This window comes from Methylobacterium sp. J-077 (assembly GCF_022829365.1).
Lineage (GTDB): Bacteria > Pseudomonadota > Alphaproteobacteria > Rhizobiales > Beijerinckiaceae > Methylobacterium.
In genome coordinates, this window is the sequence record NZ_JAKSYJ010000216.1 from 1 (window position 1) to 57,671 (window position 57,671).

General features: G+C 68.7%; 46 protein-coding genes (1 of these 46 running past the window's edge). 35 read left to right on the forward strand and 11 right to left on the reverse strand.

What is annotated here, in order from left to right; genetic code table 11:
* Positions 1-877 precede the first annotated feature (877 nt).
* From galE to MKL11_RS26330, 3 genes are all read left to right on the forward strand, one after another.
* Entirely contained in the window at positions 878-1,870 is a 993-nt protein-coding gene (gene galE / locus MKL11_RS26320) for a UDP-glucose 4-epimerase GalE (RefSeq protein WP_243948699.1), read from the forward strand.
* A 4-nt stretch (positions 1,871-1,874) separates the two neighbouring features.
* Positions 1,875-3,080, forward strand: a complete 1,206-nt coding sequence (locus MKL11_RS26325) for a lytic murein transglycosylase (protein WP_243948701.1) — start codon at positions 1,875-1,877, stop codon at positions 3,078-3,080.
* Positions 3,081-3,159: 79 nt separating this feature from the next.
* A complete protein-coding gene (locus MKL11_RS26330) occupies positions 3,160-4,596 on the forward strand; it encodes a DUF459 domain-containing protein (RefSeq protein WP_243948703.1) in 1,437 nt (478 codons plus the stop codon).
* Between the two features lie 55 nt (positions 4,597-4,651).
* Here MKL11_RS26330 and MKL11_RS26335 read toward each other — a convergent pair whose 3' ends face one another.
* Together MKL11_RS26335 and gltB are read right to left on the reverse strand one after the other, a co-directional pair.
* Complete coding sequence (locus MKL11_RS26335; protein ID WP_243948705.1) at positions 4,652-6,085, reverse strand: glutamate synthase subunit beta; 1,434 nt, start codon at positions 6,083-6,085, stop codon at positions 4,652-4,654.
* Between the two features lie 101 nt (positions 6,086-6,186).
* On the reverse strand, positions 6,187-10,902 hold the full coding sequence (gltB, locus tag MKL11_RS26340; protein ID WP_243948707.1) for a glutamate synthase large subunit: 4,716 nt from the start codon (positions 10,900-10,902) through the stop codon (positions 6,187-6,189).
* A gap of 544 nt (positions 10,903-11,446) precedes the next feature.
* Here gltB and MKL11_RS26345 point away from each other — a divergent pair.
* Positions 11,447-12,340, forward strand: coding sequence for a hypothetical protein (locus tag MKL11_RS26345; protein ID WP_243949083.1), 894 nt, complete (start codon positions 11,447-11,449; stop codon positions 12,338-12,340).
* Between the two features lie 2 nt (positions 12,341-12,342).
* Here the strand turns inward: MKL11_RS26345 and fdhD are convergent, their stop codons facing one another.
* Complete coding sequence (gene fdhD / locus MKL11_RS26350) at positions 12,343-13,185, reverse strand: formate dehydrogenase accessory sulfurtransferase FdhD (protein WP_243948709.1); 843 nt, start codon at positions 13,183-13,185, stop codon at positions 12,343-12,345.
* Between the two features lie 292 nt (positions 13,186-13,477).
* Between fdhD and coxB the strand changes: the two genes are divergently transcribed.
* From coxB to MKL11_RS26400, 10 genes are all read left to right on the forward strand, one after another.
* Positions 13,478-14,317 (forward strand): cytochrome c oxidase subunit II, encoded by an 840-nt coding sequence (gene coxB / locus MKL11_RS26355; protein ID WP_243948711.1) that lies wholly within the window; start codon positions 13,478-13,480, stop codon positions 14,315-14,317.
* A gap of 50 nt (positions 14,318-14,367) precedes the next feature.
* Complete coding sequence (ctaD, locus tag MKL11_RS26360) at positions 14,368-15,996, forward strand: cytochrome c oxidase subunit I (protein WP_243948713.1); 1,629 nt, start codon at positions 14,368-14,370, stop codon at positions 15,994-15,996.
* A gap of 201 nt (positions 15,997-16,197) precedes the next feature.
* Positions 16,198-17,148 (forward strand): heme o synthase, encoded by a 951-nt coding sequence (locus MKL11_RS26365; protein WP_243948715.1) that lies wholly within the window; start codon positions 16,198-16,200, stop codon positions 17,146-17,148.
* A 5-nt stretch (positions 17,149-17,153) separates the two neighbouring features.
* Complete coding sequence (locus MKL11_RS26370; RefSeq protein WP_243948717.1) at positions 17,154-17,318, forward strand: hypothetical protein; 165 nt, start codon at positions 17,154-17,156, stop codon at positions 17,316-17,318.
* Positions 17,319-17,327: 9 nt separating this feature from the next.
* Positions 17,328-17,939: a cytochrome c oxidase assembly protein gene (locus MKL11_RS26375; RefSeq protein ID WP_243948719.1), complete on the forward strand. Its 612-nt coding sequence runs from the start codon at positions 17,328-17,330 to the stop codon at positions 17,937-17,939.
* 141 nt (positions 17,940-18,080) lie between these two features.
* A complete protein-coding gene (locus MKL11_RS26380) occupies positions 18,081-18,941 on the forward strand; it encodes a cytochrome c oxidase subunit 3 (protein ID WP_243948728.1) in 861 nt (286 codons plus the stop codon).
* Positions 18,942-19,059: 118 nt separating this feature from the next.
* On the forward strand, positions 19,060-19,467 hold the full coding sequence (locus tag MKL11_RS26385; protein ID WP_279600731.1) for a DUF983 domain-containing protein: 408 nt from the start codon (positions 19,060-19,062) through the stop codon (positions 19,465-19,467).
* Positions 19,467-20,234, forward strand: a complete 768-nt coding sequence (locus MKL11_RS26390; RefSeq protein ID WP_409565923.1) for an SURF1 family protein — start codon at positions 19,467-19,469, stop codon at positions 20,232-20,234. The genes MKL11_RS26385 and MKL11_RS26390 overlap by 1 nt, the downstream gene beginning before the upstream one ends.
* Positions 20,235-20,440: 206 nt before the next feature.
* On the forward strand, positions 20,441-21,556 hold the full coding sequence (gene sfnG / locus MKL11_RS26395) for a dimethylsulfone monooxygenase SfnG (RefSeq protein WP_243948742.1): 1,116 nt from the start codon (positions 20,441-20,443) through the stop codon (positions 21,554-21,556).
* 46 nt (positions 21,557-21,602) lie between these two features.
* Complete coding sequence (locus MKL11_RS26400) at positions 21,603-22,859, forward strand: SfnB family sulfur acquisition oxidoreductase (protein WP_243948744.1); 1,257 nt, start codon at positions 21,603-21,605, stop codon at positions 22,857-22,859.
* A 144-nt stretch (positions 22,860-23,003) separates the two neighbouring features.
* Here the strand turns inward: MKL11_RS26400 and MKL11_RS26405 are convergent, their stop codons facing one another.
* The 3 genes from MKL11_RS26405 to MKL11_RS26415 all read right to left on the reverse strand — a co-directional run bounded on the left by MKL11_RS26405 (position 23,004) and on the right by MKL11_RS26415 (position 24,463).
* Positions 23,004-23,891, reverse strand: coding sequence for a cation diffusion facilitator family transporter (locus tag MKL11_RS26405; RefSeq protein ID WP_243948746.1), 888 nt, complete (start codon positions 23,889-23,891; stop codon positions 23,004-23,006).
* A gap of 96 nt (positions 23,892-23,987) precedes the next feature.
* Positions 23,988-24,209, reverse strand: coding sequence for a hypothetical protein (locus MKL11_RS26410; protein WP_243948748.1), 222 nt, complete (start codon positions 24,207-24,209; stop codon positions 23,988-23,990).
* A 5-nt stretch (positions 24,210-24,214) separates the two neighbouring features.
* Positions 24,215-24,463, reverse strand: coding sequence for a hypothetical protein (locus MKL11_RS26415; protein WP_243948750.1), 249 nt, complete (start codon positions 24,461-24,463; stop codon positions 24,215-24,217).
* 98 nt (positions 24,464-24,561) lie between these two features.
* Between MKL11_RS26415 and queA the strand changes: the two genes are divergently transcribed.
* Positions 24,562-25,626: a tRNA preQ1(34) S-adenosylmethionine ribosyltransferase-isomerase QueA gene (gene queA, locus MKL11_RS26420; protein ID WP_243948752.1), complete on the forward strand. Its 1,065-nt coding sequence runs from the start codon at positions 24,562-24,564 to the stop codon at positions 25,624-25,626.
* Positions 25,623-26,759 (forward strand): tRNA guanosine(34) transglycosylase Tgt, encoded by a 1,137-nt coding sequence (tgt, locus tag MKL11_RS26425; RefSeq protein ID WP_243948770.1) that lies wholly within the window; start codon positions 25,623-25,625, stop codon positions 26,757-26,759. Before queA ends, tgt begins: the two co-directional genes overlap by 4 nt.
* Positions 26,760-26,766: 7 nt before the next feature.
* Here the strand turns inward: tgt and MKL11_RS26430 are convergent, their stop codons facing one another.
* Both MKL11_RS26430 and uvrB read right to left on the reverse strand, forming a co-directional pair.
* Positions 26,767-27,822 (reverse strand): hypothetical protein, encoded by a 1,056-nt coding sequence (locus tag MKL11_RS26430; RefSeq protein WP_243948773.1) that lies wholly within the window; start codon positions 27,820-27,822, stop codon positions 26,767-26,769.
* Between the two features lie 180 nt (positions 27,823-28,002).
* Positions 28,003-30,744 (reverse strand): excinuclease ABC subunit UvrB, encoded by a 2,742-nt coding sequence (gene uvrB / locus MKL11_RS26440; RefSeq protein ID WP_279600732.1) that lies wholly within the window; start codon positions 30,742-30,744, stop codon positions 28,003-28,005.
* Between the two features lie 99 nt (positions 30,745-30,843).
* Between uvrB and MKL11_RS26445 the strand changes: the two genes are divergently transcribed.
* The 11 genes from MKL11_RS26445 (at position 30,844) to MKL11_RS26495 (ending at position 42,853) form a co-directional block, all read left to right on the forward strand.
* Complete coding sequence (locus MKL11_RS26445; RefSeq protein WP_243948774.1) at positions 30,844-31,329, forward strand: VOC family protein; 486 nt, start codon at positions 30,844-30,846, stop codon at positions 31,327-31,329.
* A gap of 158 nt (positions 31,330-31,487) precedes the next feature.
* Positions 31,488-32,105: a hypothetical protein gene (locus MKL11_RS26450; protein WP_243948775.1), complete on the forward strand. Its 618-nt coding sequence runs from the start codon at positions 31,488-31,490 to the stop codon at positions 32,103-32,105.
* Positions 32,095-32,481, forward strand: a complete 387-nt coding sequence (locus MKL11_RS26455; RefSeq protein ID WP_243948778.1) for a transcriptional regulator — start codon at positions 32,095-32,097, stop codon at positions 32,479-32,481. The genes MKL11_RS26450 and MKL11_RS26455 overlap by 11 nt, the downstream gene beginning before the upstream one ends.
* Positions 32,482-32,558: 77 nt before the next feature.
* A complete protein-coding gene (locus tag MKL11_RS26460) occupies positions 32,559-33,281 on the forward strand; it encodes a di-trans,poly-cis-decaprenylcistransferase (RefSeq protein WP_243948780.1) in 723 nt (240 codons plus the stop codon).
* A gap of 50 nt (positions 33,282-33,331) precedes the next feature.
* A complete protein-coding gene (coaBC, locus tag MKL11_RS26465) occupies positions 33,332-34,615 on the forward strand; it encodes a bifunctional phosphopantothenoylcysteine decarboxylase/phosphopantothenate--cysteine ligase CoaBC (RefSeq protein ID WP_243948782.1) in 1,284 nt (427 codons plus the stop codon).
* Between the two features lie 414 nt (positions 34,616-35,029).
* Positions 35,030-36,466, forward strand: coding sequence for a carbohydrate porin (locus MKL11_RS26470; RefSeq protein WP_243948784.1), 1,437 nt, complete (start codon positions 35,030-35,032; stop codon positions 36,464-36,466).
* 229 nt (positions 36,467-36,695) lie between these two features.
* A protein-coding gene (locus tag MKL11_RS26475) for an IS630 family transposase (RefSeq protein WP_243948786.1) occupies positions 36,696-37,657 on the forward strand; the annotation gives its coding sequence in 2 pieces (ribosomal slippage) (positions 36,696-37,035 and positions 37,035-37,657; 963 coding nt in all).
* Positions 37,658-38,203: 546 nt separating this feature from the next.
* The gene (locus MKL11_RS26480; protein ID WP_243948788.1) at positions 38,204-40,303 is read left to right on the forward strand and encodes a methyl-accepting chemotaxis protein; all 2,100 of its coding nucleotides are present in this window, start codon (positions 38,204-38,206) and stop codon (positions 40,301-40,303) included.
* A gap of 108 nt (positions 40,304-40,411) precedes the next feature.
* The gene (locus MKL11_RS26485) at positions 40,412-40,828 is read left to right on the forward strand and encodes an FKBP-type peptidyl-prolyl cis-trans isomerase (RefSeq protein WP_243948789.1); all 417 of its coding nucleotides are present in this window, start codon (positions 40,412-40,414) and stop codon (positions 40,826-40,828) included.
* A 35-nt stretch (positions 40,829-40,863) separates the two neighbouring features.
* Positions 40,864-42,234 (forward strand): Wadjet anti-phage system protein JetA family protein, encoded by a 1,371-nt coding sequence (locus MKL11_RS26490; protein WP_243948791.1) that lies wholly within the window; start codon positions 40,864-40,866, stop codon positions 42,232-42,234.
* Positions 42,227-42,853, forward strand: coding sequence for a DUF4194 domain-containing protein (locus tag MKL11_RS26495; protein WP_243948793.1), 627 nt, complete (start codon positions 42,227-42,229; stop codon positions 42,851-42,853). Before MKL11_RS26490 ends, MKL11_RS26495 begins: the two co-directional genes overlap by 8 nt.
* 12 nt (positions 42,854-42,865) lie before the next feature.
* Here MKL11_RS26495 and MKL11_RS26500 read toward each other — a convergent pair whose 3' ends face one another.
* Entirely contained in the window at positions 42,866-44,542 is a 1,677-nt protein-coding gene (locus MKL11_RS26500) for a methyl-accepting chemotaxis protein (RefSeq protein WP_243948795.1), read from the reverse strand.
* A 173-nt stretch (positions 44,543-44,715) separates the two neighbouring features.
* Between MKL11_RS26500 and MKL11_RS26505 the strand changes: the two genes are divergently transcribed.
* Positions 44,716-48,153 carry an SbcC/MukB-like Walker B domain-containing protein gene (locus tag MKL11_RS26505; RefSeq protein ID WP_243948798.1) on the forward strand — a complete coding sequence of 1,146 codons (3,438 nt, stop codon included), beginning with the start codon at positions 44,716-44,718 and terminating at the stop codon, positions 48,151-48,153.
* Between the two features lie 70 nt (positions 48,154-48,223).
* Here the strand turns inward: MKL11_RS26505 and MKL11_RS26510 are convergent, their stop codons facing one another.
* On the reverse strand, positions 48,224-48,439 hold the full coding sequence (locus MKL11_RS26510; RefSeq protein ID WP_007569315.1) for a hypothetical protein: 216 nt from the start codon (positions 48,437-48,439) through the stop codon (positions 48,224-48,226).
* A 405-nt stretch (positions 48,440-48,844) separates the two neighbouring features.
* Here MKL11_RS26510 and MKL11_RS26515 point away from each other — a divergent pair, with 405 nt between their 5' ends.
* The 3 genes from MKL11_RS26515 to MKL11_RS26525 are packed head-to-tail and all read left to right on the forward strand — an operon-like array spanning position 48,845 to position 50,970.
* Complete coding sequence (locus MKL11_RS26515; RefSeq protein ID WP_243948801.1) at positions 48,845-49,975, forward strand: S1C family serine protease; 1,131 nt, start codon at positions 48,845-48,847, stop codon at positions 49,973-49,975.
* Entirely contained in the window at positions 49,972-50,220 is a 249-nt protein-coding gene (locus MKL11_RS26520; RefSeq protein ID WP_243948803.1) for a hypothetical protein, read from the forward strand. The genes MKL11_RS26515 and MKL11_RS26520 overlap by 4 nt, the downstream gene beginning before the upstream one ends.
* A gap of 3 nt (positions 50,221-50,223) precedes the next feature.
* Positions 50,224-50,970, forward strand: a complete 747-nt coding sequence (locus MKL11_RS26525; RefSeq protein ID WP_243948805.1) for a J domain-containing protein — start codon at positions 50,224-50,226, stop codon at positions 50,968-50,970.
* A 110-nt stretch (positions 50,971-51,080) separates the two neighbouring features.
* Here MKL11_RS26525 and MKL11_RS26530 read toward each other — a convergent pair whose 3' ends face one another.
* Positions 51,081-52,577 carry a D-alanyl-D-alanine carboxypeptidase gene (locus tag MKL11_RS26530; protein WP_243948808.1) on the reverse strand — a complete coding sequence of 499 codons (1,497 nt, stop codon included), beginning with the start codon at positions 52,575-52,577 and terminating at the stop codon, positions 51,081-51,083.
* Positions 52,578-53,174: 597 nt separating this feature from the next.
* Between MKL11_RS26530 and clpS the strand changes: the two genes are divergently transcribed.
* The 4 genes from clpS to MKL11_RS26550 all read left to right on the forward strand — a co-directional run.
* Positions 53,175-53,576, forward strand: coding sequence for an ATP-dependent Clp protease adapter ClpS (clpS, locus tag MKL11_RS26535; protein WP_243948810.1), 402 nt, complete (start codon positions 53,175-53,177; stop codon positions 53,574-53,576).
* Between the two features lie 37 nt (positions 53,577-53,613).
* A complete protein-coding gene (gene clpA / locus MKL11_RS26540; RefSeq protein ID WP_243948812.1) occupies positions 53,614-56,109 on the forward strand; it encodes an ATP-dependent Clp protease ATP-binding subunit ClpA in 2,496 nt (831 codons plus the stop codon).
* Positions 56,110-56,200: 91 nt separating this feature from the next.
* Positions 56,201-56,485, forward strand: coding sequence for a hypothetical protein (locus tag MKL11_RS26545; protein WP_243948815.1), 285 nt, complete (start codon positions 56,201-56,203; stop codon positions 56,483-56,485).
* A gap of 94 nt (positions 56,486-56,579) precedes the next feature.
* Positions 56,580-57,671 carry the 5' portion of a flavin monoamine oxidase family protein gene (locus MKL11_RS26550; protein WP_243948817.1) on the forward strand. Its footprint extends 207 nt past the window's final position, so the window shows 1,092 of its 1,299 coding nt (coding positions 1-1,092); the start codon lies at positions 56,580-56,582; its stop codon lies off the right edge, out of view.

The following is a 57,671-nucleotide window of genomic DNA, read 5'->3' on the forward strand; positions in this document are numbered from 1 at the left end:
CGCCCAGTCCAGCCGAAGCCCGCGTGCCACGAACGGCGTCTCCGGCAAAACCGCCTCCGCAACAGCCTCCGCAGCCTCGCTCACCTGACCCGCAATCTGATCGGCAACATCCGACATCTCAACCCTATGGTGCGGCGCAGAAGCGAGGGGGGAGAGGGGTGGGCCGGCCTCGCGCAACATGGGCTCGCTTCCTGAAGGCTGATGACGAGAAGATAGTTAACAAATTCTTAATGCCTATTTATAACGAATTATTGACGCTGTTACAAGCTGAGCCATATGGAGAATCACAGTCTAGTGTCAATTATTATCACTCGGCTATGCAATGTAGCTGAGGGGATTAGGAAGGGCATTGGCGCGCAGGAGGGAAGGAACGGCGCTGTTGAAAAGGCGATATCGGGATGCGTCTGGATAGTTTCGGTATAGCCATCTAAGGCTGGAGAGCGCCTTTTCTTTTGGTGCGGTGCACGCAAAATAGAAATTAGGTGACTGTTTACCGCCTCGCGCCGTCATAGACCTCGCCCTCGGCTGACGCTTAGCTTGCGAGGGGGGCGGGTGCCGGCGGGGGCGTCCCAGCATTCGCATCGATGCAAACTACGCATGTCGCTTCGGGGTGTCGGCTCGATCGGCGTCGGCGAGGTCTACCCTTCGTGAGGCGCTGAAGCGTCGGAGTTGGCGCTTGCCGTCTCACGATCGAAGCCGCGTGATCGGGCGCCCGCGCTCGGTGCAGAGCAGCTGTTAGTTGTAGGAATCCGTTCACCGATGGGCGGCGAGGATGGATCGATTCCCTGGGCTTAGAGCGTTGCCGATCGTCGAGCCGTGTAACGGCTCCGTTCAAGCGCTCAAACCGGTGTGGCCCGGCGAGTTTGGGAGAGATGACATGGCGGTTCTGGTGACGGGCGGGGCTGGGTATATCGGCAGCCACATGGTTCTGGCGCTGCTGGATGCCGGCCACGACGAGATCGTGGTGCTGGACGATCTCTCCACCGGCTTCGACTGGGCCGTGCCCGAGGGCGTCAAGCTCGTGGTCGGTGACGTCGCCGACCAGGCGCTGGTCACCCAGACCATCCTGCAGCACCGCATCGACGCGCTCGCCCACTTCGCCGCCCGGATCGTCGTGCCGGACTCGGTCACCGATCCGCTCGGCTACTACCTCGCCAACACCGTCAAGACCCGGGCCCTGATCGAGGCCGCGACGCGGGCGGGCGTGCGCCACGTGATCTTCTCCTCCACCGCGGCGGTCTACGGCGAACCCGAGATCGTGCCGGTGCCCGAGGACCTGCCGCTCAACCCGATCAACCCCTACGGCCGCTCCAAGCTGATGAGCGAGTGGATGATCGCCGACGCGGCCGCCGCCCACGGCTTCAGCTACGTTGTGCTGCGCTACTTCAACGTCGCCGGCGCCGATCCGGCCGGACGCTCGGGGCAGTCGACCCCGAACGCCACACACCTGATCAAGGTCGCGACGCAGGCCGCGCTCGGCCGGCGGGAGCGGCTCGACGTCTACGGCACCGACTACCCGACTCCGGACGGCTCGTGCCTGCGCGACTACATCCAGGTCTCGGATCTGGCCGAAGCGCACCGGGTGGCGCTCGACCATCTGCGCACGGGCGGCGAGAGCCTGACGCTGAACTGCGGCTACGGCCGGGGCTACTCGGTGCTGGAGGTGATCGAGGTGGTCAAGCGGATCTCAGGGCGAGACTTCGAGGTCCGCCTGTGCCCGCGCCGCCCTGGCGATCCGGCCCGGATCGTGGCGGAAGCGGCCCGGATCCGGTCGCGACTCGGCTGGCAGCCGCGCCACGACGACCTCGACGCCATCGTCGCCCAGGCGCTCGCCTGGGAGGACACACTTAGGACGCGCAATCGGATCTGAACCGATGCCGTCCCGTCGCGCGGTACTGGCCGCCGCTCTGTGCCTCATGCCGGCCGTCTCCCGAGCTGGAAAGCCCGCGGCTCCGAACGGCGGTTTCCAAGCCTTCGTCGCGGCCCTGCGTCCCGACGCGGAGGCCCGCGGCGTATCCCCCGAAACCTTCTCTGCCGCCTTCCGCGACATCACGGGGCCCGATGCCGGCGTGCTGGCCCGGACGAAGCAGCAGAGCGAGTTCGTGCGGCCGGTCTGGGACTATCTCGTCGGTGCCGTCTCGGCCGGTCGGATTACCCGCGGACGCGCCCGGGCGGCGGCCCTGGCACAGACGCTTAAGGCCATCGAGAACCGTTACGGGGTCCCGGCCGCCATCATCCTCGCCTTCTGGGGCATCGAATCCGATTTCGGCGCCAGTGCCGGCAGCCTCTCGACCATCCGGGCGCTCGCGACCCTGGCCGACGCCAAGCACCGCGGTACGCTGTTTCGCGACGAACTCCTGTCTGCCCTGACCATCCTGCAGCGCGGCGACATCACGCCCGGCCAGATGAGCGGAAGCTGGGCAGGCGCCATGGGGCAGGTCCAATTCTTGCCGTCCACTTATCTCGCCCACGCAGTCGATTTCGACGGCGACGGCCGCCGGGACATCTGGACGAGCGACGCGGATTCGCTCGCATCCATTGCGGCCTATCTCAAGGATCTCGGCTGGGATCCGACGCTGTCCTGGGGCTACGAAGTGCGTCTGCCGGAAGGGTTCGACCTGGCCGATTATACCGGCGACCTCAGTGGCTTCGCCGCCCGCGGCGTCCGGCGCGCGGACGGAAAGGCTCTGCCCGGATATGGCAAAGCCAGCCTGTTCCTGCCCGGCGGCCTGGGAGCACCCACCTTCCTAATCACCGACAATTTCGAGGTGATCCGCGGCTACAACACCTCGGATTCCTATGCCCTCGCTGTTGGGCACCTCGCCGATCGTCTCGACGGCGGCCCCATTCTCGCGGCTCCCTGGCCGACAGGTCCGCGCCTCGACGGTGCCGGATTGCGCGCGCTCCAGACCGGGCTGGCGGCGGCCGGCGTCTATGATGGCCCTACCGACGGCCGCGCCGGCCCGAAACTGCGCGAGGCAGTGCGGCGCTACCAGATCGGCGCGGGCCTGCCGGCGGATGGCTATGCCACGCCGGCGCTTCTTGCCCGCGTCCAGGACCGGCGCGGTTCCAGTCGGTAGCGCACGGCTTAGACGTGTGCGCCCATCTCCCGTATACTGACGGCTCGCGATCGGCATCCGATCGCTTTGGGAATGCGGGATGCGCATGAAAGTCGCCGCCTGGCGTCGCACGACCCGTCCGGCCCTCCTCGGGCTGGCCGTCCTGTTGAGCGAAGCGGGTTTGGCCCTGATGGGCAGTGCACCGGCCCAGGCGCAGTGGGGCGACAGCTATCAGCAGCCTGGGAACGGCGCCTATTCCGAGGCGCCGCCGCGGCGTCGCGCGCGCGATGCCTATTACCGTGACGACGGGGCCTACGCGCGCCAGCCGCGCTATGCGCCGCCCCAGGAGGCGCCACGCCAGTTCTACTGGCCGTGGGAGGACAGGCCCCAGCCGGTCGCCCCCCCACCGGAGCGGACCTACCGGGCCCCGCGTCCGCGCAGCAATTTCGGTACCGCCGACGCACAACGGCCTCCAGCCGCGATCAAGCGCCGGGAGCGGGCCGTCCGGACGCCGGTGACGCCCAAGCCCGCCATCACCAAGAACGCGCCGAACGTGCAGATCGCGGTGTTCGGCGATTCCCTGGCCGATCACCTCGCCCACGGGCTCGACGACGTTTTCGAGGACAATGCCGACATCGCCGTCGTGGATCGCGCGAAGGGCGACAGCGGGCTCGTGCGCAAGGACGTGGTCGATTGGCCCAAGAGCGCCGAAGATTACCTCCGGACCAATCCGAAGGTTCGCTACGCGCTGATCATGCTCGGAATCAATGACCGGCAGCCGATCCGCGAGGGCGACGAGACGGTCGATCCTCTCACCGATCGCTGGAAGACCCTGTATCGCGCCCGGATCGACGCCCTCCTGAAGGTATTTGCCGACCACAAGGTACCGCTGGTCTGGGTCGGACTGCCGCCGATGCAGAGCGAGAGTTTGAGCCGGGATTTCGCGAGCCTCAACGACATCGTCCGGGACAGCGTGACCAAGGCCGGCGCGACCTATGTCGATATCTGGCCCGGCTTCGTCGACGATCGCGACCGCTACGCCGCCTCGGGCCCGGATCCCGAGGGGCAGATCGCCAAGCTTCGGACCGCCGATGGTGTGCATTTCACCAAGGCCGGCGACCGCAAGCTGGCGCATTTCGCGGATGTCGAGCTAAAGCGGCTGATGGGTACGACCGCTCCGGCGCTGACCGAGCCGGCGCCCACCGCCACCATCGCGCCCGCTGGGCCGCCTTCGACATCGGGGCCGAGCCTCGACGGCTCCGGGCAGCCCACCGACACCGCGACGATCGACCGCCAGATCACCGCGATGCTGCCGAGCCTGCCGGAGCCCCCGGGCGTCCCGGCGCTGCCGGTCAAGCCCGCGGCGGGTCCCGTGATGCCCCTTGGCCGGACCGAGGTGTCTCCCGGTGGAACATTGCTGACCGGCCGGCCGCGCGACGGCGACAACCTCGGCACCGTCGAGCGGACGCTGGTGCGCGGGGCTGCGCCATTGCCTCAGCCCGGCCGCGCCGACGATTTCCGCTGGCCGCCCGGCTGATGCGTGCGATCCGGCGCGGGTTCGTGCAACCCGCGCCGTTGAGCCGAAGGCGAACCTATCGCGGCAGGACGCTCGCACCCATCAAGGTCTCGTCGATGGCGCGGGCGGCCTGGCGGCCTTCGCGTATGGCCCAAACCACCAGGGACTGGCCCCGGCGCATGTCGCCGGCGCTCCAGATCTTTTCGTCCGAGGTGCGGTAATCCTCCTCGTTCGCCTCAACGTTTCCGCGCTTGCTGACGCTGATGCCGGATTGCTCGAGAAGGCCCTTCTGGACCGAACCAGCGAACCCGATCGCCATGAAGACGAGGTCGGCCGGCAGGATGAACTCGCTCCCGGGGATCGGCTGACGCTTGGCGTCGACTCGGGCACAGACCACGCCGGTCAGACGACCCTTCTTGTTGCCGTCGAGCCGCAGGGTCGCGGCCTGGAATTCGCGCTCGGCGCCCTCGGCCTGGCTGGAGGAGGTCCGCATCTTGGTCGGCCAGTACGGCCACACCGTTAGCTTGTCCTCGCGCTCGGGCGGGCGGGGACGGATGTCGAGCTGCGTCACCGACAGAGCGCCCTGGCGGAAGGCGGTACCGACGCAGTCGGAGGCCGTGTCGCCGCCGCCGATCACCACGACGTTCTTGCCCGCGGCCAGGATCGGCACCTCGCCGTTGCCGCGCATCGGTTCGGCGGCGACGCGCCGATTCGACTGGATCAGATAGGGCATCGCGTAGTGGACACCCTCCAGTTCCTGCCCTGGGAGCTGCGGGTTCCTGGGATCCTCTGCGCCGCCGCAGAACATCACGGCGTCGAACTCGGCCTTCAGTTCCTCAACCGGCTTCGTCACGCCGATATTCTGGTTGTAGTGGAAGACTACGCCCTCGGCCTCCATCTGCCGCACGCGGCGGTCGATGTGACGCTTCTCCATCTTGAAGTCGGGGATGCCGTAGCGGAGCAGGCCGCCGGCCTTCGGCTCGCGCTCGAACACGTGGACGTCATGGCCGACCCGGGCGAGTTGCTGGGCCGCCGCGAGGCCGGCCGGCCCGGAGCCTACGATCGCCACGCGCTTGCCGGTGCGCACGGAGGCCGCTTCGGGCTTGATCCAGCCCATGTTCCAGGCGCGGTCGGCGATCGCCTGCTCGATCGTCTTGATCGCGACCGGCTGGTTCTCGAGATTGAGCGTGCACGCCTCCTCGCAAGGCGCCGGGCAGACGCGGCCGGTAAATTCGGGGAAGTTGTTGGTCGAGTGGAGGTTACGCGACGCCTCCTCCCAATCCTGCTGGAATACGAGGTCGTTCCAGTCCGGGATCTGGTTGTGGACCGGGCAGCCGGTCGGGCCGTGGCAAAACGGGATGCCGCAATCCATGCAGCGGGCCGCCTGCTTGGTGAGGTCGTGCTCGTCGAGCGGCAGGGTGAACTCGCGGAAGTGCCGCACGCGATCGGCAGCGAGCTGGTACTTCTGCTCTTGCCGGTCGAATTCGAGGAAACCCGTGATCTTGCCCATCGATCAACCCTTGAGGCCCGCAGATCGACCGATGCTGCAGCCTATGAGACCTTTATTTCGCAATCGGCACCCGTTTCGCTCGGGTGCCGATACCGATAACTCTACTCCGCGGCCACCGGCATCCGTGCCATCTCCATCTCGCGCAGGGCGCGGCGGTATTCCACCGGCATCACTTTGACGAACTTGGTGCGGAAGTTCGCCCAGTCATCAAGGATCTGCTTGGCCCGCGGGCTGCCCGTATATTTGAGATGGTTGGTGATGAGCTGGCTGAGGCGCTCCTCGTCGTGGCCGGACATGTCGGCCAGGATGTCGACGCGCCCCTTGGTCTCGAGGTCGCCGTCCTGGTGGAAGCGGCGCATCAGGTCATCCTCCTCCTCGACCGGTTCGAGATCGACCATCGACAGGTTGCAGCGGGCCGAGAACGAGCCGTCCTCGTCCAGCACATAGGCGATGCCACCCGACATGCCGGCCGCGAAGTTGCGCCCAGTCTCACCGATCGAGACCACGACGCCGCCCGTCATGTACTCGCAGCCGTGGTCGCCCATGCCCTCGACCACGGTGATCGCGCCGGAATTCCGCACCGCGAAGCGCTCGCCCGCGGAGCCGCGGATATAGCACTCTCCGGCAATAGCGCCGTACAGCACGGTGTTGCCGACCATGATGGTCCGGTCCGGAGGCGATCGCAGGGCGTCGCTCGGCCGGATGATCAGCTTGCCGCCCGACAAGCCCTTGCCGACATAGTCGTTGCCGTGGCCGGTCAGCTCGATGGTCACGCCAGCCGCGACCCAGGCACCGAAGCTCTGGCCGGCGGTGCCCGACAGCTTCACCACGATGGTGTCGTCGGGCAGCCCCTCATGGCCATGGGCCTTGGCGACCATGCCGGACAGCATCGCGCCGGCCGCCCGGTCCGAGTTGCGGATCGTGTCAGTGACGACCACCGGCTCGCCCGTCTCGATGGCGTGCTTGGCCCGCTCGATCAGGCGACGGTCGAGGACGGTGTCGATCGGATGGTGCTGCTTCTCCACGTGCCGGATGGCGATACCCTCGGCGACCTTCGGCCGGTGGAACAGCTTGGTGAAGTCGAGCCCGCGCGCCTTCCAGTGGGCGATGGCCTCGACCTTGTCGAGCACCTCGGAGCGGCCGACCGCCTCCTCCAGCTTGGAGAAGCCGAGCGAGGCCAGGATCTCGCGCACCTCTTCCGCCACGAAGAAGAAGTAGTTCACCACGTGCTCGGGCGTGCCCTTGAAGCGCTTGCGCAGCACCGGATCCTGGGTGGCGACACCCACCGGGCAGGTGTTCAAGTGGCACTTGCGCATCATGATGCAGCCGGCCGCGATCAGCGGTGCGGTCGAGAAGCCCATCTGGTCGGCGCCGAGCAGGGCCGCGATGATCACGTCCCGCCCGGTGCGGATGCCGCCATCGGCCTGGAGGGCGACGCGCCCGCGCAGGCCGTTGAGCACCAGCGTCTGCTGGGTCTCGGCGAGGCCGGTCTCCCAGGGTCCGCCGGCGTGCTTGAGCGAGGTCAGCGGCGCCGCGCCCGTGCCTCCATCATAGCCTGAGATTGTGATGTGATCGGCCCGCGCCTTGGCGACGCCGGCCGCGACCGTGCCGACCCCGACCTCGGAGACGAGCTTCACCGACACGTCGGCCGACGGGTTCACGTTCTTCAAGTCGAAGATCAGCTGGGCCAGATCCTCGATCGAGTAGATGTCGTGATGCGGCGGCGGCGAGATCAGGCCGACGCCCGGGGTGGCGTAGCGGACCTTGGCAATCTTGGCATCGACCTTGTGGCCGGGCAGTTGGCCGCCCTCGCCGGGCTTGGCGCCCTGCGCGACCTTGATCTGCATCATATCGGAATTGACGAGGTATTCCGTCGTGACGCCGAACCGGCCCGAGGCGACCTGCTTGATCGCCGACCGGCGTGAGCGCCCGTCCGGCAGCGGCTTGAACCGCTCGACCTCCTCGCCGCCCTCACCCGAATTGGAGCGCCCGCCGAAGGAGTTCAGCGCGATCGCGAGCGTCTCATGGGCTTCCTTCGAGATCGAGCCGTACGACATCGCCCCGGTGGCGAAGCGCTTGACGATCTCGGAGGCCGGCTCGACCGAATCCAGCGGCACCGGCTCGCGGCCGAGCTCTGACGCCGACTTAAGGCGGAACAGGCCGCGCAAGGTCTTGAGCTGGTTCTCCTGCCGGTTCACCAGCGCGGCGTATTCGCGATAGCGCTCGGGCACGTTGAGGCGCACCGCGTGCTGGAGCGTCGCAATCGTGTCCGGCGTCCAGGTATGGGCCTCCCCGCGCAGCCGGTAGGCATATTCGCCGCCGACATCGAGAGCGTTGCGGTAGATCGGGGCGTCGCCGAAGGCATCGCGGTGACGGCGCACCGTCTCCTCGGCGACCTCGGCCATGCCGACGCCCTCGATGGTGGTGGCCGTTCCGAAGAAGTCACGGCCGACGAAGGTCGAGTTCAGGCCGACCGCATCGAAGATCTGCGCGCCACAATAGGATTGGTAGGTCGAGATGCCCATCTTGGACATGACCTTCAGCAAGCCCTTATCGATCGCCTTGATGTAGCGGTAGATGATCTCGTCGTCGGTAAGGTCCGGCGGGAACTCGTTCTTCATCGCCAGCAGCGTCTCGAAGGCGAGATAGGGGTTGATCGCCTCGGCACCGTAGCCGGCCAGGCAAGCGAAATGGTGCACCTCACGCGGCTCGCCCGATTCGACCACGAGGCCGACCGAGGTCCGCAGCCCCTTGCGGATCAGGTAATTGTGCACGGAGGCGGTGGCCAGCAGCGCCGGGATCGGGATCCGGTCCGGACCCACGGCCCGGTCGGTCAGCACGATGATGTTGTAGCCACCACGCACCGCCGCCTCGGCCCGGTCGCAGAGGCGATCGAGCGCGCCGTCCATGGCCTGCGCGCCCATCTCGGCCGGGTAGGTCATGTCCAGGGTCTTGGTGTCGAACCGGTCCTCGAAATGGCCGATCGAGCGGATCTTCTCGAGGTCGCCATTGGTCAGGATCGGCTGGCGGACCTCCAGACGCTTGCGCCTTGACGCGCCCTCCATGTCGAGCAGGTTCGGCCGCGGCCCGATGAACGAGACGAGGCTCATCACCGCCTCCTCCCGGATCGGGTCGATCGGCGGGTTGGTGACCTGGGCAAAATTCTGCTTGAAGTAGGTGTAGAGCAGCTTCGACTTGTCGGAGAGCGCCGAGAGCGGCGTGTCCGTGCCCATTGAGCCGACCGCTTCCTGGCCGGTCACGGCCATGGGCTGCATCAGCAGCTTCAGGTCTTCCTGGGTGTAGCCGAAAGCCTGCTGGCGATCGAGCAGGCTCACGTCCGAGCGCGATTCCCGCGCCACGACGGGCTTGAGGTCCTCAAGCACGATCTGGGTGTTCTTGACCCAGTCCGCGTAGGGGTGCGCGGCGGCGAGCTCGCCCTTGATCTCTTCGTCGGAGACGATCCGGCCCTTCTGCAGATCGATCAGCAGCATCCGGCCCGGCTGCAGGCGCCAGGACTGCACGATCTTCTCGTCTGGGATCGGCAGCGTGCCCATCTCGGAGGCGAGCACCACGAGGCCGTCGTCCGTGACAATGTAGCGGGCCGGGCGCAGGCCGTTCCGATCGAGGGTGGCGCCGATCTGACGGCCATCCGTGAAAGCCACGGCGGCGGGACCGTCCCACGGCTCCATCAGGGCGGCGTGGTACTCGTAGAAGGCGCGCCGCTCCTCGCTCATCAGCGGATTGCCGGCCCACGCCTCCGGGATCAGCATCATCATGGCGTGGGCGAGCGGATAGCCGCCCTGCACCAGGAACTCGAGGGCGTTGTCGAAGCATGCGGTATCGGACTGGCCCTCGTAGGAGATCGGCCAGAGCTTCGAGATGTCGTTGCCGAACAGCTCCGAATCGACGCTCGCCTGACGGGCCGCCATCCAGTTGACGTTGCCGCGTAGCGTGTTGATCTCGCCGTTATGGGCGACCATCCGGTACGGGTGCGACAGCCGCCAGGTCGGGAAGGTGTTGGTGGCGAAGCGCTGGTGGACCAGGGCGATCGCCGAGACGAATCGCTCGTCCTTCAGGTCGAGGAAGTAGTCGCCGATCTGCGTGACCAGGACCATGCCCTTGTAGACGATGGTCCGGGTCGAGACGGAGACCGGATAGAACTCCTTCACCCGCGGATCGTCGAGGGCGTAAACCTTGTTGGAGATCACCTTGCGGGCGACGTAGACGCGCCGCTCGAATGTGTCCTGGTCGGCGACGGAGCCCGGACGGCCGATGAACACCTGCCGGTGATGCGGCTCGGTGGCCTTCACGGCCACGCCCAGATCCTCCGGATCGACCGGAACGTCGCGCCAGCCGAGAAGGGGCAGCCCCTCGTCAGCCAGGGCCGCCTCGATGATTCCCTGGATGATCGCCCGGGGCTCCTCCGCCTTGGGCAGGAAGAACTGGCCGATGGCATATTGGCCGGCCGGCGGCAGTTCGAAGCCGAGGCGCGAGCACTCGTCGGCGAAGAAGCCGTGCGGGATCTGGGTGAGGATGCCGCAGCCGTCGCCCATCTTGGGGTCGGCGCCGACCGCGCCGCGATGGTCGAGATTCTCAAGGATCTTAAGGCCCTGCTCGACGATGGCATGGGTCCGGCGATCGTGCATATCGGCGATGAAGCCGACGCCGCAGGCATCGCGCTCGTTGGCCGGATCATAGGCGCCCTGAGCTTTGGGCAGAGCGGGATCGCGCACCGTGAGCGGCGCCGCGCCGCCGCGAGGGGCGGCAGCCTGGAACTCGGAAGCAGCAAACTCGTCGGCGGGTCCGCGCTGGGCCATGCTTCGTCTCGTCCTTCCCTTGATCCCCTCCGCCGTCGGCCGTCCCGCCAGCATGTTTCATGCCCGCGAGCCGTAACCGCCTGGCGCCCAGACCCGATGCCGCAGGCGATCCGGTCGGTCCCCGCAGGAACGTGCCCGTCGACCTTCGTTCATCGAGAACCCGGACCGCTCACAGGAGCGGCGCGCTGGCGCGCTCGCGACCGTCTGCCGGATTTCCCGCCTGTGGGCGAGACGGTGACGGCCGGAATGCGCGGCCAATGGGACAGTTATACTGTCCTAAGTCGCGAAATTGCCAGATTGAAACCGTTTCAGCAAGGGATCGCGCAGGGACGCGAGCGCGGCATCGGCGACGTCGCTTAAGCCGGCGTTAAACAGTCTCTTCCGCAATCTTGCCCGAATCACCCAGTCTACGGGATCTCGCCGAGCACAAGCGGCATGCGGGGCAACGACCTCGCCGGCATGGTCGAGGTCTGGGCAAACCAGCCCGGACCATGCCGGAACCGGATACTCTGCCGGGTCTCCAAGACGGGAACGCACCAGAGTGATGATCGAGAATAGAACGGCTGGCCGGGCACGGCGCGCAACGACGCGCGCGCTCTGTGCGGTGCTGCTCTCCAGCGGAGCGATGCTGGGTCTTTGCCGCGGCGCCAGCGCGCAATTCGCCTTTGAGAACGACATCCTGCCGCCGCGGGTCGTCGCGTGGCGCTTGGCCGATCGCGGCTTCAGTGGCTTGAGCCGCCCCCGCTTCGACGGGCGCGTCTATGTCGTGGATGCCGTCAGCCCCACGGGCATCCCGGTTCGGTTGTTCGTCGATCCCGCCGCCGGCGCGATCGTCGGGCGCCAGCGCCTCGGCGCGCCGGAGAGCTATGCGCGGCTCGAACGCCCCGGCCCCGGGTTCGGCTGGACCGAGGAGGATGCCGCGCCGCGGCGTGTCCTGCGGCCGGCGACGCCCGATGACGTCCCGCCAACGGTCACGCGTCCGCAGCGCCGCGCAAATCCCGAGGCCCTGCGCCCGGAGTTTACTCCCGATGGCGTCAATCACGACGGTCGTGCCCGCCCCGAAGCGCCTCGCAAGGTCGCCCGCGCGGCCCAGCCCGGCCGCCAGCCGGAGCTGAAGCCGGCGCTCCGCACCGTCCCGGAGGCGCCCGCCCCGAAGGTTTCTCCGGCGGAGGCGACCAAGGCGGATCCCGCGGCCGAAGCGAAGCCAGACACCAAGTCCGCTGCCATCGAAAAGGCACCCGCGGCCAACCCCGCGCCCGCGATTCCCACCCCGGCCAATCCGCCTCTGGCCAAGCCCGCGGGGGGCGGCGTCGCCGAGGCGGCCAAGCCTGCCGCGCAGGATTGGAAGGACCCGCCGCCCGACAGGAAGCCGGTGCGAATCATCGGCGGGGCCACGATCGTCCCGGGTCCGTCCGAGAAAGAGCCGGCGGCGCAGTAGCGTTATTCGCCCGAGACCAGCCGCTCGGCCCCGGTGAAGACGGTTACCGTGTCCGAGCGCGCGATGGCGCAGAGCGTGATCCCGTGTTCCTCGGCACGCTCCAGCGCCAGGGAGGTCGGGGCCGAGATCGCGACGATCACCGCGGCGCCGAGCCGCGCGGTCTTCTCGACCATCTCGAACGAGCAGCGGCTGGTGATCACCAGAAAGCCGTCGGCGGCATCGAAGCCCGTTCGCATCAGCGCGCCGACCAGCTTGTCTAGGGCATTGTGCCGGCCGACATCCTCGCGCACGGCCACCAGGGTTCCGTCGAGGCGGGCCCAGGCAGCGGCGTGAACGGCTCGGGTCTCGGCCCCCAGAACCTGTTCCGCATCGAGCCCGGCGAGCGCCCTGGCGATTGCCGAAAGCGCGACCCGCACCTCCGGCGCCTCCCGCATCTCGGCGCACGGCAGCTCCGCCAGATCCTCGATGCCGCAGACACCGCAACCGGTCCGACCGCTGATCGCGCGTTTGCGCGCCAGATGCTCGCGCAGGCGGCCGGGCGCCAGCTCGACATGGAGGCGCAGCCCGTCAGCGCCGATCTCGACCCGCGTCGAACGGATCTCGCGCGCGGATTCGATGATCCCTTCCGTCAGGCTGAAACCGTAGGCGAAGTCCTCGAGATCGGCGGGCGTCGCCATCATCACGGCGTGCGGGACGCTGCCGTAGACCAAGTTGACCGGCGTTTCGACAGCGAGCGCCCTGATGCCGGGCCGCGGTTCCGAGCCGGTATAGGCGACGACCTGCATCGGAATCCGGACCGAAGACGGTGGGAGCCCGGCCGATTGCTCCCCGGGTTTCGTCAACATGCGATGCTCCGGCGAGACCCGATCGTGCCGCTGCGATGCCTGTGGAACGTGTCGATAGAATCGAAGGCGACGAACGGTCGGGGCAACGCCGTATCGACCCTGGAATGAGCCGGAATCCACGCGCTGCGACGCTTGTGCGGTTGCACCTTGAACGTCCTTGTGATCTGAAGCCGCGATCGGATACACGCCGGGTAACACAACTGGCGGTCCGTCACGTCGGCACCATCCCGCGCTCAGTCAAGACGGGAAACGCCGACGGGAAAGCAAATCGCAGGGGAGCAACGAGAGGCAGATGCGGACGGTGCGGACGATCACCCGATCACCCTGGAGCCTCGCCGCCCTCGGCGCTCTGCTCAGCTCGACATCCGGCGCGCTCGCCGGTGGCTTCGGACAGCCGGTGCCGTGGGAGATGAGCCGGCAGATCCCGGTCACCGAGAACGCGCGCGACATCCTCGGCTTCGAGATCGGCCTGCACTGGCTGTCGCTGGCGATCTCGGTCTTCGTGCTCGGTCTGATCCTCTGGTGCGTCTTCCGCTTCAACGAGAAGACCAACCCGACCCCCTCGCGCACGACGCACAACACCGCCATCGAGATCGCCTGGACCATCGTCCCTGTCCTGATCCTGGTCGCCGTGGCGATCCCGTCCTTCCGCCTCCTGCGCACGCAGCTCGCGGATCCCAAGGCCGACATGATCGTGAAGGTCATCGGCCATGCCTGGTACTGGTCCTACGAGTACCCGCAGACCGAGGCCGGCGGCGGCTTCACGTTCGATGCCAACATCGACGAGGACAAGCAGCCCCGCCTGCTTCAGACCGACAACGAGATGGTCGTGCCGCTCGGCAAGATCGTGAAGATCCAGGTGACGGCGGCCGACGTGCTGCATTCCTGGGCGATGCCGGCCTTCGGCTTCAAGATCGACGCCGTGCCGGGCCGCTTGAACCAGATGTGGTTTCGGGCCGACAAGGAAGGTACCTTCCACGGCCAATGCTCGGAGCTCTGCGGCCAGCGCCACGCCTACATGCCGATTGTCGTGCGCGTGGTCAGCGAGCAGGCCTATGCCGACTGGCTGAAGGAAGCCAAGACCAAGTACGCCCGCATTGATACAGGCACGAGCTTCGCCGAGGCGCGCTGAGCCCCGGCTGACCGAACAGAACCCGTCAGATCCACAAGGCACCCGAATCCATGGCTACAGCCGCAGCCCATGCCGAGGCCCACGAGGTCCACGACCACAAGCCGTCGTTCTTCGCCCGGTGGTTCCTGTCGACGAACCACAAGGATATCGGCACCCTCTACCTGCTCTTCGCCTTCTGCGCCGGCATGATCGGCGCGTTCCTCTCCTTCGGCATCCGGATGGAGATGGAGCAGCCGGGGCTGCAGTACTTCTCGAACCCGGCGACCTACAACGTGTTCGTCACCGGACACGGTCTCATCATGGTGTTCTTCATGGTGATGCCGGCGCTGATCGGCGGCTTCGGCAACTGGTTCGTGCCCCTCATGATCGGCGCGCCCGACATGGCGTTCCCGCGCATGAACAACATCTCGTTCTGGCTGACCGTAGCGGGTTTCTGCTCGCTGCTGTGCTCGCTGTTCGTCGAGGGCGCTCCGGGCGCGTCCGGCGCCGGCACCGGCTGGACCGTCTATCCGCCGCTCTCCACCGCCGGCCATCCCGGCCCAGCCGTCGACTTCGCGATCTTCGCCCTGCACCTCTCGGGCGCGGGCTCGATCCTCGGGGCGATCAACTTCATCACCACGATCCTGAACATGCGCGCCCCGGGCATGACGCTGCACAAGATGCCGCTCTTCGCCTGGGCCGAGCTGGTCACCGCCTTCCTGCTGCTGCTGTCGCTGCCGGTTCTGGCGGGCGCCATCACCATGCTGCTCACCGACCGCAACTTCGGCACGACCTTCTTCGACCCGGCCGGCGGCGGCGACCCGATCCTGTACCAGCACCTGTTCTGGTTCTTCGGTCATCCCGAAGTCTACATCATGATCCTGCCGGCCTTCGGCATCGTCTCGCACATCATCTCGACCTTCTCGCGTAAGCCGGTCTTCGGTTACCTCGCGATGGCCTATGCGATGGTGGCGATCGGCGTCGTCGGCTTCGTGGTCTGGGCCCACCACATGTACACGGTCGGCCTGTCCCTGCAGACGCAGTCCTACTTCGTGTTCGCCACCATGGTGATCGCGGTCCCCACGGGCGTGAAGATCTTCTCCTGGATCGCCACGATGTGGGGCGGCTCGATCCGCTTCACCGCCGCGATGCACTGGGCGGTAGGCTTCATCTTCCTGTTCACCGTCGGCGGCGTGACCGGCGTCGTGCTCGCCAACTCGGCGGTCGATAAGTACCTGCACGACACCTACTACGTCGTCGCGCACTTCCACTACGTGCTGTCGCTGGGCGCGGTGTTCATCATCTTCGCCGGCGTCTACTACTGGTTCCCGAAGATGACCGGGCACATCATCCCGGAATGGGCCGGCAAGCTGCACTTCTGGCTGGCCTTCATCGGCGCCAATGTCCTGTTCTTCCCGATGCACTTCCTCGGGCTGGCCGGCATGCCGCGGCGTTACGCCGACTACCCGGACGCCTTCGCAGCCTGGCACAGGGTCTCGACCTATGGCGGCCACATCTTCGGCCTGAGCATGTTCGTCTTTGTGATCGGCGTCGTGCTGGCCTTCCGCTCCAAGGAGCGGGCTGCCGACAATCCCTGGGGCGAAGGCGCCACCACCCTCGAGTGGACGCTCCCCTCCCCGCCGCCCTTCCACCAGTTCGAAACTCTGCCGCGTATCGTCGACGAGCCGGGCGCGCACTGACCTGATCCGCGAGGGCCGCATGAGCGGCCCTCGCCCTTCCCCGGAAGCCGCGTCGGCGACTTCCCGGCAAGGGCGATGAAGACGAGCGAACCGCATGGGCCGCGTGTTCCGCTCGCACCTTCCCTTGGAACTAATCGATTTCGAAACATGACTCGGCCGTGACGCGCGTGGCCGGGCGCCGACACAACAGCGGCAGACGCGATGACGAGCCTCACGAACACGATCGGACCGGACGCTCCGGCCCCGGCCTTCACGGCCGTGGGCGGCGACGTGCCCGACTATTTCGCCCTGCTCAAGCCGCGGGTGATGGTCCTCGTCATCTTCACGGCCCTGGTCGGCATGGTCGTCTCGCAGGGGCATGTCCCGCCGGCGATCGGCGTGATCTCGCTGCTGGCCATCGCGGTCGGCGCCGGGGCATCGGGCTGCCTGAACATGTGGTGGGACGCGGATATCGACGCCGTGATGACCCGGACGGCGCAGCGCCCGATCCCGGCCGGCCGGATCTCCTCCGAGGAGGCGCTCGGCTTCGGCCTGTTCCTGTCGGTCGCCTCCGTGCTGGTGCTGGGCCTCGCCGCGAACTGGCTCGCCGCCGGGCTGCTCGCCTTCACCATCGTGTTCTACGCGGTGATCTACTCGATGTGGCTGAAGCGGGCCACCGCCCAGAACATCGTGATCGGCGGCGCCGCCGGCGCCCTGCCGCCCGTGATCGGCCAAGCGGTAGTCTCCGGCTCGGTCGGGATCGAGTCGCTGGTCCTGTTCGCGATCATCTTCATCTGGACGCCGCCGCATTTCTGGGCGCTGGCCCTGATCAAGGCCGAGGACTATGCCCGCGCCGGCATCCCGATGATGCCCAACGTCGCCGGCCCGGCCTCGACCCGCCGCCAGATCGTCTGGTACTCCGTGTTCCTCGCGCCGCTCGGCCTCGTGCCCGTGGCCCTCGGTTTCGGCGGCCTGCTCTACGCGGTGATCGGCTTGGTCGGCGGCCTCGGCATGGTGGCTTTCAGCGTCCGCGTGCTGAAGAACCGCGAGGGCGAGGCCGAGAAGCGAGCCGCCATGGGCATGTTCGGCTTCTCGATCCTCTACCTGTTCGCGCTGTTCTCGGCGCTGCTCGCCGAGCAGAGTTTCGGCCTGTTCCGGTCGGTTCTGGTTTGAGCGCCATGCCGGATCCCGAGGTCCCGTATCGGCAGCTTACCCCCGCGGAAGAGGCGCGCCGGCGGAAGCGTTCGATCGCGATCGCCCTGGCGCTGGGGGCCTGGGTGTTGCTGTTCTTCGTGCTGACGATCGTCAAGCTCGGCCCGCAGATCCTCAGCCGTCCGCTCTGAGGGATCCCGATGACCACATCCCGTCCCGATCCCAACCGCGGCGCCCGACGGACGGCGCTCGCCTGCGCCGGCCTCGCGGTCGGCATGGTTGGCCTCGCGTTTGCGTCGGTGCCGCTCTACGACGCCTTCTGCAAGGCGACTGGCTATGACGGCACGCCGCGCCAAGGTCCTGCCCTGGCGAGCACGGCGGCCCGCGCCGACGACAGCATGGTCGTCCATTTCGACACCAACGTCGCGCCGGGCCTGCCCTGGAAGTTCGCCCCCGAGGCGAACAGCGTCGAGGCGAAGCTCGGTGAGACCAAGACGGTCTTCTTCCGGGTCCAGAACACCGGAACCAAGCCGTCCACCGGCGTGGCGACCTTCAACGTCCAGCCCGGCCTGATGGGCGGCTACTTCGTCAAGATCGCCTGCTTCTGCTTCAACGAGCAGACGCTGCAGCCGGGCGAGACGCTCGACGTGCCGGTGGTGTTCTATGTCGACCCGGCGGTGCGGGACGATTCGAACACCGCCCATCTCACCGAGATGACGTTGTCCTATACCTATTTCGCCTCGAAGAACGGCCAGCCGGTGAGCGCGGCGGTCGCGACCACAGGGGCTTCGGGCACGAAGCGCGATTTCTGATCGCGACCGCGTGACAACGGAGGTCGGCACCGACTAAGTGTGCGGACAAGCTTGGGCGCTTTTTATCCAGCGCCCAGCCAAGAGCGATCAGGCCGGATGCCGGGAACGGCGCGGGGCGTCAGGGTGAGGAGCGACGGGACGATGGCCGAGGCGCACGCCAAGAATCACGATTTCCATATTCTTAACCCGAGTCCATGGCCGCTGATCGGGGCCTTCTCGGGCTTCCTGATGGCCTTCGGCGCCGTGTTCTGGATGAAGAGCCTCCAGATCGGCACCCTGACCCCGGGGCCCTACATCTTCGGCCTTGGCGCCATCGGCGTGCTCTACACCATGTTCTCCTGGTGGAAGGACGTGGCGCACGAGGCCAATTCGGGCGACCACACCCGCGTCGTCCAGCTCCATCACCGCTACGGCATGATGATGTTCATTGCCTCCGAGGTGATGTTCTTCGTGGCGTGGTTCTGGGCCTATTTCGAGGCAGCGCTTTACACGGCCGACCCGATCCAGGCCTCCCGGGTCGAGTTCACCGGCGGGGTCTGGCCGCCGAAGGGCATCGAGGCGTTCGATCCCTGGCACCTGCCCCTACTCAACACGCTGATCCTGTTGACCTCCGGCACCACCGTGACGTGGGCCCACCACGCCCTGCTGCACGGCGACCGCAAGGGCCTGAAATACGGCCTTTGGCTGACGATCGTCCTGGGCGTGCTATTCACCGCCTGCCAGGCCTATGAGTACAGCCACGCCGAATTCGGGTTCGCGGGCAGCATCTATTCCTCGACCTTCTTCATGGCGACGGGCTTCCACGGCGCCCACGTCATCATCGGCACCATCTTCCTGGCGGTGTGCCTGTTCCGCGCCTATGCCGGCCAGTTCACCCCGCGCCAGCATCTCGGCTTCGAGTTCGCCGCCTGGTACTGGCACTTCGTCGACGTGGTCTGGCTGTTCCTGTTCGCCGCGATCTATGTCTGGGGCTCGGGCGTCTTCCACGGCGCGGCTCACTGAAGGTCCATATCCCGCCCTCGCAGGGCGGACCGGTGAGAGGGCGGCTTCGGCCGCCCTTTTTCGTGTCCGACTCGATGCGAATCCCCATATCGATAGGGACGGCCGGGCAGCGGCGCGCATGCGGCTTCCCGGGCCGGTCTGGAGTGACCACGTGGACCAACGAACCTATCCGCAACCACCGCCCGTCCCGACGGGCCTGCGCGGCCGCTGCCCGCGCTGCGGCGAAGGCCATCTATTCAAGGGCTACCTGACCCTGCGCCCGTCCTGCGAGGCCTGCGAACTCGACTATACGAGCTTCGATTCGGCGGACGGGCCGGCCTTCTTCGTCATGTCCATCGTCGGCCTGCTGGTGGTCGGCCTGGCCCTGTGGCTGGAAATCACCTACGAGCCGCCGATCTGGGTCCATGCACTGGTCGCCGGCACCCTGTCGATCGGCCTGAGCCTGATCCTGGTGCGCCCGCTCAAGGGCATGCTGATCGCCCTCCAGTACAGCAACAAGGCCGAGCAGGGACGCTTCGAGCAGTGATCCGTACCACGCCGCGTGCAGCCGCCTGGCGCGATCTCGTCGCGCCCGGTCTCGCGACCCTGATCGCGCTGGCGATTCTGGTAAGCCTCGGGATTTGGCAGATCGAGCGCAAGGTCTGGAAGGAAGACCTGATCGACCGGATCGTCCGGCAGACCCGGGCCGAGCCGGTGGCGCCGCCCGCGCCCGAAGCCTGGGATCCCGGCCGGGACGAGTTCCGCCATGTCCGCGTGGCCGGCCGCTTCGCCAACGATCGCGAGACGCTGGTCCACGGCCTGGCCGCCGGCGAGACGCCCGGCCGGGCGCTGCAGGGCTATTACGTGATCACGCCGCTGCTGCGGGCGGAGGGCGGCACGGTCCTGATCAACCGCGGCTTCGTGCCGACCGAGTTGAAGGCACAGGCGGATCGCCGGGACGGCCTGATCGAAGGGCCGACCACGGTCACCGGGATCCTGCGCGCCAGCGAGCCGCGGGGGATGTTCGTCCCGGAGGCGGATCCGGTACGCGGCGAGTGGTTCAACCGCGATGTCGCGGGCATCGCCGCCGCACGCGGGATCGCCGATGCGGCGCCCTACCTGATCGAGGCCGATGCCGGACCGGGCCGGGCCACGTGGCCGCAGGGCGGCCAGTTGAAGGTCGATATCCCCAACAACCACCTGCAATATGCTTTCACGTGGTTCGCCTTGGCGGCCTGCCTGATCGGCGTCTTCGGTGTGTTCGCCTATCGCCGCCTGCACGATTCGCACACGGCGCCCACAGGAAAAGAATAAACTCGCATTCGACGCCGGGCGGCGCAGAAGAATGCGGCTCGGCTGCCGTTTAAAACGGCATCGCGTTCCTTTGACCTGTGGTGGCCGAGCCGGAATACTTTGCGTGTTCCTGAGCGGTTGCGCAAGTCTGCATCTTGTATTCAGTTTGCCGCGATCCTTTGACGACGCCGCGGAGCAACGATTCCGCGCGAACGAGGTAGCGCGCCATGACCGTCCGTTTCGTAGAAGACACGTCGCCTGATCCGATCCGCTTCGCCTACTGGGTGCCCAACGTCTCGGGCGGCCTCGTGATCAGCAAGATCCCGCAGCGCACGAGCTGGGACGCCAATTACAACCGCCGCCTGGCGCAGATCGCCGAGGAATCAGGCTTCGACTACGCGCTGACGCAGATCCGGTTCACCGCGGGCTACGGCGCCGAGTACCAGCACGAATCGGTGGCGTTCAGTCACGCGCTGCTGGCTGCGACCTCCCGGATCAAGGTGATCGCCGCGATCCTGCCCGGCCCCTGGAATCCGACGCTCGCGGCCAAGCAGGTGGCCACCATCTCGCAGCTCACCGGCGGCCGGATCGCCGTCAACATCGTCTCCGGCTGGTTCTCGGGCGAGTTCCGGGCGATCGGCGAGCCATGGCTCGACCATGACGAGCGCTATCGCCGGTCGGAAGAGTTCATCCGCAGCCTGAGGGGGATCTGGACCCAGGACAACTTCACCTTCCGCGGCGATTTCTACCGCTACACGGACTACACCCTGAAACCGAAGCCGGCCGATCCGCTCCCGGAGATCTTTCAGGGCGGCTCGTCCCGGGCGGCGCGCGACATGGCGGCCCGGGTGTCCGATTGGTATTTCACCAACGGTAACACGCCGGAGAACATCCGCGTCCAGGTCGACGACATTCGCGCGAAGGCCGCCGAGAGCGGCAACCGCCCGCGCATCGGCGTGAACGCCTTCGTGATCGCCCGCGACACCGAGGAGGAGGCCCGCGCCGTCCTTCAGGAGATCATCGACCAAGCCGATCCCGACGCGGTGAAGGCGTTCGGCCACGAGGTGAAGAATGCCGGCAAGGCCTCGCCCGAGGGCGAAGGCAACTGGGCCAAGTCGAGCTTCACCGACCTGGTCCAGTACAACGACGGCTTCAAGACCAACCTGATCGGCACGCCGGACCAGATCGCCGAGCGGATCCTCGCGCTCAAGGATGCCGGGGCCGATCTCGCGCTGCTGGCGTTCCTGCATTTTCAGGAGGAGGTCGCGTATTTCGGCGCCCACGTGATCCCGCGGGTCCGTGCGCTGGAAGCCGCGCGCGAGAAGCGCGCCGAGGCGGCCTGATCGCCGCCTGCAATCTCATAACAACCCTGCCCTATCGGAGTGAGCCATGAACATCGCCGTCGATGCGCGCACGCTCGACACGCAGCCACGCCAGGGCCTGCCCGGGCCGGCGCGGCCGCCTGCCCCCGCCCATGTGATCCGTGACGATGCCGAGGCGCTGGCAGTGGCCCACCGCCTCGCCGCGGAGTTCCGGCTCGGTGCCTCCGAGCGCGACCGGACCCATGCCCGGCCCCTGGCGGAGCTCGATGGCTTCTCCCAGAGCGGCCTGTGGTCGATCAACGTGCCCAAGGCCTATGGCGGCCCGGAGGTCTCCTACAAGACCCTGGCGCAGGTCATCGCGATCATCTCGGCGGCCGATCCGGCGATCGGGCAGATTTCGCAGAACCATCTGGGGATCGTGGCGGCGATCCGGACGGTTTCGGACGAGCCGCAGAAGCGGCTGCTGTTCGGGGAGGTCCTGCGCGGCACCCGGTTCGGCAACGCCTTCTCCGAGCGGGGGACCAAGCGCGCCGCCGATTTCGACACGCGGTTCACCGATCACGGCGACCACGTGCGCGTGCGCGGCCAGAAGTTCTACGCGTCCGGGGCGCTCCTGGCGCATCTGGTGCCGATCGTCGCCCTCGATGCCGAGCGGCGGGCCTGGTACGCCATCGCCGAGCGGGACGCTCCGGGGCTCACGGTGATCGACGACTGGTCCAGCTTCGGCCAGCGTGGCACGGCGAGCGGCACGGTGCTGATCGAGGATGTCCGGGTCGAGAAGACCCACCTGGTGCCGGCCTGGAGGGGCTACGAGGCGCCGAGCGCGGACGGGGCGATCTTCCAGATCATCCAGGCGGCGGTCGATGCCGGCATCGGCCGCGAGGCCCTGGACGATACGATCCGGTTCGTGCGCGAGAAGGCGCGGCCCTGGATCGATAGCGGGCAGGAGCGCGCCTCGGAGGATCCCTACACGATCCAGGCGATCGGCGACCTCACCATCCGCCAGCACGCCGCGGAAGCGCTGCTCGACAAGGCCGGGCTGGCCCTAGACGCGGCGGTGGCGCAGCCGGATGCGGAGAGCGTCGCCGCCGCGCAGCTCGCCGTCGCCGAGGCGAAGGTGCTGACCACCGACATCGCCCTGGCGGCCTCCAGCAAGCTATTTGAACTCTCCGGTACCCGCTCGACGCTCGCCGCCGAGAACCTCGACCGGCACTGGCGCAATGCCCGGACCCACACCCTGCACGATCCGGTCCGGTGGAAGGTCGCCATCATCGGCAACCACGCGCTGAACGGCGTCGCGCCGCCGTTCCACGCCTGGAGCTGAAGGGCCATCCCGAAGGCCGGCTGTCGGCGTTCGGAAGACAATGACGTCCCATCAAAGCCCCGAGGCGGCGTGCTGGATCCGAATGCCGGGACGCCGCTTCCCGTGCAGTCCGAGGCCAGCTCGTGCCGCCGAGTGCCGTTGGGTTCAGAGAACCGGCAGGCCGCGGGCCTTGGCTTCCTCGCCGGGCTCGACGTGGATCGTCACGACCGCCCCGGGGATCGTCGTTTCCAGGGCGCTTTCCAGCCGGTCGCAGATGGCGTGCGAGGCCTCGACGGTCATGCTGCCCGGGACCACGAGGTGGAAATCGATGAAGGTCGCCTGGCCAGCCGAGCGGGTCCGGACGTCGTGAGCTTCCAGGGCGCCCTCCCCGTGGCGGGAGATCAGCGAGCGGATCTCGCAGACCATGTCGGGCGAGGCCGCCCGATCCATGAGGCCGTCGACCGATTCGCGCACCATGCGGAAGCCGGACCAGAGGATGTTGAGCGCCACGAGCCCGGCCACCGCCGGGTCGAGGATTGGATAGCCGGTCAGCCAGACCGCGGCGACGCCGAACAGCACGCCGCACGAAGTCACTACGTCGGCGAAGACGTGGCGGGCATCGGCGATCAGGGCCGGCGAGCGCCAGGCGCGTCCCCAGCGCATCAGCGCCCAGGCCCAGACGGCGTTGATGGCGCCGGCCCCGAGGTTGATGGCCAGGCCAAGAGCCGGCGCGTCCAGCGGCTTCGGGGCGAGCAGGCCGAAATACGCTTCCCGCAGGATCAGGACCGCCGCCACGACGATGAGCGCGCCCTCGATCACCGCGGAGAAGAACTCGGCCTTGTGGTGGCCGTAGGGATGCTCCGCGTCGGCCGGGCGCGCCGCCACCCGCAGGGCCACGAAGGCGCCGACCGCCGCGACCACGTTGATGATGCTCTCCAGCGCGTCGGAGTACAGCGCCAGGCTACTGGTGAGCCACGCCGCGTAGAATTTCAGTCCGGTCACCCCGAGGCCGATGCCGGCGCTGAGGAGGGCTGCTTTCTGGGTCCGGTCCATGGGGTCGCCGATCACGAGTCGACGTGCCCATACGGGATGCAGCTTGCCTCAGGCCACGGCAAAGCTTCGACGCTGCCGAAAGAGTCTTAGCTTGGGCTATGGGTCGGTCGGCTCAGGCGCCGGGTCGCGGGCTGCCTCGCGCTGTCGGCTCCGCTCGGCCTTGCCGCGCGCCTCTGCTGCCTTGCGGAGGAGGCGGCGCTTCTGCCACGCGAAGCGTGTAGCGGCCGCGATCGTCTCCAGGCGTGCCGCCTCGCGGTCCCAATAGCCGACGAGCTGCCCGTCGAGGGTCACGCGTGCGGGACGGCCGGTCCTGACCATGGCGCTCAATCCTGCGGGGAAGCCGGCTCGCCGGTCTCGGCCACGATCAGCGCGTCCGCATCGCCGTGGAAGCTTCCGGTCCCGGAATTCGGCACCGGCACGGCCGGGCTGCCGAAGGGCGCGCTTGGATAGGCTTCCTCGAACTTCGCCCGGGCGGTCGCCGGATCGTCGGCCTTGAGCACGATCTGTTCGGTGCCGGGGAGCGGCCAGCGCGGATCGGCGGCATCGCGGGGGCGCACGGCGTACCAGGGCATCGTTCGGGCGTCTCCGGCGTCGGTGTGGCGTGAACCGGCGGCGGCGCGAACCGGTTCCGAGGTTGAAACCGCGTGCCGTTCGGTGCAGGCAGCCGGCGATGCGCGTGGACCTGTTCGATTTCGAGTTGCCGGAGAGCTGCATCGCCCTGCGCCCGGCCGAGCCGCGCGACGCCGGGCGGCTCCTCGTCGTGCGCCCGGGCGAGGCGCTGGCGGACCGTACCGTCCGCGACCTGCCGGGCGCGCTCCGATCGGGCGATGCCCTGGTCTTTAACGACACGCGGGTGATCCCGGCGCGGCTCAACGGCGTGCGTACCCGCCCCGGCGCGCCGGGCCAGCGCACTGAGGTGATGCTGCATCTGCGCGAGGCGCCCGCGCGCTGGCGCGCCTTCGCCCGGCCGGCCAAGCGGCTAACTGTCGGCGATGCGCTTCAGTTCGGTGAGCTTCGGGCAATCGTCGCCGAGAAGGGGGAGGCTGGCGAGATCGTGCTCGATTTCGACCGGGCCGGGGCCGCGCTCGACGCCCAGATCGCGCTGGAAGGCGCCCTGCCCCTGCCGCCCTACATCGCCGGCAAGCGCCCCACCGACGCCCGCGACGCCACCGACTACCAGACGATCTACGCGCGCCATCCGGGCGCCGTGGCGGCGCCCACCGCGGGGCTGCATTTTTCGGACGGTCTGCTGGCGGCGCTCGACGCGGCCGGCCTGCACCGGCACCACGTGACCCTGCATGTCGGCGCCGGCACCTTCCTGCCGGTCAAGGCGGACGATACCGAGGGCCACCGGATGCACGCCGAGATCGGCATCCTCGACGCCGGCACCGCCGCCGCCCTCAACGCCGTCCGCGCCGCCGGCGGCCGGATCGTCGCGGTGGGCACCACGGCCCTGCGCCTGCTGGAGAGCGCCGCGAGACCCGACGGCACGCTCACGGCCTTCTCGGGGCCGACCGACATCTTCATCACGCCCGGCTACCGGTTCCGCGCAGTCGACGCCCTGGTGACGAACTTCCACCTGCCGCGCTCGACCCTGTTCATGCTGGTCTCGGCCTTCTCGGGCCTCGACACGATGCGGGCGGCCTACGCGCACGCGATCCGGAGCGGTTACCGCTTCTACTCCTACGGCGACGCCAGCCTGCTGTTCCCAGGCCCGCGCGCGGACATGCCATGACCGAGACCGTGCCCTTCGGCTTCACCCTGCACGGGCAGGACGGCACCGCCCGGACCGGCGCAATCGCGACGCCGCGAGGAACCATCCGCACGCCGGCCTTCATGCCGGTGGGGACCGCCGCCACCGTCAAGGCGATGTATCCCGGTCAGGTGCGGGAGCTCGGCGCCGACGTGGTGCTGGGCAACACCTACCACCTGATGCTCCGCCCCGGCCCCGAGCGGATGGCGCGGCTCGGCGGCCTGCACCGGTTCATGAACTGGGACCGGCCGATCCTCACCGATTCCGGGGGGTTCCAGGTGATGTCGCTCTCCGCCCTGCGGAAGATCGACGAGCAGGGCGTGACGTTCCGCTCGCATATCGACGGCACCGCCCACCACATGAGCCCGGAGCGCTCGATCGAGATCCAGGGCCTGCTCGGCTCCGACATCCAGATTCAGCTCGACGAGTGCGTGCGCCTGCCGGCCGAGCACGAGGCGATCGAGAAGGCGATGCACCTGTCCCTGCGCTGGGCCGAGCGCTGCCGGGTGGCGTTCGGCGAGCAGCCGGGCAAGGCGATGTTCGGCATCGTGCAGGGCGGTGACGTCCCGGCGCTCCGCGTCGAGAGCGCCCGCGCGCTGACCGACCTCGACCTGAAGGGCTACGCGGTCGGTGGCCTCGCCGTCGGCGAGCCGCAGGCGGTGATGTTTTCCATGATCGAGACCGTGGAGCCGCACCTGCCGCAGGCCAAGCCGCGCTACCTGATGGGCGTCGGCACGCCGGACGACATCCTGGGGGCGGTCGCCCGAGGTATCGACATGTTCGACTGCGTGATGCCGACCCGGGCCGGCCGTCACGGCCTGGCCTATACGAGGAACGGCCGAGTCAACCTGCGCAACGCCCGCCACGCCGAGGATACGGCGCCCCTGGACGAGACCTCGACCTGCCCGGCGGCACGGGACTATTCCCGGGCCTATCTGCATCACCTCGTCCGGTCGAACGAGATCTTGGGGATGATGCTGCTGACCTGGAACAACCTGGCCTATTATCAGGACCTGATGGCCGGCGCCCGGGCGGCGATCCGTGACCGGCGGTTCGCGGATTACTGCAGCGCCACCCGCGAGGGCTGGGCGCGGGCCGAACGCGCCGCCGGATGAACCGGCGTCACGGGTGCGCGAGAACCCGATAGATTCCGGCCGGGTCGTCGGCGCCAGTGCGGACCGCCGCGTTCAGATCCGCCACGATCCGCGCGGCCACCGGCAGGCGGTAATGCAACGCGTCCCAGTAGTTCGTGTCCTGCGTGGTCACGGGCGACAGCATCCGGAAATCCACTACGACGGCACCGCGTTTCGCGCCGATGTCCGCGACGCGGGCCTTGCAGGCCGTCTCCCGCTGTCCGGCCGGCGATCCGGGGGCACCTTGCGCCGCCGCGTGCACCGGCATGAAGGCAATGAGCTTCAGGGCACCCGCCGGAATTGTTTCGAGGAGCGCGTCGAGCCGTGCCAGCGCCGGCATGGGGGCATCCGCGGGATCGGCGGCTGCCGCCGGATCGCGGGCGCCGGCCCGGATATGGGCCCGGGCGCGCACGGGATCGTACAGCGACTCGGGCGGCGTGAAGATCGCGTAGCCGTCCGGGCGGATCCGCGGCCGGGCCAGGCCGAGGCGCGCCAACGCGGTCTGTGCGGCGATCGTGACCGCGCGCTGGCTGATCTGGCGGAGCACGCCCCAGGGTGCGCCGGTCTCGTAGAGCCAGTCCGGAAAGGCGTTGGCGGTGCGGGCCGGCGGATCGGCGGCGCACCAGGTCGTATCGAGGCCGAACAGGATCGCCTTCACCGGCCGGTGCGCGAGGAAGAGTGTGGCGAGCCGGATCTGTTCGTCCGGTGTCGCGGCGTTCATCGCCAGATTGGCGAAACGCGCAGCGAAGGCGGTATCGAGGGCGGCCGGCTCGAGCAGCCGCGCCGTAGAGGTGCCGAACACGGCGGCATCGAATGCGCCGCCTCTGGCGATCTGCGGATAGGACAGCCGCTGGTTCGTGTCCATGATCGGCCCCGGCGGATGCGAGGGGGCGGCACGCAGACCATAGGGATCGAGAATCGCCACAGTAGCGACGATGGCCAGGCCGAGCGAAGCAGCGCCGATCAGGAATACCCGCGTGAAGCCGGCCCAGGCGGCGGGCTGGGTCTCGACGTCGACAGGATAGGTTGGCGATTTCGTGGCCATGAGCAAGCCGCATACCCGCTTCGGTCTACGCCGACAGGCTACAGAGGTTTGAGGCGTCGACGTTCTTGCAGGCTGCGACGCGCGCCCTTGTGTCCGAAGGGGGCCCTTCGCGATATGTGCCCACGGCATCACCGTGGGTACGACTGAAACATGTGTTGCGCTTAGGCCTGACGCTGCCGATCAGCCTCGCTTGCGCCCGCCCCCGCCCTTGTATTTCGGCTTCTGGCCGCCGAGGCCTTGCGTCGAGCGGGGCTTCGGCCGTTCCTGCCACGGCACCGCATCGGCCGGCATCTCCCGGTCTGTCCCCGGGCCCATATTGTCGAGGTCGGGCTTCGAGATGCGTGTCGAGCCGGCACCTCGGGGCGCCTTGCGGCCGTACTTGCCGGCCTCGCGCTCCACGTCCCCCTGCCGGGCCATGGGATCGTCCGAGACCAGCAGTTCCGTGGCCTGGAGGCGCTTGAGCTCGTCGCGCAGGCGCGCCGCCTCCTCGAAGTCGAGATCCGCGGCGGCCGCGCGCATCCGCTTCTCCAGGTCGGCCAGCACCGCCTTGAGATTGTGGCCGACCGTAATCGCGTCCTTGGCCAAGCCGGTATCGACCTGGACGTGGTCGCGCTCGTAGACGCTGTTGAGGATGTCGCTGATCCCGCGCTTCACGCTCTGGGGCGTGATGCCGTGCTCGGCGTTGTAGGCGAGCTGCTTGGTCCGCCGCCGCTCGGTCTCGGCCATCGCCCGCTCCATCGAGCCGGTGATGGAATCCGCGTACAGGATGCAGCGCGCGTCGGCGTTCCGCGCCGCCCGGCCGATGGTCTGGACCAGGGAGGTCTCGGAGCGGAGAAACCCTTCCTTGTCGGCGTCGAGGATCGCCACCAGGGCGCATTCCGGGATGTCGAGACCTTCCCGGAGGAGGTTGATGCCGATGAGGACATCGAATGCTCCTAGCCGCAGATCGCGGATGATCTCGATCCGCTCCAGGGTGTCGATGTCGGAGTGCATGTAGCGCACCCGCACGCCGTTCTCGTGCAGGTACTCGGTGAGATCCTCGGCCATGCGCTTGGTCAGTGTGGTCACCAGCGTGCGGTAGCCGGCCAGCGCGACCGCCTTGACCTCGCCGAGCAGGTCGTCGACCTGGGCGCGCGCCGGGCGGATCTCGATCACCGGATCGACCAGGCCGGTGGGGCGGATCACCTGCTCGGCGAAGACGCCGCCGGTGCGCTCCATCTCCCACTTGCCGGGCGTCGCGGAGACGTGGACCGTCTGCGGACGCATCGCGTCCCATTCCTCGAAGCGCAGCGGACGGTTGTCGAGGCAGGACGGCAGGCGGAAGCCGTATTCGGCAAGCGTCGCCTTCCGGCGGAAGTCGCCCCGGTACATGCCGCCGATCTGGGGGACGGTGACGTGGCTCTCGTCGGTGAAGACGAGGGCGTTGTCGGGCAGGTACTCGAACAGGGTCGGCGGCGGCTCGCCGGGGCGGCGGCCGGTGAGGTAGCGCGAATAATTCTCGATGCCGTTGCAGGCGCCGGTGGCCTCGATCATCTCGATGTCGAAGGTGCAGCGCTGGTCGATGCGCTGGGCCTCGATCAGCCGGCCCATCTTGGTCAGTTCCTCGATTCGGCCGTTCAGCTCGTTCTTGATGCCCTTGATCGCCTGCTGCAGCGTCGGTCGCGGCGTGACGTAGTGGGAATTCGCGTAGACCTTCACGAATTTCAGTTCGGCGATCTTCTTGCCAGTGAGTGGGTCGAACTCGACGATCGACTCGATCTCGTCGCCGAACATACCGATCCGCCAGCCGCGATCCTCCAGGTGGGCCGGCCACAGCTCGATCGAATCGCCGCGGACCCGGAAGGTGCCGCGGGCGAAATCCGCCTGGATCCGCTTGTACTGGAGGGCCACGAGGTCGGCCACGAGCTGGCGCTGCTCGATCTTCTCGCCCAGCGTCACGGTGAACGACATCGCCGTGTAGGTCTCGACCGAGCCAATGCCGTAGATGCAGGACACCGACGCGACGATGATCACGTCGTCCCGCTCCAGCAGGGCGCGTGTGGCGGAGTGGCGCATCCGGTCGATCTGCTCGTTGATCGACGATTCCTTCTCGATGAACGTGTCCGAGCGCGGGACGTAAGCCTCTGGCTGATAATAATCGTAGTAGGAAACGAAGTACTCAACCGCGTTGTCGGGGAAGAACGACTTGAACTCGCCGTAGAGCTGCGCGGCCAGAGTCTTGTTCGGAGCCAGGATCAGCGCCGGGCGCTGGGTCTGCTCGATGATTTTGGCCATCGTGAAGGTCTTGCCCGAGCCGGTGACCCCGAGCAGGACCTGGTCGCGCTCCAGCGCGCCGATGCCGCCGACCAGTTCGGCGATGGCGGTGGGCTGGTCGCCGGCCGGCTCGAACTCCGATTTCAGCGTGAACCGGAGGCCGCCTTCCGATTTCTGTGGCCGGTCCGGCCGGTGCGGCACCCAGGTCTGGCCGTCCTTGAACAGCGGGTTGCCCTCGATCAGCAGCCGCTCCAGGGCCGTCACGGTGGCCGAGGCGCCGCCGTCGCCGCCCGGATCCGGCAGGTCGGCGCCCTCGGGCACCGGGCCATCTTCCGGGGGCGTCAGCCCCAGGGCCTGAGCGAGGCGCGGATCGACCTCCGCCGCGTCGCCGAGCGCGTAGCCGGCCTGGGGCGCTTCACTGAAACCGTCGCGGGCGATCTCGACCTTGCGGGTGGCGGCCTTGTCGATCGGCTCCTTGGCCGGGCGCCCCCTGGGCTTGCCCGGGCGCGGCTTCTCCGGCTCCGGCGCGATCGGCGGCGGCCGGTTGCGGTTCAGCGCCGGGTTCAGCAATTCGGCCAAATAGGTATCGAGCGGCTTCAATTCGGGCTTCGACGCCTTGGCGGACGAGGCCGAGACGGACGCGGCGCGCGGTTTCTTCGGAGCGGGCATGTTTTTCCGAGAAGGCATGGGGTCAATATGGGCCCCGCATGGGCCGCGAGAAACCCTCCGCGGCGCGGAGTTTTCCGGCCTGCGTGAAAGAGGCTCTCGATGACCGCACCGATCCACCCCGAGACCCGTATCGGGCACGTCCACCTCAAGGTCGCCGACCTGGACCGGGCGCTCGGCTTCTATTGCGGCGTGCTCGGCCTCGGCCTGACCCAGCGCTACGGCGAGCGCGCCGCCTTCGTCGCGGCCGGGGGCTACCACCACCATATCGGGCTCAACACCTGGGAGAGCCTCGGCGGCCGGCCGCCGGCGCCGGGGACAACCGGGCTGTACCACCTCGCCCTGCTCTACCCGACCCGGGCCGCCCTGGCCGATGCCCTGCGCCGGGTCGAGGCGGCCGGCATTCCCTTGGACGGCGCCAGCGACCACGGCGTTAGCGAGGCCCTGTACCTGCGCGATCCGGACGGGAACGGCGTGGAACTGTACCGGGACCGCCCGGAAGCGGAATGGCCCCGCGACCCGGACGGCGCCCTGCGGATGGTCACGGCCCGGCTCGATCTCGATGCGCTCCGTCGGGAAGACCGGTAATTACAACTCTTAGGTAGAATTCACCGTGCATTGGCCTCGCCCAAGCGGGCCGATGCAGAGAAAATTCGGTATCATCATCCGGTGAATTGGCTTGCGGTGACCGGAACCGGTCGGTACTTTGCAGTTCAAAGCATGATGCAGCGCGGGGGCTGAAGCTCATGCAGGACCTGGACAAGGCCCTGGCCGATATCGTCGCGATCCGCTCGCAGATCGCCCGCGAGACGGCCTTCCGCGGCCTGGGCGCCGCCACCGTCGCGGGGACGGGCGGCCTGGCGCTGGCCTGCGCGGTCGCCCAGTCCCTCTGGCTCGGCGATCCGGCCGCCCGGCCGGTCCTGTTCTTCGGCCTCTGGATCGCCGCCGCCCTGGTGGCCTTCGCACTGATCGGTGTCGAGGCGGTCCGGCGCAGCCGCCGGCTCCATTCGGGCCTCGCCGACGCCATGGTCTGGAACGCCATCGAGGTCTTCCTGCCGGCCGCCGGCACCGGGGCGTGCCTCGCCCTGGTCGTCGCCCGCTTCGCCCCCGGCGAGGTCTGGATGCTGCCCGGCCTGTGGCAGGTGCTCGTCGGCCTAGGCCTGTTCGCCTCGGCGCGGATCCTGCCCCGGGCAGTCCAGGGGGTCGGCGCCTGGTACCTGCTCGCTGGCCTCGCCGTGCTGGCGATTGCGGCCGAGAGCCACGCCCTGTCGCCCTGGACGATGGGGCTCCCCTTCCTGGTCGGCCAGAGCTGGCTGGCCGGCATCGTCCATCGCGGCGCCCGGGCCTTCGACGATGACCTCTGACCGCGACGACGGCCGTTTCTCCTACGAGGGGCTGGACCGGATCATTCACGAGCGGGCGCGGCTTAGCGTGCTCACCTCCCTCGTGGCCCATCCCAAGGGCCTGCCGTTCCCCGACCTCAAGCGCCTGTGCGGGCTGACCGACGGCAACCTGAGCCGGCATCTGGCCGTTCTCAGCGAGGCCGACCTGGTCAGCCTCGAGAAGGGTTTTTCCCTCAACCGCACGCAGACGATCTGCCGCATGACGCCGATCGGGCGCCGGCGTTTCATCGGGTATCTCGGCGTGCTCGAGCAGGTGGTGCGCGACGCGGCCGCGGCCGCCGAGCGAAGTCCCGAGGGCGGGGTGCGCGGCCTCGATCCGGCCACGAAACCGGCCTGAGACCGCCGGATCGCGCAGAGATTGTCAACGCAAACCTCATAAACCTCAGCGATACGCCCATGCCGGGAGACTTTACGATGCAAAGCGAAGCGGGGCCGGGGGGGCTGCACGCCGCGATCATCATGGACGGCAACGGGCGCTGGGCGACGCAGCGCGGCCTGCCGCGTCTGGCCGGCCACCATCGCGGCGTCGAGGCGATCCGGCGGACCGCCGAGGCCTGCCCGGATCTCGGCATCGGCACGCTCACGCTCTACGCCTTCTCGGCCGACAACTGGCAGCGGCCGGACGACGAGGTCGGCGGGCTGATGCGGTTGCTGCGCTCCTACCTGCGCAACGAGACTCAGCGCCTCGCCCGCACCGGGACCCGGCTCAGCGTCGTCGGCCGCCGCGACCGCCTGCCCCGGGGCATCCCGGAGGCGATCGGGGCCGCCGAGGCGGCCACCGCCTCCGGCACCCGCCTGCACCTGCGCATCTGCGTCGACTATTCCGCCCGGGACGCGATCATCGCGGCGGCGCAGGCCCTCCAGGGCGGCGACGCCACCCGGGAGAGCTTCGGCGCGCTGGTGGCGGGGCAGATGCACGGCTCGCCGGTGGACGTCGACCTCGTGATCCGCACCGGCGGCGAGCAGCGGCTCTCGGATTTCCTGCTCTGGGAGGCGGCCTATGCCGAGCTCCACTTCACCGACCGGATGTGGCCGGATTTCGGCCCCGACGACCTCGCCGCGGCGGTGGCCGACTTCGCTCGCCGGGACCGGCGCTTCGGCGGCCTGAAGGCTCCGGCGGTCCCGGCGGCGGCCTAATCCGCCTGCCCGCTTGACGGACGGCCCGGCTCAGGCAGAGGCTTTTCGCCATGACCGAGATCCGTAAGTCCGAGACTCTCGCCCGCCGCCGCGTCCTCCTCGTCATCGGCGGCGGCATCGCGGCCTACAAGGCCCTCGACCTGATCCGGCGCCTGCGCGAGCGCGGTGCCAGCGTCTGCCCGGTGCTGACCGCGGGCGCGCAGGAATTCGTGACGCCGCTGGCCGCGGCGGCGCTCGCAGGCGAGCGGGCCCATACTGACCTGTTCGACCGGGCCGAAGAGGCCGGTATCGGCCACATCAAGCTAGCCCGGCAGGCGGATGCCGTGGTGGTGGCGCCGGCCACCGCCAACCTGATGGCCCGCATGGCCGGCGGCCACGCCGCCGACCTCGCCACCACGATCCTGCTGGCCACTAGCCTGCCGATCCTGATCGCCCCGGCCATGAATGTGCAGATGTGGGCGCATCCGGCGACCCGGCGCAACCGCGCGACCCTAGAGAGTGACGGCGTCCGCCTCGTCGGGCCCAATGCCGGCAAGATGGCCGAGGCCGAAACCGGCCCCGGCCGCATGGCCGAGCCTAACGAGATCGCCGACGCCCTCGAGCTGATGCTGGCTGAGGCCGGTGCCGCAGCCCCGGGCCTCGGCTTCCTGTCGGGGCGACCCGGTCCGGGGACGCGTCTGCTTGCCGGACGACGGGTGCTCGTTACCTCCGGGCCGACCCACGAGCCGATCGACCCGGTGCGCTACCTCGCCAACCGCTCCTCCGGCCGCCAGGGCCACGCCATCGCGGCCGCCGCCGCCCAGGCCGGCGCCACCGTGACGCTGGTCTCCGGGCCGGTCTCGATCCCGGATCCCGCCGGCGTCTGCATGGTCCGGGTCGAGACCGCCCGGGAGATGCTCGCGGCTGTCCAGTCGGCCCTGCCGGCCGACATCGCGATCTTCGCGGCCGCCGTGGCCGATTGGCGCCCGGAGACCGAGGCCGGCTCGAAGAAGCTCAAGAAGGACGGCACAGGCCCGGCGCCGCTGCCCCTCGTGGAGAATCCCGACATCCTCGCTGCCGTGTCGCGGGTGGCGGCCGGGCGCCCGCCACTGGTGGTCGGCTTTGCCGCCGAGACCGACACGGTCCTCGACCACGCCCGGGCCAAGATCGCCCGCAAGGGCTGCGACCTGATCGTGGCCAACGACGTCTCGGCCGCGGGCGGCGTGATGGGCGGAACCGACAACACGGTCCACCTGATCCACCGCGACGGCGCGCTGGAGACCTGGCCGCGTCTCGGCAAGGACGAGGTCGCCCGCCGGCTCGTGGCGCATCTGGCCGGCCTGTTGGGCCGCTGAACCGACGTCACGCCGGCACAATGCAACCGGACGGCGTCGATTTCGCCGCGGGTGTGGCCGCGGATCCTCGCTCGGTCCGACAGTTTCCAGTGGTCGTGGAGCCAAGTCCCGATCACGATGGAGCGACCGTTGGCCGATGCGAATTCGGTCTCTGTCCGCTTTGTTGTTGACGAATCGCTCTCAAGTTCTCTGATGTGGATCGGCCGTTATCGTATAGATTCCCATGTTAATATCAAAAACGATTCACAAATTCCGTGATTTAGATAAATTTACGATATTAAATCAAGAAACCTAAATTAAGATTTGCTCATAACGAACACAAGTCGTCGCTGAAAATTTGCATTCTGGCGTTTTTCGCGCCTCTGAAGCCCTCATGCCGAGCAGAAAACTGTCGGCTTGGAGGCGTTATGGATCATGGCACGTCGACTGATCTTTAAATTGATCGCGGCATGGCTAGTCATCGGAGCGAGTCCATTTGTCCAACTGGCGCAGGCACAGCCTTCAGCGCCCGAAGACGCGGAAGAATCAACGATTCTGCCGGATCCGAACGCGCCGCAGCGTTTGCCCCTTGAGCGACCACCGACCCCGGCACCGAGCACGCGTCCCGCTGCCGGCTCGGCTGACTCACAGAACCTGAAGCCGCAATACGGACTGCTCGGAAATCTCGGTGGAGCCCGCGACCTCTTGTGGGATCGCGGCGTCCTGTTCAACATGGATTACGTCTACGAAGCCGCCACAAACGTGGCGGGTGGTGATCGCGGACCCCTGCTGCTCGGTGCCGGCCAGCTCGCGATCCGCGGCCTGTTCGACTTCCAGAAAATGTTCGATTGGGAAGGTGCGTCCGGCGGGATCACGATCAGCCATCGCGAAGGGCGCAGCCTGGCACTGGACGCGCATCTCGACACGCAAACGAGCGTTCAGGAAATCTACGGACGCGGCCGGATCTGGCGATTGAGCCAGTTCTGGTTCGATCAGAAGCTAGGCCCATATGTCGATCTGAAATTCGGTCGTCTTCCGGTGAACGACGATTTCGGCGGCTTCGCCTGCGAATTTCAGCTCAATTCGCTGTGCGGTTCCGTGGTCAGCAAGATCGCTTCAAACTACATCTACACCTTCCCGGTCAGCCAATGGGCAACCCGTCTCCGCATCGGGACGTCGGATAGTGTCTATCTGCAAGTGGGTGCTTATCAGGTCAATCCGGATGATGTGAACGAAGGGTTCAACTTCGGTTTCAGCAACGCCACCGGCGCACTGATCGTCACGGAGGCGGGCTGGTTTCCGAAGATCGGAGGCGACGCTTTTGCGGGAAGCTACAAGATCGGTGGCTGGTATGAAACCGGTGGCGGCAACGACGTCTACTTGAACGACAGGGGTCTTCCGCTGGCGATGTACAAGGGGCAGCCTCTACATCGCGGCGATCGGACCGGCTTCTACTTCACCGGCGTTCAGGAGATTTACCGCCCGGATCCCGCGAACAAGACGCGCAACCTCTCGGCTTTCGTCCGGGCGGCCGCCGCCGATGAAGAGACAGCGACTTATTCGTCGATGGTCACGGCAGGGGTGATCTACAAGGGCTGGTGCGCAGAGCGCCCCAACGACTGGCTCGGGCTCGGCGTCGGTCAGACCACCCCCAATCCCAGGCTGGTCGACGCCATCTCGATGAGCAACCTGCTCGCAGACAAGGCCAGAAAAATCCCGACGCAGGAAAAATATATCGAAGCGTTTTACAGCATCGACGTCGCCGACAACGTTATCATCAGGCCGAACATACAGTACATTACCCGAAACGGTAGTCCGTTGCGGAAGACTGATGCGGTGGTCTTGGGCCTGAAGTCACTGATAAATTTCTGACACTTCGTTGCGAACCGATAGATTCGGATCTCGGGACGACGTTCGATGGGAAGGCCCAACGCGTCGTCGCGGATTGCGGATCCGCGACGACGGTTTTTTTTGCGCACCGCCGCCGGCCAGCACGTCAGACCGGAGCCGACGACACCGGCTGTGCACGCGCCTAGAGCGGGGCTCGTCCGATCGGAAGCTGTGCTGGGCGGCTGCGGGTTGATGGGGCAAGGAGGAGCCCATGCCGACAACCTTGTCCGTTGATCTGCGCCAGCGCGTGGCATCCGCTGTCTCAGCGGGGGCGACCTGCCGGCAGGCCGCCGAGCGCTTCGGCGTGAGCCGGGCCAGCGCCAGCCGCTGGTCGCAGCAGAAGCAGCGGGTGGGGCACGTCGCGCCCAAGCCGCTGGGCGGCGATCAGCGCTCCCGCTACATCGAGGCTCATGCCGAGCTCATCCGGCAGACCTATGAGGCTCGCCCACAGATCCTCCTGCGCGAGTTGCGCGAGGTTCTTCAGGCGCACGAGGTCGCGGTCAGCACCAGCTCTCTGTCGCGCTTCTTCGCCCGGCACCGGATCACGCGTAAAAAAGGGCGCTGCACGCAGCGGAGCAGGAGCGAGAAGACGTAAAAGCGGCACGTGAAGCTTGGTTTGAGAGCCAGCCCGCGCTCGATCCCGAGCGCCTCGTGTTCCTGGACGAGACGGCGGCGACCACCAGCATGGTCCGCCGCTACGGCTGGGCACCACGCGGCGCACGCTGCCGGATCACGGCGCCAGCGGGCCACTGGAAAACCACCACGGTCATTGCCGGGCTGAGGACGAGCGGGCCCGAGGCGGTTGCGCTGCTGGACGGGCCTGTGACGGGCGAGCGTTTCCGCGCCTACGTGGCAGAGACACTGGTCCCGACCCTGAGGCCGGGCGACACGCTCATCCTGGACAACCTCGGCGCTCACAAGGTGACGGGCGTGCGCGAGGCGATCGAGGCAGCCGGAGCCCGGCTCCTGTACCTCCCACCGTACTCGCCTGAGTTCAACCCGATTGAACTTGCCTTCGCGAAGCTCAAAGCGCTCCTGCGCAGCGCGGCGGCCCGCACGGTCAGCGATCTCTGGGAGACGATCCACAAAGCCTTCACGCGCTTCTCGCCCGAGGAGTGCCGCAACTACTTCACGGCTGCCGGCTACGAGGATGATGCTTGTGCTTCAAGCTGATCGGGACCCGCTCTAGTGGCGTCAGGGCGACGAGGCCTCGGCAATCCAAAGACGGTTGCCCGGTGAACGGATTGGGAGCGATCTTCGCCGTCTTTCCGAGAGGTGCGAAGCGAGGCAGCGCGCGCTCTCTGCAGGTGGTGTCCGAATGGCGTGGATCCGTGGGCCGCTTCGCTCGTGATCTCGGCCCAGGACGCGTGGCCGAACGGGTCGACCGGAAGCCGCCTCGAAGCCTGCGATGCCGGATAACCGGAGCCGATGCCGCTTCGCTGGGTCGCCTCTCCGACCGAGCAACAGGTTCTCTGTTCGCGCAGACAATCAATCTTAATTTCGAAAGTAGCTGTAAAAATGACATTACATTACTTTTCAATAAAACAAAGCCGACAAATTTAACTTGCAGTTGTTGAGTATGTTTGAACGTATGTCAATAGTATTGGCAATCCAAAGACATCCTTTAGGCAGATCATCAATTCCGAACGTCATTTTTTGTCGACAAATGCGTTCGTATGGGACATGACCGCGCGAAACTCGGGTATCTGGAGTTGTGCGATGGTCCGCCTGCAGAATATTTCGATTCGCTCGACGATGGGCTCGGTGTTCTTCGTCTTGGGTTTGATCATCTTCGCCTATGCGACGAACGCCCTCATCGATGCGCGTCGGCAGGCGGTTCAATCCGAGGCCGGCATGTCCCTGGTGCGGGCGAGCCGGGCGTTGCTCCAGACCCTGTACGCGACGCGGCTGGAGCGGGGGACCACTCTGCAATTCCTCGCAGCCGACGAGCCCATCAGCGCGGAAACCATGTCCGGGCTCTTCGCGGACCGGCAGCGGGCGGTGGTCGGCATGGCCGAGGCAACGGCGCTGGTCGGCAACCTGGACCTGCCGGCCGTGAAGGTGACGCTCGGTCCGCTGCAGGCGGCACACGCGCGAGTCGAACGCCTCCGACCCCGGGTCGATGCGGCCGTGACGGTGTCCAAAGCCCAGCGCGACGGGACGGTCACGCCTGAGGCGCAGGCGGCCTTCCTCGCTATGCTCGACACCCTCACGGCGACGACGGATGCAGTCGATGCCGCGATCCCACGCTCTGACATGATTCTGGAGCGCGACCTCGCCCTCAAGCGGGCGGCCTGGGCGACACGCATGGCGGTGGGAGCCATCTCTCTGCGGGTCCAGACCTCCCTATCGGCCGGCACGCCCTGGTCTCCGTCCGAGACCGTGGCCGCCGCCGAGGAGCGCGGCCGGCTCGATGCCACGTGGAAAGCCGTCACGGAGAACGCGAACGACCTCTCGCACCAAGTTCGTGCGGCCTTCGAGAAAGCCCGGGCCAACAATTTCGAGGGGGCGCCGCTGGCCCGGCGCTTGGCCGTTTCGACCGCGCTGGCGCAGCACGAGCCGCCGCGGATCACGCTCCAGGAAGCGCGGAAGCTCGACACACCGGAAGGAGCCACCCTGGTCGACCTCGCCTACGCCGCCCTCGACGAGATGATCGCGCGCGCTGGGACCCTGGCTCAGGAGGCGCGCAGCGGCTTGGTGCGCAACGTGGCGGCGCTGCTGGTCTCGACGCTGCTCGTCTCCCTCGGTCTCTTCGCCCTGATCCGCTACGTGCTCCGGCCGATCCGGACCATGACCGGCACCATGCAGGCGCTGGCGGACGGCGATGCGTTGGTCGCGGTGCCCTTGAGCGACTGGGGCAATGAGGTCGGTTCCATTGCGCGGACGGTCCAAGTGTTCAAGGACAATCTGATCCGCACTCGCGCTCTGGAGAGGGAGACCGCCCAGGCGCGGCTCGCCGCCGAGGAACAGCGCAAGGCCGGCATGCGCCAGATGGCCGAGAGCTTCGAGACCGCCATCGGCGGCATCATCGGCCAAGTCTCGGCCTCGGCCACCGAACTCCAGGCCACCGCCCAGACCATGACCGCCACCGCGACCCACACGGCCAGCCAGTCCACCACCGTGGCGGCCGCGGCCGAGCAGGCGGCCTCCAACGTCAACACAGTCGCCGCCGCCGCCGAGGAGTTGGGCACCTCCGTGCAGGAGATCGGCCGGCAGGTCGACGGGTCCGCCAAGCTCGCTCTGGGCGCGGCCGCCGAGGCCGGGCAGACCGCGACCCTGGTGCAGGAGCTGAGCGGCGCGGTCGCCCGGATCGGCGACGTAGTCGGGCTGATCTCGTCGATCGCCGGGCAGACCAACCTGTTGGCGTTGAACGCCACGATCGAGGCGGCGCGCGCCGGCGAGGCCGGGCGCGGCTTCGCTGTGGTCGCCGCCGAGGTGAAGGCGCTGGCCGAGCAGACCGCGAAGGCGACCGAAGAGATCTCGGGCCAGATCGCCCGGATCCAGGCCTCCACCGGCGGGGCGGTGACGGCGATCGACTCGATCACGGCGCGGATCCAGGAGATCAGCGGCGTGGCGACGAGCATCGCGGCGGCGGTCCAACAGCAGGGTGCGGCGACCCAGGAGATCGTGCGCAACGTCGGTCAGGCGGCTCAGGGCACGGGCGAGGTCACCAGCAACATCGCCGGCGTCGCCGATGCCGCAGACGAGACCGGCAAGGCGGCAGCCCGGGTGCTCGGCGCCGCGACGGACCTGTCGCGCCAGTCAAAGACCCTGACCGCCGAGGTTGCGCGGTTCCTCGACACCGTCCGGGCGGCCTGATCGTGCTGCCGGAGAGCGGATTGCCCGCCTCCCTGGCCTGGACCGGCCCGAGTCGATAGAAGGCCCCCCGACGGCCGGCGCGGACGGCGCCGGCTCCAGGGAGTTCCCATGCCTCGCCTGTCCCTCATTGCCGGAGCCGCGTTCATCGCCATGACAGCAGCCGCGAATGCCGAGATCGTCACCCTGCCCTCGGGCCTGAAGTATCAGGACGAGGTCGTGGGCACCGGGCCCGAGCCGAAGGCCGGCCAGCAGGTCACCGTGCAATACACGGGCTGGCTCGATGAGGGCGGCAAGAAGGGCAAGAAGTTCGATTCCTCCCGGGACCGCAACCAGCCCTTCAGCTTCCCGCTCGGCGCCGGCCAGGTGATCCAGGGCTGGGATCTCGGCGTCGCCACCATGAAGATCGGTGGCAAGCGCACCCTGATCATCCCGCCGGAACTCGGCTACGGCGCCCGCGGCGCCGGCGGCGTCATCCCGCCGAACGCCACGCTGATCTTCGACGTCGAACTCCTCGGCGCGAAGTAAGTTTTTGGCTGCGCGACGGCGAGAGTTTCGAAACGATGCTGTTCGCGCAGCTGCCCGACGAGCTGTTCAAGCCCCTGGCTTCGCCGAGCCGGGGCTTCAACGCAGCCTTGCTGCTGCACCTGCACCGGCGCGTCCTCGGGGCGGAGCCGGTGCGCAAGGCCGAGCTTTTGGCCGAGATCGGCGATTTCGCCGCCGGCTGGAGCGATCCGGAGATCCTGGGCGACGAGCCGATCTCCGCCGACCCGGCCGAGCGCCGCAACGCCCTCTACCGCCGGCTCCTGGAAACCGGCTGGCTGATCGAGCGCCGCGAGCGCTACGTGCCCGTGGTCGAGTTCGACCCCGAGGCGCGCCTCCTCCTCGAAGAGCTGTCGCGGTTGGAGCGCGGCGAGACTCGCTCCTATGGGGGCGCGGTGCTGGAGGTGCTGGGCGGCCTGGAGAGCGCCGTCTCCGATCCGGGCAGTCGCTCAGAGGCCCTGTCCAACGCCGCCCGGGCGTCCGCCGCCTTCCTGGCGCATGTGCGCGGCCTCGCCGCCGGCATGCGCAAAGTCGAGGAGCGGATCCTGCGCGAGCCCGATCGGGCCAAGACCTTCCGGCTGTTCTTCGAGGACTTCGTCGAGCGCCACCTGATCAGCGACTACCGGACCCTGCACACCCGATTCAACCCGTTCCGGTTCCGGGCCAGCGTGGTCCGCGAGGCCGGCCGGGCGCTTCGCGACGCCCTCACGGTGCGGGCGCTGGCCGAGGGCCTGATCCGCGAGGGCCGCAGCCCCGACCTCGACACCGCCCAGCGCGCGGTCCGGGCGGATCTCGCCCAGATCCTCTCGGTGTTCGAAGGCCTCGACAATCATCTCGATGCCGTCGATGCCGTGGTGGCGCGCCTGGAGCGGCGGATCGGCGCCGCGCTCCACGCCATGGACCGGCCGGACCCGACCGGGATCGAGCGGGTCGCCGCGATGCTGCGGGCTGTCGGCGCCGCCGAGGTCGCTCCCGACGTGCCGCCGGTGGTCTCGCTGCTGCGGCCGCCGATCGGCCAGGGCCACGTGCAGACCCCGCGCGCCCGCCGCAGCGCCATCGATGTCGAGCCGCTGCCGGATGTCGATGACGACCCTGCGGTCGACGCCTTCGCGGCCGCCAAGGCCGAGTTCCGCCGGCGTACCACCGTGACGCCCGAATCCATGACCGCCTTCGTCGAGGCCCGGCTCGGCAAGGCCGTGTCGCTGCGCGGATCGCAGATCACGATCGACGGGGTGGACGACTTCGTGGTCTTCCAGCGCCTGCGCGAGATCGACGTGCTGTTCGACGCTCGGCTGCGCGACCGATACGCCGTGGTCCGGCTGCCCGAGCGGCTGGCCAACGGCTGGCTGGACTGCCCGGACTTCTTGCTGGAGCGGCGTGCCAGTGCTTGAGGGATTTCGCGCGATCATCGACGGCGACGAGCCGCCGCCGGCCGGCGCCCGGGCCCCCGACGCCGAGGAGCTGTGCCGCGCCCTCCAGGTGATGCTCAAGGGCCAGGTGATCTACGCCGACACGACCGGCATCGGCCGTTCCTACGAACTGGCCCGGCACTACGCGCCGTTCTTCACCGACTACTTCGCCTGCCTCGGCTACGCGCTCACGGTCTCGCATCGCGACCAGATGGTGTCCCTGAGCCCGGCCGCGGACGCGCCCCGGCACGACATCGCCTCCGAGCGCCTGCGCAAGGACGAGACCCTGGTGCTCCTGGCGCTCCGGCTGCTCTACGAGGAGGGCCTGCGCGACAACCGCGCCGGCACGGGCGGGATCGTCGAATGCACCACCGACGAGATCGTGGAGAAGATCCGCGCGGTGGCGCGTAACGATCCCCCCGAGGAGGGACGCCTCGCCGACATCCTGCGCCTCTACGCGCGGCGCGGCGGCCTCCGGATGGGCGAGCGCGACAGGGTCGAGCGGGTCACGCCGCTTTCGCTGCTGCCCGGCCTGACGGTGCTCGCCTCCGACGCCTGGCTGGAGCGCCTGCGGGCGTGGTCGGAGGCAGGGGAGCTCTGATCGCGGTCGGCCTTAGGCCGCCCGAACCGTCGCCAGGAAACGCTCGACCTCTTCACCGAGCTGCGCTGCCTGGCGGGCCATCTCGGAGGCCGAATCCAGGACCTGCCCGGCGGCGTTCCCGGTCACCTCGGCGGCGCCGGCCACGCCGTTCACGTTGGCGGTGACGGCCTCGGTGCCGGTGGCGGCCTGGGTGACGTTGCGGACGATCTCCCGGGTCGCCGCGCCCTGCTCTTCCACCGCGGCGGCGATCGCGGTCGCCATGCCGCTGATCTCGCGGATGCGCCCCGCGATGCCGTCGATCGCTCGGACGGCCTCGCCGGTCGAGCCCTGAATCTGGGCGATCTGGGCCGCGATCTCGGCGGTGGCCCTGCCGGTCTGGGCGGCGAGCGCCTTGACCTCGGTGGCGACCACCGCGAAGCCGCGCCCCGCCTCCCCGGCCCGGGCCGCCTCGATGGTCGCATTCAAGGCCAACAGGTTGGTCTGGTCGGCGATCGAGGAGATCAGAGAGACGACCTCCCCGACCCGGTGTGCCCCGTCGCTGAGCGCCTGGACCAGCTGCGCGGTCGCGGCGGCCTCTCGGACGGCGGTCTGGGCCAGATCTGCCGAGGATCCGACCTGACGTCCGATCTCGTCCACCGTCGAGCCAAGCTGCTCTGCGGCCACCGCCACGGTGGTCACGTTGGTGGAGGCTTCCTCGGCCGCCGCGGCTGCGCTGGTCGATTGGCCGGCGGTCTGCGTCGCCGTCGCGCTCAGGCCCTGGGCCGTGGCCTGCAATCGGGTCGCTGCCGTCGTGACCGAGCCGACGATGCCGCCGATGGCGCTCTCGAACCGGTCGGCGAGGGTCCGCGTCGCCTCCCGGCGCTGCGTTTCGGCCTCGGCGCGGGCCTGGGCCGTCTCGGCTTCGAGGGCGCGGGCGTGCAGCAGGTTCTGGCGGAACACCGCCACGGTGGCCGCCATGGCGCCGATCTCGTCCCGCCTGGCCGCGTAGGGAATCGCCGCTTGCGTGTCGCCGTCCGCGAGGCGGCGCATCGCCCGGGTCATGACGGTGATTGGCCGCGACACGCCCACGAAACTGTACAAGGTCGCGCCGAGCGCGATCAGCAGTGTGACCCCCAGCATGATAACGGTCGAGCGAACGGCATCCGCTTGGCTCTGGCGCGCGATCCGGCCGGCCTCGTCGCCGGCCCGGATGTTCAGCTCGGCCAGCGCGTGCGCGGCGGCGGCCGGGGCGACGTAATGGCCGTTCATGCTGCCGCGGAAATACGCCATCGCCGATTCCCGCTGATCGAGCGTGAAGCCACGCAGGCGTTCCCAGTCGTAGTGCTGGACTTTGAGCTTGGCGAGCAGGTCGTCGAACCGCGCCTTCTCGTCGGGCGAGGCGATCAGCGCCCGATAGGCCTCGACCTTGGCGGTGCGCTCCCGGGTCAGCCCGTCGACCTCCGTCACAGTGAGCTGCCGCTCGGTCTCGGCCGCCGCGGTGACGAACCGGACTTGCGCGAGGCGCGTCCGGATCACCAGGGCCTCGATGGCCTGCGCCTCGTTCATCGACAGGACCGCGTGACCGAGGAGCGCTCCGAGCTGGCGGTCGAGGGCGATCATCTGATGGATCGCGAATCCTCCCTGAAGCGCCGCGGCGAGGAGGAGCAGAGCGAATAGGCCACTCAATTTGAGCTTCAGGCTGGCGCGCATGGTTTTTATCAGTCCCCCCGGGCGGGAACGATACAGGCGCCAAATTGTCTGACAAGTCGTGAATTCCAGCCCTGGTGACAGCGCGGCACCAGGAATCCCGAAGCTTGCATGCGCGGCCGAACCCGGCCAACTGGGCCGCGCGACATCCTGCAGCGGCCCGGCCTTCCGACATCGTGTACGTCCTCACCGATATCGCCCTCTCCAACTGGTACCTGATCCGGCGGGAGCAGATCCGCCTGCGGGGCGCCGCCGCCCTGGTCGGGCCGACGGGAGCCGGCAAGTCCACGATCTTCGACGCGGTCGGGACGGTGCTCGCTGGCAACAACGCCAGCCGGCTGGCGCTGAACGCTTCAGCCTCCGGGCGCAGCGCCCGCACGGTGCGCGACTATTGCCTCGGCTGGATCAGCGACCCGGCCGAGGGCGGCCGGCCGACGCGGGAATCCTGCGAGACCGTGCTGGCCCTGGTGTTCGAGAACCCGGCCTCGGGCCGCACCGTCACAGTCGGGCTGGCGCTCGCCGCCCGGGCCGTGGAGCCGCGCGAGACCGTGCTGTCGCGCTTCATCGCGGTCGGCCACCGGTTCGAGATCGCCGATTATGCTCGCACCACACCCGACGGCAGCTTCACGGCCCCGTGGAGCGAGATCGCCGCCGATCTGCGCGCCCGGGCGGCGAGCTTCACCGAGTACCGGACCTCCGGCGAGCGCTTCACCGCCGACATCCTGGCGACCCTGCGGGAGGGCGCGCCCGCCCCCGAGCCCCGGCACTTCCTGCGCAGCTTCGCCAACGCAGTGGCGTTCAAGCCGATCTTCGACACCAGCGCCTTCGTGCGCGCCTTCGTGCTCGACCCGGAGCCGCTGGACGTCGAGCGGGTGCGGCTCTCGATCGCTAATTGGCGCCGCCTGCTGGAGACAATCGGCGAGCTGGAGAGCCGGCTCGCCCGGCTGCGTCGCCTGCGCGACCGCTATGAGGCGTGGAGCGCGGCGGTGCTAGCCGCCGCCAACCACGAGTTCCGGGCGGCCTGCGCCGACCTGCGCCGCCGCAGCCTCGACCTCACCGCGGTCCGGCTACGCCTCAACGAGGGTGCCGACATCCTGCGGATCGCCCGGGAGCGGGTCGCGGCGAGCCGCGGGCATCTCCGGGAGATCGACGGCGAGATCGCCGAGAAGAAGGCCCTGCTCGCCGGCAGCGCCGCGGAGGGCCGCCTCGCTGCTTCCACGCTGGGCCTATCGATGCTGGAGCGGGACCGGAAGGAGCTGGTGGCGCGGATTTCCGACCTCGTCGGCCTCGTCGGCCAGATGGGCAAGCTGCAGCCGGTCGCCCCGATCCTGCGCCAGGCCTGCCCGCCGGCGGCGCGGCTGGCGGAATCCTGCGCCCGGGCCGGCCTGCGCCGGGAATCCTCCCCTGAAGAAATCCTGCGGCCGGACGGCCCCCTGGCCGAGCTGGTCGACGGGCTGGCGCGCCTGCCCGAGTTCGACGAGGCTCTGGAGCGGGCGGCCGAGGACGCGGCGCTGAAGGCCCGCGCCCAGGAGAGCGAGGCCGAGCGCACCGCGCCCCGGACCGGCGCCGGCCCGGCCGCGCGCCTGTCCTCCGACACGGTGGCGTTCCGGGGCGAGCTGGAGCGGCGCGGCATCGACGCGCTGCCGATCTGCGAACTGGCCGAGATCGTCGATCCGCATTGGGGGCCGGCGTTGGAAGGCCTGCTCGGCCGAGCTCGCGAGGCCCTGGTGGTCTCCCCCGACCAGCTGAGCGAGGCGCTAGCTGTCCTGCAATCGGGCCGGGATCGATTCCACCGCTGCATCCTGGTCAAGACCACCGACACCGCCAAGCAGCGCCCGCGCCGCTACGACGACGGGCCGCTCACGGTGATCGAGACCAGCGACCCGCACGCCGAGGCGTTCCTGGGGGTGCGCCTCGGGGGCTACGACCTCGCAAGGGACGATGCCGAGCTGGCCCGCTTGTCCCGGGCCGTGGCGCCCAGCGGCCGGACCACCGCCGGCATGGCCTATTCGGTCACCCGCAGCGTCGACCTGCTGATGACCCGCGGCCATCGCGGACCGACGGTGGACAGCCGCAGGAACCACGAGGCTGCGGTCGCCGAGGCCCGCCGTCTGCGCGGCGAGGCCGCGGTCCTGCGCGAGGCCGCCCGCACCGCCGCGGCGGTTCGCGCCCGGATCGCGCGCGGCCTCGACGATGTCGACGCCCTGCGGGGCGAGCTCGACGGTCTGGAGGGACGGCGGCGCAGCCTCCAGACCGAGCGCGAGGGCATCGAGAAGCGCGACAATGCCGGCCTCACCGCCGAGATCGCGGCGCTGACCACCGAACGGATGGGCTACCTGCGGGAATTGTCTGAGGAGCTGGAGCCGAAGCTCGACCTCCTGCTCGCCGACGAGGCGGCTTTGCGCGCCCGCCTCGGATCCGTGCGCGAGGCGGCCCGGGCCGCCCTGTCGGCGCGGCGCTCGGCCCTGCGCCAGCTCATGGGCGGCGACGCGGCGCGGGTGCGCCTCGCCCGCTCCGAGCCGTTCAGCGTCGGGGTGATCGCACTGGCGCGGAGCGCGCTCGCGGGCCTCGACGCCAAGGCCGCCGGCACGCGGGCCGCCACCGAGCGCGGGCTCGCCCGGGAGTCCGCCGAGGCGGCGCGCTCCCACGGCCGGGTCGCCGAGCGGGAGCTGACCGAGGCCTGCTCGGCTTGGCGGGTCGAGAATCCGCTGAATGCCGGCGATGCCCCGGCGATCGACGGCTACGCCTGGGTCCGCAAGGAATACGAGGCGGTGGAGGGCCACGAGCTGCGCCGCTACCGCGCCCAGGCCGAGCGGGCGGAAGTCGAGATGCGCCGCCTCATGACCGAGGACCTGCTGACCCGCCTGGCCGACCGGTTCGAGCGGGTCCATGCCCGGCTCGCCGCCCTGAACGAACGGCTGTCCGCGCGCAGCTTCACCGGCCAGACCTACGCGTTCGAGGCGGCCGTGGACCGCCGTTACGCCGCCGTCCACGCGCTCGCCACCGAGACCGCCCGCTCGCCGGAGGCCGCGCAGGCGCTGCTCGCCGGCGAGACCGAGGGGCCGATGGCGGCCGCTTTGGAGGAGATCACGGCGCTGATCGCCGGCCAGGAGGATGCGGCCCGGCTCGCCGATTACCGCAACTACTTCGTCTACGAGATCGGCATGAAGGACGCGGCCGGCAACCGCACGACCATGTCGGCGCGGGCGCTGCGCGGATCGGGGGGCGAGGCCCAGGCGCCGTTCTACGTGGCGATCGCGGCGTCGCTCGCCAGCGCCTATTACCCGGGCGACCGGCCGGGCGACGAGAATCCGGGGCTGGGGCTCTGCCTGCTCGACGAGGCGTTCTCGAAGCTCGACGTGCGCAACAGCCAGGCGCTGGTCGATCTCTACCGCGCCTGGGGGCTGCAGCTGCTGATCGCCGCCCCCGAGGACAAGCGCACGACGCTAACCGAGGTGATGGACACCATCGTCACCGTCTACAAGAGCGCGGACCTGACTTCGGTGCGGATCGAGGCCGAGCATCCGCTTGAGGCGGCTCGGCGGGCGCTGCACGCGATCAATCCGGACCAAGTCGGGATCGAAGGCTTCCGCCGCTCCGACGCGGCCGAGTGAGCCGGCGGGGAACCGGGGCGGGACCTGAGGCTGCCTTCCCCGGTATCCCCGTTGTTCTCGGTGTCGCGTCTCAGTTCAGGTAGGTGCGGATCCAGTTCGGGGAGAGGATCTCGCCCTCCTCGGTGATGATCCAGGGCTGCTTGGCCGGATCGGTCAAGGCACCGGCGGCGGCGGCGATCGCCTCGCGCAGGGTGCCGTATCGCTCCGGCTGCGCGAGCGGGGTGCTCGCCGGGGCCGTGCGCCAGATCGTCAGATCGGCCGGGCGTTCGAGAGCTTCGGTTTCCATCAGTCTTGTCCTTCCGAACCGTTTGGGACCGTTCAGATCCCCGCCGTCCGGTCGAGCCGGCCCGCTGCGGGGACTGAAAGGCTGGGCGTCAAAGCAAGCATCTCTGCGGCAGCTTTGCGATAAATCTGGGCATTTCAGCCTCCAGCATCTCAACCTAGTACGTAGGATAAAGTGCGGAGCCGTGTTCCATGCCCAAATCGGTCACGAATGATCCGCCGTGAACTTGCGAGAATTGTGGCCATCGATTGATGACCATTCCGTTAGCCAATAAGCGGCGGCCGCCGACGTGCGCCAGAACACGTCCTGGGTCGATCGGCGACCGCGCCCTCTCTGTGTTGACGCCCTGATCCTGAACGCGCACTTAAGGCCCGCGCCCGGTTCCGGGCCCCGATTGGAGACAGCCCCTTGCCGGATCGTACCGTGCGCATCGTGCTCGCCGCGGTCCTGGTCCTGCTGGCGCTCTACGTTGCCCAGCCGTATGTGCAGCCGCTGCTCTACTCGGCTGAAGCGCCGCGGGTGGTGGCAGCCCGCGGCGATCTGGCTCAGTCCGAGACGGCGACGATCGCGCTGTTCGAGCGTGCGAGCCCCTCCGTGGTTCACGTTTTCGCGCAGAGTGCCGCGAACGGGCGCGACCTGCTCGACGCTGACGACGAGGGCGGCGAGCAGGGCGGCACGCAGACCGGAACCGGCTTCGTCTGGGACGGCGCCGGACATGTCGTCACCAACACGCATGTCGTGCAGAACGCCGCGCAGTCGGGCGGCTCGGTCTCGGTCCGGATGAGCGACGGCGAGGTGGTTTCGGCGACCCTGGTCGGCCTGGCGCCGTCTTACGACCTGGCGGTGCTACGGCTCGGGCGTGTGACCAAGATGCCGCCGCCGCTGGCGATCGGATCCTCGGCGGAGCTCAAGGTCGGGCAATCGACCTTCGCCATCGGCAACCCGTTCGGCCTCGACCACACCCTGACCACCGGCGTGATCAGCGCGGTGCGCCGTCGGATGCCGACCAGCGCCGGGCGGGAGCTGTCCGGGGTCATCCAGACCGACGCGGCGATCAACCCGGGCAATTCCGGCGGCCCACTGCTCGATTCCGCCGGGCGGCTGATCGGCGTCAACACAGCGATCGTGTCGCCCTCGGGGGCCAGCGCCGGGATCGGGTTCGCAATTCCGGTCGACGTGGTCAATCGGGTCGTCCCGGAGCTGATCCGGGTCGGCCGGGTGCGCAACCCCGGCATCGGCATCATCGCCGCCCAGGAGGCCGCCGCCGCCCGGCTCGGGATCGACGGCGTCGTGGTGCTGCGGGTCCTGCCCGGTTCGCCGGCGACTCAGGCCGGCCTGCGCGGCGTCGACCCTCAGACCGGCGACATCGGTGACGTGATCGTGGCCGCCAACGACCAGCCGGTCCGCCGCCTCGCCGACCTGACGGCGGCGATCGCGGAGGCCGGCCTCGGCGCGCCGGTGTCCCTGAAGGTCGAGCGCGACGACCGGATCCGCCAGGTCCGGATCACCACCGCCGATGTGGCGGAGAACCGCCAGTGACGCGTTTGTCGGCCCTGATCGTCTTATGCTTGCTCGCCGGCGCCGCGTCGGCGGCCGAGCGGCCAGTGCGCTCGCGTCTCTGCCCGGAGGATCTGCCGGAAGGCGTCCGTCTGCCGCCGAGCCCCGGATGCGGCGCGCCGACGACAGAGCCGACCGCGCCTCGGCGCGGCTACTACGATCTCGGAGACGGGACCACGGTACAGATCGGTGGCCGGGTCGGTGCCGAGTTCGGCGCGCGGCGATAAGTGATGGTGTTGTTTGCGGTCCTTCTGGCCGGTCTCACGCTCTGGTGGCTCTCGAAGAACGGCGACGGCCTCGGCCGCCGGCTCGGGCGCGCTGTCGACAAAAGCGTGAGCGCGATGGTCGGCACGGTCCAGCCGCAGAAGATCGGCGGCGGTTTCGCGCTGGCGGCGGCCGGGTTCCTGCTGCTGCACGGCAACCTCGTGCTCGCCGCCCTGCTCGGCCTCAGCGGGATCTGGATGATCGAGGGCCAGGCGGCCATGACGGAACGCCTCGCCCGTATCATCAAGCCCCGGTTCGGCCCGGGGCGGCGGCACCGCACGGAACTGATCGAGGTCCGGCTGCGGCCGGACGGCTCCGTCCGCGACGGGACGGTGCTCGCGGGTCCCGGCGCCGGGACGCGGCTCGGCGACATGCCGGTCGCGGCCTTGATCGACCTGCTGCGTGCCTGCCGCGCGCGTGACCCCGACGGCGCCGCGCTGCTAGAGTCGTATCTCGACCGCCGGGCGCCCGGCTGGCGTGTAGACGCTGAGCGCGATCGTGACCCGCGGCCGGGACGCCCGGCGCATCCAGGGTCGATGACGCAGGAGGAGGCGTACCAGATCCTGGGGCTTCAGCGCGGGGCGTCCGCTGAGCAGGTCCGGACGGCCCACAGGTCGTTGATGAAGCTCACCCACCCCGACCAGGGGGGGAGTGCCGAAAGGGCGGCGCGGGTCAACGCGGCCCGGGACAGGCTTTTGAACCGACATCGCTGAACTCCACGCGCGTTGTCAGATACTTACTGATTCGCAGCCGCGGGCAAACGCGGCCGCGGCTCCGCCGTACCGACGCGCCCGTCAGGCGCGACGCTCATTGTCGAGACCGTTCAGCTACGGGTTGCGAAGCAGCTGAAGCCGCTGCGCTTCAGGGTGGTGCAGGCGTCCTGCGCCGCGTCCTGCTCCGCGAATCCCGAGAAGCGGGCGCGGTAGAGCGTAGTCCCGCCATGCTCGACCTTGACCGTGTAGGGCGCCGCCTTCGACAGGCTGCCCCCGGCCTTGGCCCTGGCATCCGAGAGCATCGAGCGGGCCTTGGCCTCGTCGTCCATGGCGCCGAGCTGGATCACCCAGGCGGTGGGGACGACGCGGGTTCCGGTGATAGCTTTCGGCGGCTCGTCGCGCTCCGAGGAGGCCATCCGGGCTACGGTCTTCGAAGCGCCGGGGAACGGCGCCTGCGCGCTGCTGGCGCCGGCATAGGCCTGGGCCGCCTTGGGCAGGGTCTGTGAAACGCCCTGCGGGCCGGGCTTCCAGGTGCCGCCCGGGGTCGTGGTCGCCCGGGAGGGCGTGATGTCCAGGGGCTCGCCGGTGGTGCCGGTGGTCTCGACATCCTCGTCGTCGGCCGAGGCGACCTGCGTGCGGGTGCGCGAGACCGCGTCCGCCACGACCGCGGGCCGGGCCCGCTCGGCGACCTCGGTGACCGGCGGCGCCTGGCGGAGGCCGGCATAGGCCCGGGGCAGGCTGGAGCGGACGAGGTCGGCCATGATCCGGTCGCGGCTGCCGCCCGACTTGCCGCCGAGCACGATCGCGACGATCTGGCGGCCCTCGGACTTCGCCGCGGTCATGAGGTTGAACCCGGAGTCGCGGGTGTAGCCGGTCTTGATTCCGTCCACGCCCTGGACGTTGCCGAGCAGATGGTTGTGGTTGCCGATCACCCGGCCGCGGAACGCGAAGGACCGGGTCTGGAAGTAGCGGTAGTAGTGCGGGAACCGGTCCTGGATGGCCCGGGCCAGGACGGTCAGGTCTCGGGCGGTGGTGAGCTGGTCGGGGTCCGGCAGGCCAGACGCGTTGGCGTAGTGCGTCCGGCTCATACCGAGCGCATGCGCCTTGGCGGTCATCATCTGGGCGAAGCGCTCCTCGGAGCCGGCGATGTTCTCGCCGATCGCGCAGGCCACGTCGTTGGCCGATTTGGTGACGATCGCCTTGATGGCGTCCTCGACCGAGATGGTCTGGCCCGGACGCAGGCCGAGCTTCGACGGCGCCTGGGCGGCGGCGTGGGCCGAGATGGTCAGATCGGAATCAAGGGCGAACTTGCCGCGCTCCATCTGCTCGAACAGCATGTAGAGCGTCATCACCTTGGTGATCGAGGCCGGGTGGCGCAGCGCATCCTCGTTGACCGCGTGCAGCGTCTTCCCGCTCTTCACGTCCACCACCATGGCGGCATAGGGCGGGTTGTAGCCGCCGCCGGAGGCGTGATGCTGGTGATGCCGTCCCCGCCGGGCCTCGGCCGGCGCCGCCAGGGCGGTCAGGACCGCAGCGGCAGCCAGGGCAGCCGGTATGGCGGCCGGCAGCGCGGGAATCGTCCGGGAGCGGCCTACAACGCTACGCATCACGCCTGATTGCCTCGCGAGACCGGCCACAGCCGGTCGTATCTCTGGTGCTGACCGCCGCTGATCGCGTGGCCCCGCTGCATCGGTTGAGAATTAGGCGGGTGCAGTTACAGGCCCGTTAATGCGAAGCCCGCGATTTCCGAATCCCGTTTGCCCGGGCGCCGCTTGACGAAGGTGTAGGCGGCACACAATCTTTGGGGACACCCGGTTTCGCCATCCATGTCGGCAGCGTCGGGCCGGCCCGGCGGCGGCAAGGAGGCCGGCTATGCATCAATCCCCCGCCCTCCCCTCCCGACCGGCCGAGGCCGGATCCGGCATGGGCCGCCCGGCCGCCGATGACCTCCATCGTGAGGTGGGCGGGCGATTGTCCGCGACAGCCAGCCCCGCGTCCAACCATCGGGTATGAGCGGGGCGTATGCGATGCGCCGGGCACAAGCTTTGCAGGGCGGACAAGTGCGCGCAGGCGTCTGGCGAAGTCAGCCCACGGCCTGTAGATTAATGTCCGTTGACCCAGACGCCGCTCCCGGCAGGGTCATGACAGGATCGGTATTGGGGGCCGGCGACGCCCGCTCCGATCGAGGGATCGGTTCGACGCACATGACACAGGTCCCCCTGCAGGGCACCGCGATATCGACGACGCTTCACCGGCCGGCGCGCGTGGCGATCACGGCCTCCGGCTCGCGCGCCCCGGGGGGCGACGACCGGTCCAACACCGCGATCATCACGCGCACCAAGCCGAAGACCAAGAAGCCGAGCCTCTACCGCGTACTCCTTCTGAACGATGACTATACGCCGATGGAGTTCGTCGTGCTGGTCGTCGAACGTTTCTTCAACAAGAGTCACGAGGACGCCTACCACATCATGATGCACGTGCATCAGAACGGGGTCGGGGAGTGTGGGGTCTTCACCTACGAGGTGGCGGAGACCAAGGTGACGCAGGTCATGGACTTCGCGCGCAAACACCAACATCCTCTCCAGTGCGTTATGGAAAAGAAATAGGCGCCGTTCGCGGTAGGCACCCACACAGAGGCCAGCTTTGCCAAGCTTCTCACGCAGCCTAGAACAAGCCCTCCACCGAGCCCTGGCGCTCGCCGGCGAGCGACGGCACGAATACGCGACGCTGGAGCATCTCCTGCTCGCCCTGGTGGACGACCAGGACGCGGCGGCAGTCATGCGCGCCTGCAACGTCGAGATCGACACGCTCAAGCGCAGCCTGGTCGACTACGTCGATACCGAGCTCTCGAACCTGACCGGCGACGGGCGCCAGGACGCCAAGCCCACGGCCGGGTTCCAGCGTGTGATCCAGCGGGCGGTGATCCACGTTCAATCCTCGGGCCGCGAGGAGGTGACCGGGGCCAACGTGCTGGTGGCGATCTTCGCCGAGCGCGAGAGCCACGCCGCCTACTTCCTTCAAGAGCAGGACATGACCCGCTACGACGCGGTGAACTACATCAGCCACGGCATCGCCAAACGCCCCGGCGCCTCCGAGGCGAAGCCGGTGCGCGGTGCGGAGGAGGAAGGTACGCCTGAGCGTCCGAGCGACGAGGGCGATCCCCGCGGCGGCGCCAAGAAGAAGGGCGATGCGCTGGACGCCTACTGCGTCAACCTCAACAAGAAGGCCCGGGACGGCAAGATCGACCCGCTGATCGGCCGCGAGACCGAGGTCCAGCGAACCATCCAGGTCCTGTGCCGCCGACAGAAGAACAACCCGCTGCTCGTGGGCGATCCCGGCGTCGGCAAGACTGCGATCGCCGAGGGGCTGGCGCGCAAGATCATCCAGCACGAGGTGCCGGAGGTTCTGGCCGACGCCACCGTGTTCTCCCTCGACATGGGCACGCTGCTGGCCGGTACCCGCTACAGGGGCGACTTCGAGGAGCGCCTCAAGCAGGTGATGAAGGAGATCGAGGCGCATCCGAACGCGATCATGTTCATCGACGAGATCCACACGGTGATCGGCGCCGGTGCGACCTCGGGCGGCGCCATGGACGCGTCGAACCTGCTCAAGCCCGCCTTGGCTTCCGGGACGCTGCGCTGCATCGGCTCGACCACCTACAAGGAGTACCGCCAGTACTTCGAGAAGGACCGCGCGCTGGTGCGCCGGTTCCAGAAGATCGACGTCAACGAGCCATCGATCCCCGACACGATCGAGATCGTGAAGGGCCTGCGCCCGTATTTCGAGGAGTTCCACAAGCTCAAGTACACGACCGAGGCCGTGAAGGCCGCGGTGGAGCTGTCGGCCCGCTACATCAACGACCGCAAGCTGCCCGACAAGGCGATCGACGTGATCGACGAGACCGGTGCCTCGCAGATGCTGGTGCCGGAAGCGCGCCGCAAGCGCACCATCGGCATCAAGGAGATCGAGGCGACCATCGCCACGATGGCCCGGATCCCGCCCAAGACCGTCTCGAAGGACGACGCGGTGGTGCTCCAGCACCTGACCGAGAACCTGAAGCGGGTGGTCTATGGCCAGCCGAACGCCATTGAGGCGCTGACCTCGGCGATCAAGCTCGCCCGCGCCGGCCTGCGCGATCCGGACAAGCCGATCGGCTCCTACCTGTTCGCCGGGCCGACCGGCGTCGGAAAGACCGAGGCGGCCAAGCAGCTCGCGTCCTCGCTGGGCGTCGAGATGCTGCGGTTCGACATGTCGGAATACATGGAGCGCCACACGGTCAGCCGACTGATCGGCGCCCCCCCCGGCTATGTCGGCTTCGACCAGGGCGGCCTGCTAACCGACGGGATCGACCAGCACCCGCATTGCGTGCTGCTGCTCGACGAGATCGAGAAGGCGCATCCGGACCTGTTCAACATTCTGCTGCAGGTGATGGACCACGGGAAGCTGACCGATCACAACGGCAAGCAGGTCGATTTCCGCAACGTCATCATCATCATGACTACCAACGCGGGCGCCTCGGACTTGGCGAAGTCGGCCTACGGCTTCACTCAGACGAAGCGTACGGGTGACGACGTCGAGGCGATCAATAAGCTGTTCGCGCCGGAATTCCGCAACCGTCTCGACGCGATCATCTCGTTCGGCCACCTTCCGAAGGACGTGGTGGCGAAGGTGGTCGACAAGTTCGTCCTCCAGCTTGAGGCACAGCTCGCCGACCGCAACGTGACCATCGAGCTGTCGGACGAGGCCAGGGAGTGGCTGGTCGAGCACGGCTACGACGACGCGATGGGCGCCCGCCCGATGGCGCGCTTGATCCAGTCAACGATCAAGACGCCGCTCGCCGACGAGGTGCTGTTCGGCAAGCTCAAGGACGGCGGCGCCGTCAAGGTCGTGGTGCGCAAGCCCGAGGACGAGGAGGCCAAGGCCGGTGCCAAGGACGGCCTCGGCTTCGAGTTCCCGGCCGGCCCGGTCACGCCCAAGCCCGAAGCAGACGTCACCAACGCCGCCAAGCGGCACAAGCGGGCCAAGCCCCGTGCGGCCACGCGCAAGAAGACTCCGAAGGACGACAAGGGAGGCGGGGGTGGTAGCGGCTCGGGCGGCGGCGTTCGCACCGTGCCGAAGGTGCCACTGGTGCGCGCATAAGGGCGCGCACCCCGGTCGGCAGGCTTCCTCACCTCGCCCTGCCGGTCTATGACCGCCGCGACGTGAACGCGCCGCGGCGAGGAGGCGCCTGATGACTGAAGACCTGCACGAGGGGCCTCTCTCCTCCGTCACGCATCCTGCGCCGCCCCAGAAACTGACTCGGCGCGAGGAGCGCCGCCGCCGTCGGCAACGCCGTCGCCGCGGTGAAGAGGTGCTGGCCTGGGTGTTGGTGCCGCTGATCTGCGTCGGGATCTATCTCGGCGTGAATGCCGGCTTCGACTTCTTCGGGACCTCGCCGGGTCAGGTCTGGGACCAGCTGATGCAGGTCAAGACCATGATGGAGAAGCGGTCCGGAACCCCGGGCGCGCGCGGCTAGCAGGCCGTGCCAGCCGGATCCGGGATCGACGCCAGCGTTCGAATTGACCTCGACGGCACGAGCTCCGGTCGAAGAAGAATCCGAGCGGTACGCCATGAGTCCGACCCGACGCACGATCCTGGCTTCCGCCCTCCTGGCGGCTCCCGCGTTGCGCGCCGCAGCGCGGGGCGGTGCCGTGGCCGTCGTCGGCGCCGGGGCGGCCGGGCTGGCGGCGGCATCGGCCCTGCGGGCGGCCGGGCAAGATTTCGTGCTGCTCGAGGCCCGGGACCGGATCGGCGGCCGTGCCTTCACCGACCGGGCGCTGGGACCGGATTGCCGCTTCGATGCCGGCGCCGAGTACATCCACTGGGCCGAACGCAACCCCTGGGCACCGATCGCCCGGGCGGCGGGCGTGCGCTTCGCACAAGAGGCCGGATGGGCTCACACGCTTACGATCGACGGCCGCCCGGCCACCGACGCCGAGAAGGCCAACCGCCGCGCCGGCTTCTCCGGGCTCGACGCCCTGCTCGTGCCGAAGGGCTCCGACACTTCATTGGCCGAGGTTGCCCGCGCTGGAGGCCCTGATGCCGAGCGGGCGGCAGCGGGGTTGAGCTGGCTCTCGCTGGGTGAGGATCCCGAGCGGGTCTCGACCGTCGATTACGACCGGCTATGGTCCGGCACCGACCTCTGGGTCGACGGCTACGGCGACCTCGTGGCGCGGCATTTCGCCGATCTGCCGGTACGCCTCGGCTGCCCGGTGCGGGCGATCGACTGGTCTAACAGGACTGTCCGGATCGAAACCGTAGGCGGCACCCTCGCGGCGGCGGCTGTGATCGTCACGGTGCCGGTCGGCGTGCTGAAGTCCGGCGCGATCCGGTTTACCCCGCGCCTGCCCGATTCCGCCGAGGCGGCCCTCGATGGCTTACGGATGGGTGCCTACACCAAGATCGGCCTGCGCCTCGACCCCGCGAAGGTCGATCCGGCAGCCCTGGGCGATGCGGTGTCGGTGATCACCGGCGGCCCGACACTATACTTCGAGATGGGCCCGTTCGGTCGCCCCCTCGCGGTGGCCAATCTCGGCGGCGATCTCGCCCGGGAGCTGTGCCGGGCGGGCGAGCCCGCGGCCGTGGCGCTGGCCACCGAGCGGCTCGGCGCGATCCTGGGAGCGAAGGCGCAGGGCGCGGTCCAGGCCGGCCGGCTCGCCGGT

Excerpts from the sequence above, each read along its gene's own strand:
- MKL11_RS26415 (WP_243948750.1), bottom strand. The coding sequence starts at position 24,463 with ATGCCCTGGTACGCCGTGCGCCCCCGCGATGCCGCCGATCCGCGCTGG.
- clpS (WP_243948810.1), top strand. The coding sequence starts at position 53,175 with ATGACACAGGTCCCCCTGCAGGGCACCGCGATATCGACGACGCTTCAC.
- MKL11_RS26455 (WP_243948778.1), top strand. The coding sequence starts at position 32,095 with ATGACCTCTGACCGCGACGACGGCCGTTTCTCCTACGAGGGGCTGGAC.
- MKL11_RS26325 (WP_243948701.1), top strand. The coding sequence starts at position 1,875 with ATGCCGTCCCGTCGCGCGGTACTGGCCGCCGCTCTGTGCCTCATGCCG.
- MKL11_RS26450 (WP_243948775.1), top strand. The coding sequence starts at position 31,488 with ATGCAGGACCTGGACAAGGCCCTGGCCGATATCGTCGCGATCCGCTCG.
- tgt (WP_243948770.1), top strand. The coding sequence starts at position 25,623 with ATGACCGAGACCGTGCCCTTCGGCTTCACCCTGCACGGGCAGGACGGC.
- MKL11_RS26330 (WP_243948703.1), top strand. The coding sequence starts at position 3,160 with ATGCGCATGAAAGTCGCCGCCTGGCGTCGCACGACCCGTCCGGCCCTC.
- gltB (WP_243948707.1), bottom strand. The coding sequence starts at position 10,902 with ATGGCCCAGCGCGGACCCGCCGACGAGTTTGCTGCTTCCGAGTTCCAG.
- MKL11_RS26365 (WP_243948715.1), top strand. The coding sequence starts at position 16,198 with ATGACGAGCCTCACGAACACGATCGGACCGGACGCTCCGGCCCCGGCC.
- ctaD (WP_243948713.1), top strand. The coding sequence starts at position 14,368 with ATGGCTACAGCCGCAGCCCATGCCGAGGCCCACGAGGTCCACGACCAC.
- MKL11_RS26405 (WP_243948746.1), bottom strand. The coding sequence starts at position 23,891 with ATGGACCGGACCCAGAAAGCAGCCCTCCTCAGCGCCGGCATCGGCCTC.
- MKL11_RS26345 (WP_243949083.1), top strand. The coding sequence starts at position 11,447 with ATGATCGAGAATAGAACGGCTGGCCGGGCACGGCGCGCAACGACGCGC.
- fdhD (WP_243948709.1), bottom strand. The coding sequence starts at position 13,185 with ATGTTGACGAAACCCGGGGAGCAATCGGCCGGGCTCCCACCGTCTTCG.
- MKL11_RS26400 (WP_243948744.1), top strand. The coding sequence starts at position 21,603 with ATGAACATCGCCGTCGATGCGCGCACGCTCGACACGCAGCCACGCCAG.
- MKL11_RS26490 (WP_243948791.1), top strand. The coding sequence starts at position 40,864 with ATGCTGTTCGCGCAGCTGCCCGACGAGCTGTTCAAGCCCCTGGCTTCG.
- MKL11_RS26430 (WP_243948773.1), bottom strand. The coding sequence starts at position 27,822 with ATGGCCACGAAATCGCCAACCTATCCTGTCGACGTCGAGACCCAGCCC.
- MKL11_RS26335 (WP_243948705.1), bottom strand. The coding sequence starts at position 6,085 with ATGGGCAAGATCACGGGTTTCCTCGAATTCGACCGGCAAGAGCAGAAG.
- queA (WP_243948752.1), top strand. The coding sequence starts at position 24,562 with ATGCGCGTGGACCTGTTCGATTTCGAGTTGCCGGAGAGCTGCATCGCC.
- MKL11_RS26545 (WP_243948815.1), top strand. The coding sequence starts at position 56,201 with ATGACTGAAGACCTGCACGAGGGGCCTCTCTCCTCCGTCACGCATCCT.
- coxB (WP_243948711.1), top strand. The coding sequence starts at position 13,478 with ATGCGGACGGTGCGGACGATCACCCGATCACCCTGGAGCCTCGCCGCC.
- MKL11_RS26445 (WP_243948774.1), top strand. The coding sequence starts at position 30,844 with ATGACCGCACCGATCCACCCCGAGACCCGTATCGGGCACGTCCACCTC.
- MKL11_RS26485 (WP_243948789.1), top strand. The coding sequence starts at position 40,412 with ATGCCTCGCCTGTCCCTCATTGCCGGAGCCGCGTTCATCGCCATGACA.
- MKL11_RS26525 (WP_243948805.1), top strand. The coding sequence starts at position 50,224 with ATGGTGTTGTTTGCGGTCCTTCTGGCCGGTCTCACGCTCTGGTGGCTC.
- MKL11_RS26380 (WP_243948728.1), top strand. The coding sequence starts at position 18,081 with ATGGCCGAGGCGCACGCCAAGAATCACGATTTCCATATTCTTAACCCG.
- MKL11_RS26385 (WP_279600731.1), top strand. The coding sequence starts at position 19,060 with ATGCGGCTTCCCGGGCCGGTCTGGAGTGACCACGTGGACCAACGAACC.
- MKL11_RS26470 (WP_243948784.1), top strand. The coding sequence starts at position 35,030 with ATGGCACGTCGACTGATCTTTAAATTGATCGCGGCATGGCTAGTCATC.
- MKL11_RS26530 (WP_243948808.1), bottom strand. The coding sequence starts at position 52,577 with ATGCGTAGCGTTGTAGGCCGCTCCCGGACGATTCCCGCGCTGCCGGCC.
- MKL11_RS26370 (WP_243948717.1), top strand. The coding sequence starts at position 17,154 with ATGCCGGATCCCGAGGTCCCGTATCGGCAGCTTACCCCCGCGGAAGAG.
- MKL11_RS26460 (WP_243948780.1), top strand. The coding sequence starts at position 32,559 with ATGCAAAGCGAAGCGGGGCCGGGGGGGCTGCACGCCGCGATCATCATG.
- uvrB (WP_279600732.1), bottom strand. The coding sequence starts at position 30,744 with ATGCCCGCTCCGAAGAAACCGCGCGCCGCGTCCGTCTCGGCCTCGTCC.
- MKL11_RS26500 (WP_243948795.1), bottom strand. The coding sequence starts at position 44,542 with ATGCGCGCCAGCCTGAAGCTCAAATTGAGTGGCCTATTCGCTCTGCTC.
- MKL11_RS26480 (WP_243948788.1), top strand. The coding sequence starts at position 38,204 with ATGGTCCGCCTGCAGAATATTTCGATTCGCTCGACGATGGGCTCGGTG.
- MKL11_RS26510 (WP_007569315.1), bottom strand. The coding sequence starts at position 48,439 with ATGGAAACCGAAGCTCTCGAACGCCCGGCCGATCTGACGATCTGGCGC.
- galE (WP_243948699.1), top strand. The coding sequence starts at position 878 with ATGGCGGTTCTGGTGACGGGCGGGGCTGGGTATATCGGCAGCCACATG.
- sfnG (WP_243948742.1), top strand. The coding sequence starts at position 20,441 with ATGACCGTCCGTTTCGTAGAAGACACGTCGCCTGATCCGATCCGCTTC.
- MKL11_RS26410 (WP_243948748.1), bottom strand. The coding sequence starts at position 24,209 with ATGGTCAGGACCGGCCGTCCCGCACGCGTGACCCTCGACGGGCAGCTC.
- MKL11_RS26375 (WP_243948719.1), top strand. The coding sequence starts at position 17,328 with ATGACCACATCCCGTCCCGATCCCAACCGCGGCGCCCGACGGACGGCG.
- coaBC (WP_243948782.1), top strand. The coding sequence starts at position 33,332 with ATGACCGAGATCCGTAAGTCCGAGACTCTCGCCCGCCGCCGCGTCCTC.